The sequence below is a fragment of the Bradyrhizobium sp. CCBAU 25338 genome (assembly GCF_028128965.1).
Classification (GTDB): Bacteria; Pseudomonadota; Alphaproteobacteria; order Rhizobiales; family Xanthobacteraceae; genus Bradyrhizobium; species Bradyrhizobium liaoningense.
This window is the reverse complement of sequence record NZ_LFKY01000036.1, coordinates 226950-284090: the sequence shown is the minus strand read 5'-3', so window position 1 is coordinate 284090 and position 57141 is coordinate 226950. Positions and strand designations below refer to the sequence as shown.

Below are 57141 nucleotides of genomic sequence, written 5' to 3'. Positions count from 1 at the left end.
CACCGCATCGGGATTGTTGAGGGCACGCGAGACCGATGCGGTCGAAACGCCGGCCCGGGCCGCGACGGCCCGTATTCCCTGTTTCACAGATTTGGCGTTGGTCCATCGCATGGATGTAACGTTACATAGGGTGGGCAGCCGTTCGACGGCAGCAATATCGCGAATCTGCCGCAAATTTCGCATGTTGTCCATCGCTTGACAGGGTGGATGTGACGTCTAGATTGTAACCGTTTTCAGATGGTGCTCAAAACGCGTTCAAGAATGGCCTGCCGACTTAAGGCGGCCAGCCGGGAGGAGAGTTCGATGAAGGCCAGGATGCTCGCGACGCATGTCGCGCTGCCCGTTCTCGTCATTGCCGTTAGCGCGCAGGCGCAGGCTGCCGATTTCGACTGGATGAAGTTCAAGGGCAAGACCGTCACCTTTCTCGCCAACAATAATCCGGTCTCGCAGGCGCTGCTGACCTACAAGGCCGATTTCGAGAAGCTGACCGGCATGATCCTGAAGGTCGACGCCTATCAGGAACAGCAGATGCGCCAGCGTCTGGTCACGGTCATGAATGCGAACAGCGACGAGGTCGACGTCTTCATGACGCTGCCCTCGCGCGAGGGCGAGCAGTTCGCCGCCGCCGGCTGGTATGGCGATCTCACCGCGATGGCCAAGAACGAGGTCGCCAAGGACTATGATCCGGGCGGACTGAGCCGGGCCTTGCTCAACGCCGCGACCTTTGGCGGCAAGCTGACCAGCATGCCCATGAACATCGAGGGCCCGATCTTCTATTACCGCACCGATATCTTCAAGAAGTGCGGCCTCGAAGCGCCCAAGACCATCAAGGACGTCGAAGCCGCGGCCGAGAAGATCAAGTCCTGCGACAGCGCCGTGACGCCGTTCGTCTCGCGCGGCCTCAAGCCAGCGGTGGCCTATACGTTTAGCAACATGCTGCACAATATCGGCGGCACGTACATTGCCAATGGCAGGTCGAATCTCTGCTCGGCCAAGGGCAAGGAAGCGCTCGACACCTATAGCCGGCTGCTGCGCGACTTCGGACCGCCCGGCGTCGTCAATTACAGCTTCCAGCAGATTTCGGCGCTGTATCGCAGCGGCCGTGCCGCCATGGCATTCGAATCCTCCAACGAGCTGCGCACGGTGATGGACGGCGGTGCGCGGCTGAAGGACACCGGCCTACTGCCGTTCCCGGCGGGCGAGGCCGGCCAGGTGCCGACCACGATCGGCTGGGGCATGGCGGTGTCCTCGCACAGCAAGCAGCCGGACGCGGCCTGGTACTTCGTGCAGTGGGCGACCAGCCCCGAGGTGCAGAAAAAGATGGCGCTCCAGGGCATCGCCCCGCCGCGCCCGTCGGTCGCCAAGGATCCTGAATATCGCAAGTGGATCGACGAGGAGCCGGTCCGCAAGGAATGGCAGGCCGCGCTCGACGTGCTCGCCACCAAGGGGTCCTCCGAGGTCGGCTATCCCATCGTCGCCAATCCGGAATCGCGCGAGTTCATCGGCCAGGCCGTGCAGGATCTGATCCTGAAGCAGAAGCCGATCGACCAGGCCTGCGCCGATGCCGACAAGGCGCTCGATGCGCTGATCGCACAGAAGTAACGTCCCGGCGCCGGCAGGCGTGCTGCCTCCCGGCGCCTCACTTCCAGGGGAAGCGCTACGCATGTCTGACACGGCTGCGACACTCACGCAGGACCGGCAGAAGCTGGAGATGGCGGCGCTTTCGGCGCCGGCCGTGATCTTCACGGTCGCGATGATCGCGTTTCCGGTCGTCTATACGATCTGGCTCGGCTTCCAAACGTTTTCCTCCACCGGCAAGCAGTCCTTTGCGGGCCTCGCCAATTATTCCAGGCTGATCTCCGACTACGAGTTCTGGCACGGGCTGTGGATCACCATTGCACTGTTCGCGCTGTCGCTCGTGCTGCAGCTCGTGTTCGGCGTCTGGCTCGCGCTAGTGCTGTTCCATGCCAAGCGTCTGCCGGGCATCGTGCGCTCGCTGTTCATCTCGCCCTTCATGATGCCGCCTGTCGTGGCCGGCATGATGTGGCTGGTGATCCTGGATCCCTCGCTGGGCGCGGCCAACTACATCCTGCAATCTTTCGGCCTGCCGCCATCGGACTGGCTGGCCTCGCCGACATGGGTCATTCCCACTGTGGCGCTGATCGATAGCTGGCAGTGGACGCCTTACGTCGCCCTTATCGTGTTGGGCGGATTGCAGTCGCTGCCGCCGAGCGTCTACGAGGCCGCGCAGATCGACGGCGCATCCCCGTTCAAGACGTTCCAGCGCATCACGCTGCCTCTGCTGCTGCCGACCATCGTCACCGCGGCGATCCTGCGCAGCGTCGATCTCTTGCGCTTCTTCGACATCATCTACATCACTACCCAGGGCGGCCCGGGCAACGCCTCGAACACGCTCAACATCTACGGCTTCCGAGTCGGCTTCGAGTTCTTCAACATCGGCTATGCCAGCGCCCTGATGCTCACGCTGACGGCTATCGTGTTCGGCGCCGTGCTCGCCTTCAACCGCCTGCGTAGTGCAGTGGCGTGGTGATGTCATGAACGATGCCGCCAACACCGACCGCTGGATCTGCTGGCTCAACACGGTGCAACTCGTGCTCGCCGGCATGCTCATCATGGCGCCGACGGTCTGGATGGTGCTGTCCTCGTTCAAGCCGTCCTTCGAGGTCACGGCCTATCCGCCGACGCTGATCTTCACGCCGACGCTCGAAAACTACGTCGAGCTGACCAGAACCACGCCGTTCCTGAGCTACGCGCTCAACAGCCTCGTCGTCACCATCGGCTCGACTGCGCTGGGCCTACTGTTTGGAATTCCGGCCGCTTTTGCCGTGTCATGGACGCGGATCACGTGGCCGGCGATCCTCACGTTGGCCGCGCGCATGGCGCCCGGCACGCTGTTCCTGCTGCCGTGGTACGTGATGTTCCGGCAAATCGGCATGATCGGCTCCTACACCGCGCTGATCCTCAGCCATGCCGTGATCACGCTGCCGATCGTGATATGGGTGCTGCTGCCATCCTTCGATGCCATTCCGCGCAGCGTCTTCGAGGCCGCGCAGGTCGACGGATGCAGCGTCAGGCGCATCCTCTGGCGTATCGCGATGCCGCTGGTGGCTTCAGGCATAGCGGTTTCGGCGATCCTGGCCTTTGTGTTTTCGTGGAACTACTTCCTGTTTGCGCTGGTGCTCTCCAATGGCGACACCAAGACGCTGATCGCGGCGGCCTTCAACTTTATCGGCGAAGGCTCGACGCAATGGGGCGCTCTCATGGCCGCGGCGACGCTGATCGCATTGCCGCCGCTGGTGCTGGCCGCCCTGGTTCAGCGCTGGCTGGTGTCCGGACTGACGCTCGGCGCGGTGAAAGGCTAGGTATCCGATGGACGTATCACCCCGCCCGAATTCGATCATGCAGGCCGCGGTCTTCCACGGCAACGACCGCATCACCATCGAGCGTGTGGCGATGCCCGACGTCGGCACAGGCGAGGTGCTGGTCCGCGTCTCGCGCACCGCGCTGTGCGGCTCGGACTTCAAGCTCTGGCACAAGGGCGCCGAGTTCACCGCCGGCCACGAGATCTTCGGCGTCGTCGAGCAACCCGGCCACCGTCTGCATGGCCGCCGCTGCGCCCTCTACATCCCCTTGCATTGCGACCACTGCGCGGCGTGCAAGCGCGGCGACACCCAGATGTGCCTGGAAGTCTCGAGCCTGATCGGCTGGAACAGGCCGGGCGGCTATGCCGAATACGTGCCGGCGCCGGAGAATTGCCTGCTGCCGGTGCCGGATGATATCGAGGACAGCCTCGCGCCGCTGCTGCTCGACACCATCGGCACGTCAGGCCACGCCGTGCGCTTCGTCAACCGCGTCGTGCCGCCACGCGAAGCCGGACCCGTCCTCGTGATGGGAGCAGGGCCCGTTGGCCTCGGCGTCGTGCTGGCGCTCCGCGCGCTCGGCTATGACGACGTCTATGTCGCCGATCCCAATGCGGCGCGTCTCAAGATCGCGCAATCCTTTAGTGCGACGGCGCATCCCGTCGGCGATACCTCCAGGCGCTTCGCGCTCATCATGGAATGCTCAGGCGCGCATGCAGCGCGCAACCTCGGCATCGAGCTGGTCCTGCCGCGCGGCGCCTTGGTGCTGGTCGGCGAGAACGCCGCGCCCTGGACCATCGAGGAAGGCAAGGTGTTCCGCCGCAAGGATTTCTACATGATCCGGACCTTCTACTTCCCGGTCTCGGATTTCGAGCCGAATGTCGAGCTGCTGCGCAAATACAAGGACGAATACCGCGTCCTCGTCGATGGCGAGTTTGGCCTCTCGGCTCTCCCTGAAAATTTCGCCCGCTTCGCCAAGGGCGAGCTAATCAAGCCCGTGCTGGCGCTGGACTGATCATGGCCTCGATCTCGATCCGCAACCTCACCAAGCGCTACGGCAATTTCACCGTGATCCCCGATCTCAATCTGGAGATCGCGGACCACGAATTCGTCGTCTTCGTTGGCCCGTCCGGCTGCGGCAAGTCGACCTTGCTGCGTATCATCGCTGGCCTCGAGCCGATTTCGTCGGGCGACCTTTATATCGGCGACAAGCGTGTTAACGGCGTGCAGGCCGCGCAGCGCGATATCGCGATGGTGTTCCAGGATTACGCGCTCTATCCGCATATGCGCGTCTACGACAATATGTCGTTTGCTCTGGAGCTGCGGGGCACGCCGAAGGCGGAGATCGACGCCCGCGTGAAGCGCGCCGCGGCACTGCTGCACATCGAACCCTATCTCGACCGCAAGCCGAAGGAGCTCTCGGGCGGCCAGCGCCAGCGCGTCGCCATGGGCCGCGCCATCGTGCGCAATCCCAAGGCGTTCCTGTTCGACGAGCCGCTGTCCAACCTCGACGCAAAGCTGCGCGGGCAGGTGCGTGCCGAGATCAAGGCGCTGTCGCAGCAGCTGAAGACCACCATGGTCTTCGTCACCCACGACCAGATCGAGGCCATGACCATGGCCGACCGGATCGTCGTGCTGCAGAGCGGCACGATCCAGCAATACGACACGCCGGAGACGGTCTATGAGCAGCCGGCCAACCAGTTCGTCGCCGGCTTCATCGGCTCACCGGCGATGAACTTCTTCCCGGTCGAATGGTGCGGTGAGCGTGCTATCCTCTCCCAAGGTGGAGCGGTGGTACCGCTCGACGGCGAGACCGCAGGCCGTCTGCGGCAGGCCGGCAATGCCGTGCTCGGCATTCGTCCCGAACATTTCGCCATGGCTAGGGATGCCGCCGACGGCATTGCCATCAGCGTCAGGCTGGTCGAACCGCTCGGCTCGGATACACTGATCCATTTCGATCTCGCCGGCGTCTCCGCCATCGCGCGGGTCGATCCGTCGTTGCGGCCGAAGGTCGGCGATCGCCTCACGCTGCGCCCGCAGCCGGGCAAGACGCATTTGTTCGATGCTAGCAACGGGCAGGTTCTGCCGTGAGCACGTCGGCCAACATGGGCGATCTCTTGGCCCTCGAGGATCTCGCGTCCAGGGCGAGGCCCGTGCACGTGATCTGCCTCGGGCTGTCCGCGCTCGACCAAGTCTGGCGCGTCGATCGTCTGTTCACAGGGCAAAGCGAGAAGATCAAGGCTGTCGGCTACGGCACGCTTGGCGGCGGCATGGCCGCCAATGCCGCGGTCGCGGTGGCAAAGCTCGGCGCATCCGTCGCGTTCTGGGGACGGGCAGGGAATGATGCCGCCGGCCACGAGATGCGGTCAGCCTTTGTTGCCGAAGGCGTCGATGTCGAGAATTTCCGGCTGGTTCCCGAGGGCCGCTCGTCGGTCTCCGGTGTTATCGTCGACAGCTCGGGCGAGCGGCAGATCGTGAATTTCCGTGGCCTTTACCCGGAAGCCGCAGATTGGCTTCCGCTCGAAGCCGTCGCGCGCGCATCCTCCGTGCTGGCCGATCCGCGTTGGGTGGAGGGCGCTGCGACGCTGTTCCGGGAAGCGCGCGCCCGCGGCATCCCGACGGTGCTCGACGGCGACATGGCCGATGCCGAGGTGTTCGAGCGGCTGCTGCCTTTGACCGATCACGCGATCTTCTCCGAGCCCGCGCTCATGTCCTTTGCCGGATCGGCCAAGGATGAATCTCTCGCTGCGCTCGCGCGCTTCGGTTGCCGCGTCATCGCCGTGACGCGCGGCGAGGCCGGCGCGAGCTGGTTCGAGAACGGCCAGCTGCACCGGCAGGCCGCCTGTGCCGTCGACGTCGTCGACACGACAGGCGCTGGCGACGTCTTCCACGGCGCCTATGCGCTCGCGATCGGCGCCGGCCTCGACGTGCGTGCGACCATGGCGTTTTCGGCAGCCACCGCCGCCATAAAATGCCGCCATGCCGGCGGCCGCAACGGAATCCCGGATATCAACGAGTGTCTTGCATTCATGAGGACGAAGCCATGAGAACGATTGGAAAGAACCGCGGCCTGGCACGACTTGCTGACGCGGACGGCCACTTTCGCATGGTCGCGCTGGATCAGCGGCCGCCTTTGTTCGATGCCATTGCGAAAGCAAAAGGCATTACGCGGGAGCAGGTCGCATATTCCGACGTCACGGCGGCCAAACGTCTTCTCGTGGAGAACCTTTCGCCACACTGCAGCTCGATGCTGTTTGACCCGAATTTCGCGGTGCCCGCCGCGATCGATCTGCTGCCGCCGCGCTGCGGCCTGATCATGACGCTGGAAGAGCACCGCGTCGAGGAAACCGCGGGCGGCCGCAAATCGCGCGCGATCACCAATTGGAGCGTGGAGAAGATCCGCGCCATGGGCGGCGACGCCGTCAAGGTGCTGGCCTGGTACCGGCCGGACGCCGATGCCGCGGTGAACGAACATCAGAAGCGTTTCGTGCGCGAGATCGGCGAAGACTGCGCCCGGCACGACATTCCCTATGTTCTGGAGCTGCTGGTCTATCCCTTCCTCGGCAGCGCCAATCACACCGCCGACTACGTGGAATCGCCGGGCAAGCTTCCCGGTCTCGTCATCGACAGCGTGCGCGAGTTTGCCAGGCCCGAATATAGTGTCGATCTCCTCAAGCTGGAAAGCCCGCTTGCGGCCAACAGCCTGCCGGCTCGTGACGGCAGCGCGGAGGCGAAAGCTGCGCAGAAGGAGTTCGATTCGATCGGCGACATCTGCCGCGCGCGGAGCATCCCCTGGGTGTTGCTGTCGGGCGGCGCCGCGCCCGAGCAATTCGAGCGCGTCCTCGACTACTCCTATGCGGCGGGCGCGAGCGGCTTCCTCGCCGGCCGTACCATCTGGCTCGACGCCGTCCTGAAGAATTTCCCGGACCGTGCGGCAGTTTCGGCAAGCCTGCGCAAGGACGGGCTCGGCGTGCTGGAACGGCTCAACCAGCTGACCACGGCCAAAGGAACGCCGTGGAAGGCGCGCTTTCCCGTGTTCACCGATATCAAGCAGGAAGGTGACTTCGCGCGCGCCTACTGAGATGGTGGCGGTTCCGCGTGGTTCCATCTCGATCGCAGGATCTGCAACATGACCGACAGCTTCACCATCCGTTCGATCGAGGCGTTCTGCTATCGCTATCCGCTGGCGACGCCGGTGGTGACGTCGTTCGGCAGGATGCTCGACCGTCCCGCCGTTTTCGTTCGCGCTGTCGACGAAGACGGTGTCGAGGGATGGGGCGAAGCCTGGTCCAACTTTCCAGCTCCGGGCGCCGAGCACCGCGCCCGGCTCGTCAACGAGGTGCTTGCGCCGGGCCTTGTCGGACGCAGGTTCGACAGCCCCGCTCAGGCCTTCGAAACTCTGACGAAGGGCACCGAAGTTCTCGCGCTTCAAAGCGGCGAGCCCGGTCCATTCGCGCAAGCGATTTCGGGCATCGATCTCGCGCTGTGGGATCTCTCGGCGCGTCGCCAGCGCCTGCCGCTGTGGCGGCTGCTCGGCGGGCAGTCGAGCAGGATCAAGGTCTACGCCAGCGGCATCAACCCCGGCGGCGCGGCGCAGACAGCGGAGGTCGCGCTCAAGCGCGGCCATCGCGCGCTGAAGCTGAAGATCGGCTTCGGTGCCGCGACCGATCTCGCCAACCTCCCTGCGCTGCGCGGCATCGTCGGCACCGGCATGCTCGCCGCCGATGCCAATCAGGGCTGGTCGGTGGATCAGGCATTGGAGATGTTGCCGCGGCTTGTCGCGTTCGATCTGCGCTGGCTCGAGGAGCCGATCCGCGCCGATCGGCCGCGTGAGGAATGGCGCAGGCTGCGGGTAGCCGCGACAATGCCGCTTGCCGCGGGCGAGAACATTTCCGGTGTCGAGGGATTCAGGGAGGTTCTCGCCGAAGACGTGCTCGACGTGGTTCAGCCCGACATCGCCAAATGGGGTGGGCTCAGCGTCGGCGTGGTTCTCGCGCGCGACATTCGGAAGTCGGGTAAGACATTCTGCCCTCACTATCTCGGCGGTGGCATCGGACTGCTTGCGTCGGCGCATCTCTTGGCCGGCATCGGAGGCGACGGTTGGCTCGAGGTCGATACCAACGACAATCTTTTGCGCGATCTTTTTTGTGGCCCGATCGGCAACGTGAGGAATGGCACCGTCGAACTGGGCGAAGAGCTCGGGCTCGGAATGGTGCCCGATCTTCTCTCTATCGAACACTATCGCAGCATCTAGACTAGGGAGGGAGGCCTGTTGGCCGCCGGGTAGACTGGCTCTCGGTTGAGTGGCAGCGATCTCTTTGGCCACGGCTTGCTCAAACTTGCTTATGAGGGACTAGAGCAACGTTTTCAGGCGGTTAGATGGCCACGTGTGCACGACGTGTGCGCCGGCAGATCAAGAAAGATCATTAAAGTCCAGAATCGGCGGTCGTTCTTGGGACCGGACGAAAGGCGCACGTATTTGGTGCAGCTCCCGTTGCTCTGATCTCGATGCAGCCAAAAAGATCACTAAGCGATTGGGCCCGCCAGGATTCGAACTTGCCGCCGGACCGTTGCGAGTGGTGGGCTGACCCAAAGCGTAGGCTTGGTTCTTTCGCGGCGCCGTTGCGCGCTCCGAGCCTGACGGCGGCCGGCTGATTGGGAATTCAGGACCACGATCGTGAATCGTGGGTCCGAATCCCACTCTCTCCGCCATTGCCTGAGTCTCTAAGCCCATCGTCTGCTGGAACTCCGTACGCGTGTAGCCCGGACTGAGGGTCTGCATCGTCACCTTCGAGCCTTGCGCGCGGGATGCCGGTTCTGGCGCAGCTCTTCCTCCCCTACTTCGGGCTCGCGCAAATCGGCATCAAGTTGGATCCCATTCCAGTTGCAATCCTCGGGTTCGGGATCAATGGCGGCGCATTTCTGACGGAAGTCTTCCGCGCTGGGCTTCTGTCGGTCCACACGGGCCAGAGCGAGGCGGCATTCATGCTGGGCATGACGCGGCTCAAGGCACTGCGTTACGTGCTTCTGCCGCAAGCGCTGCGTGTCGTTCTTCCGCCGCTCGCGAACTACGGCGTCGGACTCTTGAAAGAGACAGCGCTGGCATCTGCCGTTGCAGCCCCCGAGCTGAGCTTCTACGCCCGCAACCTGGTCACCAAGACATATCTCAGCGGACCAATCTACGTGATGGCCGCGGCGATCTACATCGCAATGAGTTTCCCGCTGTCGCGCTTGGCGCAACACCTTGAGCTGCGGTTCAACCGCGGGAGGCGCATATCATGAGTCAGCTGCTCCAGGATTGGATGCCGCAACTCTTGCAGGGCGTGCTCTGGACCTTGCGGCTGATGGCGCTCTCCTTTGTACTCGCCGTGGTTCTCGCGCTGCCTATCGCGCTGGCGAGGTTGTCCACAAACAGACTCCTGCGGTTCCTCGCTCATTTTTATGTTGAGATCGTTCGAGGGATGCCGTCGTTGACGCTGTTGTTTCTGATCTATTTCGGGCTGCCATCGGTCGGCATCACGCTGCAGGCTGTCGATGCGGCCGTGATCGGACTTGGCTTGAACGGCGCGGCATACGTCTCGGAAATTTACCGCGCCGGCATCCAGGCCATCGACAATGGGCAGCGTGAAGCGGCCCAGATGATCGGAATGCGCCATGCGCAGGTACTCCGATTTGTCATCCTTCCGCAGGCCGTTCGCGTTGTTCTGCCCCCCTTGGGGAATTTCGCCATCGCACTCCTCAAGGATACCTCGGTCGCTTCGCTGATTTCCGCCCCCGAAATGATGCTGCAAGCCCGAGATCTGACCAGCGAATACTTCATGCCGCTGCAAATCTACGTAGTTGTCGGCGTCATGTACCTCCTGATGGCGCTCCCATTGGCGTCCATCGTTCGACTATTGGAAAGCCGACTTGGTGCCGGCTTGCCGAAAGAAAAGGCAGTATGATCATGCAACGGTTCGACGTCATCGTTATCGGCTCGGGTGCTTTCGGGTCCAGCACGGCATTTCACCTGGCGAAGCAGGGCAAAAGCGTTGCTCTCCTCGACAAGGCCGACATCGCCTCACAGACCTCGCCGCGAGCTGCCGGACTTACCGGTCATCTTCGACAGACCGAGGCAATGACCAGGCTGTCTACGGAAGCCCTGCGCAAGATTGAGCGGTTTTCGGATGAAACCGGCGAGCCCATTGAATTTTATCAGCCTGGCAGCATGTCCTGTGCAAGGCGTCTGGAGGACGTCGCTGTCATTCGAGAGCGCGTTGCGCTGGGCCAGAGGCTTGGCCTCTCGGCGGAATTGATCTCTCCCGAAGAAGCGCGAGCCAAGAATCCCTTCCTGGAGACAAAAGGCATTCTCGCGGTCTCCTACATGAAGCGAGATGCGTATCTGGAACCCGCGCAGTTGCCCCTTGGATATGCGCGCGCGGCAGAGAAGCTTGGCGCCGTGTTGATGCCAAACACCCGGGTGCTCGAAATCGTCGTCGAGAACGGCTCTGCGACCCGAGTGGTAACCAAATCGCGGCGAATTCGCCGCCGATGCGATCGTGGATGCAGCTGGCGGATGGGTTCGTCTCGTTGCGGCTCTGGCCGGTGCGCAGGCCCCCGTCGTGCCAATGCGCCATCAACTGATGATCACGACGCCTCTTGCGGCGGTGAAGTCCAGCCAGCCGACGACACGAATTCTTGACGCAAACGTTTATGTGCGGCCGGACAGGGGAGGACTCATGTTTGGAGGCTATGAGTGCGATCCGAAGCCCTACGACCGCGACACGCTCGCTTCCGACTTCAGGATCGAAGATATCGAACTGGATATGTCGGTTCTCCGTCGTTTGGCCGACAGTGTGAAGGATCAGTTCCCGATCTTCCAGGAACATCTTGATCTACAGGTCCATAGGGGCGGGCTGCCGACCATGACAATTGATGGCGAACTGATCGTCGGCCAGGCGCCAAGCGTCCGCGGACTTTATGTTATCGGCGGCTGTAACGTGGGCGGGTTTTCGGTTTCGCCGGTGCTCGGCCAGTTATTATCGGAATTGATCTGCACCGGTGTGACTTCCCACGATATCTCGCGCATGTCGCCGTCCCGGTTCCCGAAGGACTTATCGGAACAGGATCTGCAGGAAGGGTGTCGCGAGCGCTATGCCAACTATTACACGTTCCGTGTCGGTCAGGTGCCGGAACGGTCAGCGGTTGCCGCGTCCTCTTGAAGAGGCCGCACTCCCGAAAGTGTTGTCGCGTATCCTCATTGCGGGACCGGTTGCCCCAGATCAAGAATGTCAATCGGCGTTGGACTGGGGCTCTGACTCGCTTTTGATGCAGTTTGGAGGATCTCTGGTGCTTTGATTAGGGAGAATCAGCGCCGTGCAGCGGGCACTCCAGCGCTCCAACCTGGTGCCGAGTGGGTTTGTTGTAGAGAGTGCGTACTTCGAAGGTGATAGGGCCGTTATTGCGGTCCGGGCGTCTGGAAGCGTTGGTCTGTCTCCATCGTGCGGAACGGTTTCCCGACGTGTCCATAGGGGGTATCGGCGATGCGTGACCGATCTGCCGCTCTCAGAACGGATCGTCCAGCTCCTGGTAATTGCCCACCGCTTCCGCTGCGATGCCGTCCTATGCGGGCGCCAAATCTGCACCGAGCGCTTCGCCGAAGGGGTACTGGCGCCATCGGCGCGAAGACCGCGTTCATCGAACCCGGCAGTCCATGGGAGAATGGGTGTTGCGAGAGCTTCAACTCCAGGCCCCGCGATGAGCTGCTCAACGGCGAGATCTTCTACAGCTTTGCCGAGGCCAGGGTCGTCATCTCGTGCGCGAACCGCAGGTGCTGCTCTTGAACGAGCCGACCAGCGCGCTGGACATGCACCGTCAGATGGAGGCGATGCGGCAGGTGCACAACCTTGTGCATGACGACGGTATACTCGTGCTGATCGCGCTGCACGATCTCGGCCTGGCACTAAAAGTCGCCGGCAAGGTCGCTCTCCTCTCTGATGGAACGGTGCGCGATCTCGGCACGCGGCCGGCGTGCTGACGCCGGAAAACCTTGCCGCAGCCTTTCGCATCAGGACACGTGTCGAAACTTGCTCGCAGGGTAAGCCACATTTGATCGTCGACGACGCGATCTGACGCCCCAGGTGTCAGGGGCTGGCTGGCGTCAGAAGTCCGTCGCTATCCGGTCGCTGGTCCCCGAGGGGGCGTTGCTGATATCCGCGATGGACTGCCCACTGTGGAAGATCGAAAGAGGCCCCGAAGATCTGACTTCGGCGCGGTGTCGGCAAACGGTTCAAATCATGCGTGGGAAAACGTCGTTGCGCCGATCCTTGTCGAAATAGCGGTGCTTCAACGCACCGGCGACGTGCAATGTGACTAGCGCCAGCAGGCTGTAGGCGAGCGTCTTGTGCAAAAACTGGAACAGTCTGAATCGATCGTCATCCTTCGGCAGAAGTTCAGGAAGGTCGATGCCGAAGAAGAGCACCCCGTCGCTCTCGGTGTAAGAGCTGGACATCGCATAGCCCATCAGTGGGACAACCAGCAGCAGCGCGTACATCGCGACGTGCACGGCCTGCGACAGGAGTCTCTCTTGGGCGGGGAGCGGCGCCGGTCCAGGCAGACGCGACATGGCGCGGATCGCGAGCTGTGCAAGAACGATCAGGAACACCAGCACTCCGAAGGATTTGTGCCAGGGATAAAGAAAGTTGAACTTCGCCGTGAGGGCGTCATCCAGCATGGTCATCGTCCAGCCGGCCGCGATGAGGCCAAGGATCAGCAGGGCGCGCACCCAATGCAGGATCCGCAGCGCCGCCGGATACTTGTCGATCGTTGGATGAACGTCGTGACTCACGCTTTGAACTCCTTGCCGGGAACGGCCGAGAATGTACATCAGGCAATGCGCATCCGCCGATGCGGTGCTGTGCTGTGTAGTGGTGTCGGTCGCGATTGCACATCCGCGAAGTCGGTTCTTCCCGCTGGTGCGGGAAACACGTCAGGTTTGAACCGGCGCGTCGGGCGCAACATTGGGTTCACCGTCTTCAAGAGGAAGTGTGATCTCAAAAACGGCGCCTCCGCGTGAGGATGTCCGATAAGCGACACGTCCGCCATGTGCCTCGGCGATGGCGCGAACGATGGACAGGCCCAGCCCAGATCCGCCATAGCGCGGGGAGCGCGATGCGTCGCCGCGCGCGAACGGATCGAATGCCCGCTTGGCAAATTCCGGCGGCAGTCCGGGTCCTTCATCCTCGACACGAATGATGGCGGAGTTGCCAGACTTCAGGGTCGAGATTTCGATACGGCCAGGCTTCGCGTAGCGTTGAGCATTATCGAGAAGGGCGAGCAATGCCTGGCGAATACGAATCCCGTCGCCGAGAACGACGAAATCCTTCAGCGTGAGCTCGAGCGAGAAGCCGGCGCTTGCGAGCGAGGGCTCCAGCAGGTCGGCAACGTTGTGAATTTCCGTGGCGAGCGCGACCGGCCCTCTCCTAAGATCCAGGCGTCCGCTATCGGCCAGTGTGACTGTACGCAAATCGTCGACAAGCCGCGAGAGCCCGTCGATCTGTAGCAGCAGATTCCGGATTGACGCTTCGTCGGGCGTGAAAACGCCGTCAGCAATGCCCTGGAGGCGGCCTTTCAGGATCGTGAGGGGCGTTCTGAGTTCGTGTGCGATCGCTGCACTCCAAGCGGTCATGTCATCTGCGCTATCTTGCAGCCTCTGCGCCATCGCGTTGAAATCGACCACCAGATGGGCCGTCTCGCCGAGCGACCGATCGCCGGGAGACGCGCGCGCTGACAGGTCTCCTGCGGCTATTTTGCGCGCGCTTTCCGCCAAGGAATTCAGCGGAGCCAAGATTCGTTTCGTCAGCCGGAGCGCGACAACGATCGCAAGGGCCAGTCCGATAAGAAGGAAGACTGCGATCATCACCAGGTCCGGCGCTTCTGGAAGAAGGGGAGGCGGCCCGGGAGGTGGCGGAAAATAGCTTAGATAAATTCCGTAGAAGATGAACGAACCGACGAAGACGATCAGCATCGCGATGGTCGCCACGACGCTCATTGAGGCTATGATCTGCCTACTTAGGCGATGCCGCTTCATATCGCGGCCAATCGATAGCCGACGCCGCGAACACCGGACAGCATGCCAGGCGCGCCGGCCTCGTCCAGCTTTTTACGAAGATTGCTGATATGGCTGTCTACCGTCCGCTCGAGGGCGTCGCTGCCGGGCAAGCAGGCATCGACGAGTTCACTTCGCGTGAAGGCCTTGGTCGGTGTTCGCGCCATGTGAGCCAGGAGCCGAAATTCGGTGAGTGTGAGCGGCAGTGGTTGTTCAGTTCCATCCACCTCAACCTTTACCATGTGGCCGTCGAGATCAATGGCAACGCAGTCGACGCGGAGCATGCCGCTGGCGCTTGACCTGCCAGCCCGCCGCAATACCGCTTTGGTGCGAGCAACCACCTCGACCGGATTGAACGGCTTGACAACATAGTCGTCAGCCCCGATGCGCAGTCCCTGCAGGCGATCGATATCCTGGTCGAGCGCGGTGATCATAATGACGGGTGTATCGCCCCGGCGTCGGATCTCGGCCAACACCTCCCAACCGTCGAGGCGCGGCATCGTCACGTCGAGAAGGATGAGGTCCGGCTTCAGCGCAAGGTGCAGGCCGAGTGCGGTTCGACCATCGCCGGCGCGGACCGTGCGGAAGCCCTCACGCGTCAGATAGGCGTCGAGAATTTCGCAGATTTGCGGTTCATCTTCGGCAATGAGGATAAGCGCGTTCATCGGAACACAAGGTCAGGCATCATTGGATAGGGTCTCATGGCATGGGGGCAAGCGTCCCGTCGAGCTATTACAGGCCTTCTCCACCAAGTCTCCATAAATTCTCCATGGTCGATCGATCGTTGCCAGCGATGACGCGGCATACCGGCCCTGTCCGGCAGGCTGGTGGAAGCCGAAGCCGCGCTCGGATCGCCGCGACGCTCTGTAAGGACCATTTCGCATGCGCATCGACCCTGTCCGCACCGCCATTTACGCACTTCCGGTGGTTTTGGCTATTACGCTCGTTCTCGCACGCGACGTCGCGGCAGGACGCATCAAGCCGAGAACCGATCCTTTTGGAGCCTGGCTGACTCAGGCGGGCGACGCCAAGGTGATGGTGAAACCGTGCGGCGCGGCAATATGTGGCAAGGTCGTGTGGCTGAAGCAGCCGATCGACAGCGCAACGGGCAAACCTCAGACAGACGACAAGAACCCGGATCCGTCTCTCAGAACGCATCGCATCGTGGGGCTTCAGCTCTTCCTCGACATGCTGCCCTCTACATCGAACTCATGGTCGGGGCGAGTCTATAACGCCGATGACGGCAAGAGCTATGACAGCACAGTTACCCTGCTTGATGCAGCACGGTTGGAAGTGCGGGGGTGCGCCGGTTCGTTGTGCGGGAGCGAAATATGGACTCGGGCCGCGCGATAGCCCCAGCATCGAGATGTGAGGGTCATCGCCTGAGACTTCTCCTCAACAGTAGTTTCAGTGTGAAGTCCTCCACGAAATCTCGACCTAGCCTCGACTCTGCGTCAGCAGACGCGAGGCAATGCGCAGGGAGCGAGACGGTGCGCTGGCCACGCCCCACTTGGCGTATCAACTCGACACCTTCCGTTGGAGACAATATGAAAAATCGCGCCATTGTGTATGCAACCACACTGCTCCTGATCGCCGTTGCCGGCGAGGGCCATGCTGGAACTAACGACGGATATTCCGGCGTGAATCTCAACATCCGTTCCGGACCGAGTGTTCGATTTCCGGCGGTCGGGAGGTTGACTGCCGGTTCATCGCTGACGATTCACGGATGCCTGGCACGCTATACTTGGTGCGACGTGAGCGCATCTGGAGTTCGCGGCTGGGTGTCGGGAGCGCATATTCAGCTCGTTCACGAAGCGCGCCGGGTCTACGTCCCTGCCTACGCGGCGCAGGCGGAAATCCCGGTCATAACGTTCAACGTCGGCAGTTACTGGCACGACTACTATCGTGACTCTGGCTTCTACGGCGAAATCGACCACTGGAACGAACATCATTGGGAGGACGATGGCAATCCGCCCGGCTGGCGCGACAATTGGGAGGATGACCATGTCGACCCCGAAAATGAGCCCGCGCCGGACAACGACTAGGCGACTCGATACGCCCACATGGCATCGGGCAGGAGTGTCGCAAAGCGCTAACCGACACAGAGCTTCGCCGGTGTCAGTGAGCAAGAAGGCTTCCTCGCAGAATCTTCGCACGGTCTCGACGCCGCGCTTCCAAGGTAAGGCCCATCTATGAGCGACCTCCTCGTCCGCCTCTATGATCTTCCCGACCTTCGGACGGAGGGGAAGATCGCTTCCCACGGGATCACGGTTCGTCGCGCGATGGCGGCGGAGGCGCATGTCGTGCTTCCCTGGATTGAAAAGCATTTCTACAGCCCCTGGGTGAGCGAGGCGACACGCGCCTTCACGCGCTCCCCGGTTATGGTCTGGATCGCTGTGCGGCAGAACGAGCTGCTCGGCTTCGCCTGCGCTGACTGCTCGATGCGCGGCTTCTTCGGTCCGACGGGCGTGGCGAAGACCGCTCGTGGGCAGGGCATTGGGGAGGCGCTCCTCTTCGCCACCCTGCGCGGTATGCGTGAAGTGGAATATGCCTATGCGATCATCGGTGGCGTAGGGCCCCTGGCATTTTACCGAAAACACCTCGATGCGATCGATATCCCGGGTTCCGAAGAAAGCATCTACGGTCCGATGCTGCACGACGATAACGGGCGAGCTTCCGACGATTTGTAGAGCGGCCAGCACCGCACCACCAGAACGACGTTGCCTTCATAGCGTTATCTCCGCAGTGTCGGACCTCGATGGGAAGTCGATAGACGTACATCGACGGAGAGACTCCGCGACCGGGATGACGACTCTCGGCTGCTGAAGGGCCGAGCGTCCGCCGTCGCGCGCGTCTTATTCCTGCTTCCGGCCGATTGCGGCGAGGAGCAGACCTCAAATACGCGAACGAAGCTCTATTGGTCGCCAAAGAAAACGTTCCACAAAATCTCCATACGATCTCGATGCTGCGCCAACAGTCGCGGGGCACCCCGTCGGCAACGAGGCAGAGCGCTGGCCGCGCTTCTGCCGCTTTGGAATCATGCATGGCACGTCAGTTCGGTACTTTCCAGATCCTGTTCTTACTTCTGACCGCACTGTGTCTGGTCGGTTGCGGCCAGGATAAACCTGACGGGGCGGCGGCGCCGGTTGGAGCACCGCCAGCCCTGGTCACGGTATTGTCGGTCAAACCCGAAACAGTGACCCTCGTCGACGAGTTGCCGGGTAGGGTTGCGGCTTTCCGAACCGCGGAGATCAGGCCGCAGGTTGGCGGGATCCTCGAAGAGCGCCTGTTCGATCAGGGCTCCGAGGTCAAGGCCGGCCAAGCCCTGTTCCAGATCAATTCCGATGTGTTCAAGGCAGACGTCGGCAGTGCGGCCGCCGCGCTCCAACGGGTCGAGGCGGGTCTTGTCCGCTCGCAAGGCAAGTTCGACCGCGCGAAGCAACTGGTGACGAGCAATGCGATCAGCCGCGAGGCCTATGACGACGCCGCGGCGGACGTCGCTCAGGCGAAGGCAAATGTTGCAGAAGCCCGGGCAACGCTCCAACGCAAGCAGCTTGATCTTGCGTTTGCAACGGTTCGCGCGCCGATCGCGGGACGGACCGGGCAGGCCCTGGTGAGCGAAGGTGCGCTCGCATCGGTTTCCTCTACAAGCGCTCTGGCGACTATCCAGCAGATCGATCAAGTCTATGTCGATGTACGTCGACCTGCCAGCCAGATCGACGTGATCCGGGAGGCCGCCCAATCGGGGCAACTCGATGATGCCTCCAAGGTGCCGGTTGCGATTTTCGCCGCTAACGGCGAGGCGTATCCGGTCAAAGGACGCGCCTTGTTCTCCGATATCAGCGTCGATCCCGGCACGGGTAACGTCACGGTCCGCGTAGAGGTCCAAAATCCGGATCGCATTCTGCTTCCCGGCATGTACGTCCGAGCCCGAATGCCGCGCGGCGTGAGGCACAACGCGTTGCTGGTGCCCCAGGAGGCCGTCGTCCGTGACGCTGACGGAAAGCCGCAACTCGTTATCGTCGACGATAGCAAGCGGGTCGCGCGGCGCGCGGTCGCGCTCGGCGAGATCGTGGACCGCCGTTACATCGTGACGTCAGGTCTGCAAGCAGGCGAGACTGTCGTCGTGCAGGGCCAGGAGCGCGCGAAGAACGGCGCAGTGGTCGAGACTGCCCCCTTCGGCGCGGCCGCCGCCGCAGTGACCGACTGAGAGTGCAGCGACAGCACGATGTCTCAGTTCTTCATCGATCGCCCCGTGTTCGCCTGGGTCATCGCGATCTTCATCGCGCTGGTCGGCGCAATCGCCATTACGCAGCTCCCGGTGTCGCGCTTTCCGGCCATCGCGCCTCCCAGTGTTAGCATCTATGCGACCTATACCGGGGCGACGCCGCAGACGATCAACGACAGCGTCGTCACACTGATCGAAAGGGAACTGTCGAGCGTCAAGAACCTGCTGTATTTCGAATCGACCGTCGATACATCCGGCAGCGCGAGCATCACCGCGACGTTCAAGCCGGGCACCGCGGCCGATCTAGCCCAGGTTGACGTCCAGAACCGTCTGAAGGCTATTGAACCGCGGCTTCCCGAGGCGGTCCGGCGCATGGGCGTCACCGTCGAATCGGCGGCCTCGGACTTTCTGATGATCGTCACGCTCAACTCGCCCGATGGCGCCTATGACGAACTGGCGCTCGGCGACTACATGACACGCAATATCGTGCAGGAGCTGAAGCGCGTGGAAGGCGTCGGCCGCGTCCAGACCTTCGGTTCGGAACGAGCGATGCGGATTTGGGTCGATCCCGCCAAGCTGGTGTCCTACTCGCTGTCGCTGTCCCAAATCACGGGTGCGATCCAGGCGCAGAACGCCCAGATCGCGCCGGGCCGGGTGGGCGCCGAGCCTACGGTCCCCGGACAGAAAGTCAGTATTCCGCTCACTGTGCAGGGCCAGTTGCAGACGCCCGAGGAGTTCAGGGCGATTGTTCTGCGCGCCGAAAGCGACGGCTCCAAGCTGGTACTGGGCGACGTGGCCCGCGTCGAACTCGGCGCGCAGAGCACAGGCTTTTCGACCCTTGAAAATGGCAAGCCGGCGACGGCTGCCGGGATCCAGCTGGCGCCAGGCGCCAATGCCGTGCGCGCCGCCGCGGCCGTCTATGCGCGCCTTGCCGAACTCGCGCCGGCCATGCCGGAGAGGATGGGCTATGCCATCGCCTTCGACACAGCCCCTTTTGTGAAGATATCGATCGAGAAGGTCGTCCACACCCTGATCGAGGCCATGGTGCTCGTCTTCCTGGTGATGCTCCTGTTTCTCCAGAGCATTCGATACACGCTGATCCCGGCCATCGTCGCGCCGGTCGCGCTGCTCGGCACCTTCTCGGTCATGTGGGCGACTGGATATTCGATCAACGTGCTGACGATGTTCGGCATCGTTCTCGCGATCGGTATCATCGTCGACGACGCGATCGTGGTGGTCGAGAATGTCGAACGGATCATGGCCGCCGAGGGCCTTCCGCCCAAGGAAGCCACCCAGAAGGCCATGAAGGAGATCACTGGGGCAATCATCGGGATCACTCTCGTTCTGACCGCCGTGTTCATTCCCATGGGACTCGCGAGCGGCTCGGTCGGCGCGATCTATCGGCAGTTCACGCTGTCGATGGCGGTGTCGATCCTGTTCTCGGCATTCTTGGCGCTCACGCTGACTCCCGCGCTATGCGCCACGTTGCTTAAGCCGATCGGCGCCGGCCATCACGAGAGGAACGGCTTCCTTGGTTGGTTCAACCGGACTTTCAACCGGATGACGGAAGGCTATGCCGGCTGGGTCGCGGCGTTGGTACGCAGGACGGGGCGCATGACGGCTCTCTATGCCGTCATCGTCGCCGCGCTCGCCTATAGTTACATGCGGTTGCCATCGTCGTTCGTTCCGGCCGAGGATCAGGGCAACTTCATGACGAGCTTCACGCTGCCGGCCGACGCGACGGCCGAACGAACCCTCGATATCGTCAAGCAATACGATGCCTACGTCGCGACGCGGGCGGCCGTTGCGGGCAACACGTCCATCATCGGCTTTGGCTTCTCCGGCTCCGGATCGAACGCGGCGATGTCGTTCACGAGCCTCAAGGATTGGAGCGAACGGGATGCGACCGTCGGCGACGAGGTCGCCGCCGCCACCGCGGCGATGGCCAAGGTGCCCGAGGGTACGGTCATGAGCATGAAACCGCCGGCGATCGAGTCTCTGGGCACCACCAACGGGTTCGCGCTGCGCCTTGAAGACCGCGCCAATCGCGACCACCCCGCATTGATGGCGGCTCAAGCCAAACTGCTGGAGCTTGCAGCGCAAAGCAGGCTCGTCAGCGGGGTCTATCCTGAAGGTCTGCCGAACGGACCGAGCGTGAATCTGAAGATCGACCGCCAGAAGGCCGAAGCCCTCGGCGTGCCTTTCAACATGATCAGCGACACGCTGACCGCGGCCATGGGGTCGACCTACGTGAGCGACTTTCCGAATGCCGGACGACTGCAGCAAGTGATCGTTCAGGCGGACGCGCCGAACCGCATGCAGATCGACGACGTTCTGAAGCTCTACCTCCGGAACAATGCTGGCGGCATGGTGTCCTTGTCGGAGGTGGTCACACCCGTGTGGGGCGAGGAACCGCTTCAACTCGTGCGGTACAACGGCTATCCGACAGCGCGTATTTCCGGCAACGCCGCGCCAGGCGTCTCCAGCGGCGACGCCATGGCGGAGATGGAGCGGCTGGCCGCAAAGCTTCCGGCCGGCTTCGTGGTCGAATGGACCGGGCAGTCGCTGCAGGAGAAAGACTCCACTTCGCAGGCCCCGATCCTGCTCGCGCTGTCGATGCTGGTTGTGTTCCTGGTCTTGGCGGCTCTTTATGAAAGCTGGTCGATCCCGCTTTCGGTCATGCTTGTCGTGCCTCTCGGCGTTCTCGGCGCCGTCCTCGCTGTCCAGATTCGCGGGCTTGAAAACGATGTGTTCTTCAAGGTCGGGCTGATCACCATCATCGGACTCTCGGCCAAGAACGCGATCCTCATCGTCGAGTTCGCCAGGAGCTTGCGCGCGCAGGGGCGCGGACTCGGGGACGCCGTCGTCGAGGCTGCCCGGCTCCGCTTGCGACCGATTCTGATGACTTCGCTTGCCTTCGCCCTCGGCGTCGTCCCGCTGATGCTGGCCCGGGGAGCCAGCGCCGAGACCCAGCATGCGATCGGAACCGGCGTGTTCGGCGGCATGATCTCCGCCACTGTCCTCGCGGTCCTGTTCGTGCCTGTCTTCTACGTCGCCGTGATGAAACAGTTCGGCTCGCGCGAACGGAAGGCCGTGGCTGCCTCGAACGAGGCGATCGGATGAGACAGGTGAGAGATGCATTTGCGAACTTGCAGGGGCGGCTCCACGTCAAGAAGCTACCAACGGTAGGCGGCGCGTTCGCCGCGATTGCTCTCGCCCTTGCGGTCAGCGCCTGTGCCGTCGGGCCGGATTACATGCCCCCATTGGTGGCTATTCCTTCCAAATGGAGCTCAGCCGACCGATCGAAGTCGACGGAAGCGCCTGTTCTGGCGCGCTGGTGGATGCGTCTGAACGATCCGTTGCTGAATACGCTGATCGATCAGGCGGTGTTGGACAACCGCGATGTCGCGACCGCAAAAGCACGTGTTCGCGAGGCCCGTGCGAGTTATCGACAAAGCGCCGGAGCCCTGTTCCCGACGGTTAGAGGGACCGAATCGGTGACGCATCAGAAAAACGGCCCCAGTTTGGCGAGCGAAAGCGTCCCCGCAAGCATCCCGGCCTTTATCCAATATCAAGCCGGCTTCGATGCGAGCTGGGAGATCGATGTCTTCGGCAAGAACCAGCGCGGGGCAGAGGTGGCCGGCTATGGCGTGGAGGCCGCAGACGAGCAGCTTCGTGTTACGCTGTTGACGCTCATCGGCGACGTCGCTTCTAACTACGCGATGGCGCGGGGATACCAGGCCCGGCTTGCGTTGGCGCGCCGGACGGCAGCCGCGCAGCGCGAAACCGCGGAACTCACCGGCACGAGATTCGAGGCCGGGGGTGCGTCGGCCATCGATCTTGCCAACGCCAAGGCGCAGACGAGCACGACGGAGGCGGCCATTCCGACTCTTGAGGCCTCTTATGCGGGCACCGTGCATCGGTTGAGCGTGCTGATCGGTCATGCGCCGGGAAGCTTGACGGAGCTGATGAGACGCAACTTTCCCATTCCGAGGCCGCGCCTTCCGATGCCGGTCGGTATCCCGGCCGACATCCTGATGTCGCGGCCCGACATACGGCAGGCGGAACGCCTATTCGCGCAGGCCACAGCAAGGATCGGCCAAGCTGAAGCGGCGCGCTACCCAACGATAAGCCTCACCGGGAACATCTCCACTACGGGGTTGAAGGTCGGAGATCTCGGGAAGAATTCCTCGATCGGCTGGTCCGTCGGCCCGACTCTCAGTGTTCCCATCTTCAACGGCGGCCAATTGCAGGCGACGGTCGAAGTCGGGCAGGCGCAGCGGGACCAGAGCCTTACGCAATATCAGGCGGCGGTTCTCAAGGGGCTCGAAGAGGTCGAGAACACGATTGTTGCTTTGGCCCAGGAGCAAATCCGACTTGGAAAACTTTCGGTCTCCGTCGAATCCTATCGGCAGGCGGCGACGCTCTCGCGCGCGCTATACCGGAACGGATCGACCAGCTTTTTCACCGTGCTCGATGCCGAGCGTTCTCTCTATTCTGCCGAGGATGCACTGGTTCAGAGCCGGATCGCGCTGGCGACCGACTATATCGCATTGAACAAGGCGCTCGGGGGCGGGTGGGACGGTCTTGTCGACGTGTCGAAGCCCGAGGTTCTCGACACGAATATGGGGCCTCGTCCGAGCTCTGCCATCCTCGGTCGCTTCATGTAATCTACGGAGATTCCGTAAATGAAGCCCGTGGCTGCGTCGATCGCAACGAGATCCCGATAGCATGGCCCCGCGTGATCGGCTGGCACGCGGTGACGCCTCAACGCGGGGCCAGGCCGTTTCCAGAACGATCCACACTGAACGAGTCCCATGGAGAGCACGTTTCAAGAGTTTGTTGACGCAATCCAGACAGCTGACGATGCAAGCGCCTTCGAACGCATCGCGGCGCGGCTGACGCAGAAACTAGGCTTCGAGCGCTTTGCTTATTTGCGGCTGGACGGCGAAGCGCCGCTGTTGATCTCGTCCTACCCGAGATCATGGACAAACCGTTACTTTCAACTTGGCTACCAGCAGCTCGATCCCGTGGTCCTTCGTGCCCGGGCCGAGCGGGATTTGTTCTGTTGGGGCGGGGCGCGTCGCTGCCGCAAACCGTGAGCAACGCCGGTTTTTCGACGAGGCAACAACATTCGGGATCCGGTCTGGAATTACCGTCCCGATCAGAGGCGGATTCGGGCGCATGGCCGCGTTCACGTTGGCGACCAGCCGGCGCCAAACCGAGTTCGATCAACTCGATGACATCTGGAAAGACGTTGTTCACCAGGTAGGCCTGTACTTCCACGTCCACGTCGATACCAGGCTTGAACCCACGCTCACCTCGCGGCGGCGCGTCGAGGGCGAGCTCACCCAGCGCGAGCGTCAGTGCCTGGCATGGACGGCGCAAGGAAAGACGGTCGCCGACATTGCGGTTCTTGTCGGAATCCGCGAGCGGACGGTGGTCTTTCATCTCGAGAACGCCCGCCGCAAGCTCGGTGCGGTGTCGATCGCGCAACGTGTCGCGATAGCCTTGCGACGCGGTCTGTTGAGCTGACCATCTGCTCGAATTCTCAAGCCGCATAACGAACGTGCTTGTTATCTTGTGCGCGGCGAGCTTGTGCGCCTTTTCAGCAAAATGGTCCAGCGTGGTCCGGCCAAGCCGCGATCACTTGTAAAATTTTGCAGGCGCTCACGCCGGCGATTTCTGCTGTCAAGGCTTCCTGAACCATAGGGAGGTCGGCATGCACGCCATCGTGCTTCAAACGTCTCAACTGGGTCGCCATCTGGACTATCTGACATCGATGTATCGGCTCCGTCGCCGTGTCTTCAAGGACCGCTTGATTGGAGCGTATCGGTCTCGGGGGATATGGAGATCGACATCTATGACGCGCTCGGTCCGACCTATCTTCTTGCGATCTCAGATGACAAGGAGGTGATGGGCTGTGTCAGGCTTCTACCGACCACCGGTCCGAACATGCTGGCCGACACCTTTGCCAATTTGCTCGGTGGCAGGGCGGCGCCGCGGGATGACGGCATTCTTGAAAGTTCGAGGTTCTGCGTCGATACCGAGCGGGCCGCCGCGCCCGGACAACATGGTCTGAATCGCGCAACATTCGTATTGTTTGCCGCGATGATTGAAACGATGCGGGAAAGGGGAGCGCGAGCGATCGTGACTGTTACCGATGCCAGGATGGAACGCATCCTGAGACGAGCCGGCTGGCCCTTGGAGCGGCTGTGCGCACCGCAGCCGCTCGGGCAGACGATCGCGCTTGCAGGGTTTCTCCACGATTTTCCGTCCTTATTCCTCGGATCCTTTCTGTCTTGAATGACCACCAGTCGCTTTTTCATGTCGACCAGCGACCACTCGGGTTTGCAGATCTCTTCTTGGCGCAAAGTCGTCGCCACGGCGTATCTGACGATCCGTCCCATCGGAATGAATTGCCGACGGTTCGTCTCAAAGTATTCAATGAGTTCGTCGAGCTCGTCTTGTGTGGGCCGTCGGTCGCGCTCTTTGCTCTTTCCAACCAAATTGAGGTGACTTAACGCGACGCGTGCGAGGCGGGCTTCTTCGGCCGAAACTTCGACGCCGTGCACAGCGGCGGCGTGCGTTATGATTGTCCGGATGAAAGACAAATCGATCGCCAACGTCGCGGGACCAGCGCCTTGCTTGGCGCGCTTTCTTCCGAACTCGATCAGCCGCTCTCGATTGAGCGCGGGCAGCTTCACACTGCCAAGTTCGGTCTTGAGCGACGCCATCACGGCAGCTTTTGACCGGCGAGGGGGTCTTCCAACCTCCCGCATGTCTTCGTCATGCAGGTCAATCAGATCGCCAAACGTGCGAACGTTCCGGACCACGCGTGGCTTGGACGATCCGTTGCGGTCGATATTGCGCTCCATCTCGAGCGCCCATTCTTCTCCGTCCTTGCGTCGTCGGAATGTCTCGGCCACATAACGGGTCTTGCGGCGGACTTGGACGCGCCAGTTTCCAGATGCCAATTGAGTGAAGGTCGCCACGCGTGTGCACTCCAGCTTTCGTGTGCACTATGTGTGCACCGAGAGGTCAAAACGGGTACAAACGTGTGCAATTTCGTCTAGTTTGGAGTGCACACGTTCGTGCTTCATCCCATTGAGAGTGTAGGTTAAATAATTGAAATCACAAGACTATCGCTTTTCTGTGGCGCCCATGATGGATTGGACGGACCGGCATTGCCGGGTGTTCCATCGTCATCTGACGCGGCGGGCGCTGCTGTATACGGAGATGCTCACCACCGGCGCCGTCATTCATGGCGATCGGCAACGGCTGCTCGGGTTCGATCGTTGCGAGCATCCGGTGGCGCTTCAACTCGGCGGCTCAGATCCGCGCGAACTGGCCGAGGCTGCGCGGATCGGCGAGGCGTTCGGCTATGACGAGATCAACCTCAATGTCGGGTGTCCGTCCGATCGCGTAAAGGATGGCCGCTTCGGCGCCTGCCTCATGGCAGAGCCGGATCTGGTGGCGAGGTGCGTCGACGCGATGAAACGCACCGTCGCGATTCCCGTCACCGTGAAGTGTCGCATCGGCATCGACGAGCAGGATCCGGAGGTCGCGCTCGATGCGCTTGCACATGCGGTGGTCGCCTCCGGCTGCGACGCGCTGATCGTGCATGCACGCAAGGCTTGGCTCAACGGGTTGTCCCCGAAGGAGAATCGCGACGTTCCCCCGCTCGACTATGACCGCGTCTATCGGCTCAAGCGCGCAATGCCTGGTGTGACTGTCATCATCAACGGCGGCATTCGCGGTATCGAAGACGCGAAAGCACATCTCGAACATGTCGACGGCGTGATGCTCGGCCGCGCCGCCTATCAGGAACCGTGGCGGCTCCTGTCCGTGGATCGGGAGATCTTCGGCGAAGCGGCGCCGCATGCGACCATGCAGGATGCGCTCGAGGCGATGATGCCCTGCATCGAGCAGCAGCTCGCGCGCGGAACGCGACTGCACGCGATCACGCGGCATTTCGTCGGCGCATTCCATGCCGTGCCGGGCGCGCGGGCCTTCCGCCGTCATCTGGCCGAGCAAGGGGTGAAGCCGGGCGCTGGTCTCGAGGTGTTGCGCGATGCGATCGCGCGCGTCGCTGCGCGCGCGCCGGCGGAGGCGGCGTAAGTCAGCTAGTCGACGGCCGTGCGCGAGCGGCGATGACTGCGCTGGAGTTCCGGATAACCGGTGAGCATCAGCTTGTCAGCGCGCACGCCCCAGCTTTCAAGGCGGTCGAGGAAACTCATGCCGAGCAGATTGGTCTTCATCTGGCCGCGCTGCACGACGAGGGCCGGCACCGACTTCTCGACGAGATGGCCGACGGCGAGACGGTCGAGCGTGAGCCGCGCCGCCTTGGTGTGGCCGCCCGCGGTTTCCAGGTCGACGTCATATTCGAGCATCTCGAGCGGTAGTCCGATTGCTTTCGCGGTTTCCCAGGTCAGCACCACCGATGTCGCGCCGGTATCGATCACCATCGGCGCGGTGACACCATTGATCTTCGCACGTAGCGTGAATTCGCCGCCCTGGCCGCGCGGAACCTGTACGGCCGGTGCAGGGGAGGCGGTCTGTCCGCGGAAAATGTGCGAGACCTTGTGGCTGGCCCGCGCGATTTGGTCGGCGTCGCCATAGGCGACCACGGCACCTGCCGTGCCGGCGAGCATGACCAGAACGAGCAGGAAGCGGATCATCGCGCGCCCCCGACGGCCCGCAGGCGGATCATATGCGTTTCGGCGATCCCGCGATCGGCGCAAGTCCAGCTTCCGTCATGCGCGCCGGCAAGAGGGCCATGATCGCGAGCCGGTCCGCGCTTTCCATGGCATGCCAGCGCGCGATCTCGGGCAAGGTCCGGCCGCACCCGAAGCACAGCTTGGTCTTGGGATCGATCATGCAGACGGCGACGCACGGTGTTTCTTTGCTCATTCGGACATAGTGAGGGATCGTCGGACATCTCTGCAAGCATCTCGTTAAGAGCCTGTGCCCGCGCTCATGATCGGCTTGTGGCGCGGCCGGCGTTTCTCGTCGGGCAGGACGGAACTCTCCGGCTGGAGCGGCGGGGAATCATCCGACAGCGGGGCAAGCGCACTCATCACACGCTCCGGCGGGAAGGTGACGATCACCTCGGTACCGATGCGCAGCTTCGATTTCAGCGTGAACGTGCCGCCATGCAGGTCGATCAGGTTCTTGGCGATCGGCAGGCCGAGGCCGGCGCCCTGTTCGGCCGACTTGATCGAATTGGAGCCCTGGCCGAACGAGGCGAGCACGACCGGAATCTCGTCCTCGGGGATGCCGGAGCCGGTATCCTTCACCGAGAGATATTGTCCGCCCGAGGCGGTCCATCCCGCCTTGAGCCAGATCTCGCCGCCCTGCGGGGTGAACTTGATCGAGTTGGAGAGCAGATTGAGCACGACCTGCCGGATCGCACGCTCGTCGGCCCAGAGCCGCGGCATGGCCTGCTCGAACACTTCGTGGATGGTGATGCCGCGGCTCGAGGCACGCAGTTTCATCAAATGATGGCAGTCGGCGACGATCCCGACCAGCGACACCGCTTCCTCGTTGAGTTCGTAGCGGCCGGCTTCGATCCGCGACAGATCGAGGATCTCGTTGATGAGGTTGAGCAGGTGCACGCCGGAATTATGGATGTCGGCGGAATATTCCTTGTAGACCGGCACCGCGTGCGCGCCGAAAATCTCGCTCTTCATCACCTCGGAGAAGCCGAGGATGGCATTCAGCGGCGTGCGCAGCTCGTGGCTCATCTGCGCGAGAAAGCGCGACTTGGCGACGTTGGCGGCTTCGGCACGGTGGCGCGCCTCGTCCGAGATCGCCTTGGCCTGTTCCAGCTCGCCGATCAGCGCGTCCTTCTCTGCGCGCGCTTCCAGCGTGGCGAAGGTCGAGGAGTGGAGGCGGTGCGCCAGCAGGACGAAATAGCCTTCGGCGGCAAGCGCCAGCGCGGCCAGGATGTAGTTGTCCAGCGAACCGGTCACTGCGAAGCTCAGCGCCATCGCGACCGCGACCGGCGCCGTGGCGGCAAGGGCTGCGATCGGCAGGTTGGCAGCGAGCATGCTCGATACTGCGATCACCAGCAGCATCAAGAACATCATCAGCGTTTCCGTGACCATGTCGAGCACGGGATGGATCAGGATCGCCATCCAGCACAGGCCGTAGAGCAGGTCGAGCACGACGAAGCGCGTCCGCCACGCGCGCGTCGCCGCGGGCGAGGCGGGTTCGGTCAGGAAGCGCCGGCAACTGCGGATCATGGCGCTGTGGATGCAGAGCATGCCGACGGTCCAGGCCGCGGCCGGGACCGGCTGCATCCACAGCCCGAACAGCACGCCGGTGGCCACCACCAGCAGCATCACCACATAGGAGGCGGACAGACGCGTCTGGGCGTATTGCCGCAGCATCTCGGCGTCGAAAGCCGGCCGGGTTCCACTGGTCGACGTTAACCTGTCCCGCGCCTCGCGCACCCGCTGCGCCGCAGCCCTTCGGCTGCTCGCCGATGGCGCGCTCACCGGCTCGGCCGGCAGCTGCACAACCTCGGGCTTTTCAGCGGGGTTACTCATCAAACAACACAATTCCTGCCCACGCCGGGCGCGGGACTTCTGCGTTGTCTATCTCTGGCAAGAAATCCTTAAGAGCTGACTTAAGGAGCTAAAGAATTACGTTAACCCGGCGTTAATCCAATGCCCGGTTCCGACCTCGCTCGCGGAACCCGCAGCCCCTTCACCTGAAGAAAACGAGTGTGACCAACGCGAACACCGGCAGCAGGAGGATGGAGGTCCAGGCCATGTATCCGAAGAAGCCCGGCATTGCGACGCCGCTCGCTCGCGCGATCGCGTAAACCATGAAGTTGGGCGCGTTACCGATGTAAGAGTTTGCGCCCATGAACACCGCACCTGCGGAGATCGCGGCCAGGGTCATGGCGCCATTCGTCATCAGATGCTTGGCGTCGCCTCCAGCAAGCTCAAAGAAAACCAGATAGGTCGGCGCGTTGTCGAGAAAGGATGAAAGCAAGCCGGTCAACCAGAAATAGGCGGCATTGTTCGGCGTGCCGTCGACGTTGGTGACCATGTTCACGACGGAGGCAAACGCGCCGGATTTGCCGGCGTTGAGGATCGCAAGCACGGGAATGATGGTGATGAAGATGGCGGCGAACAGCTTGGCCACTTCGATCATGGGGCCCCAAGAGAAGCCGTTCGCGTCGTGGTCCTCCTTCGGCGTGACGGCAAGAGATGCAAACACGACGCCGATCATTACGGCATCGCGCAGAAGATTCTGCAGCTGGAGGTGCGTGCCGAGAACCTCAAATCCGCCGAGGTCGAGCTTGGCGCTCAAGAGGATCGCAGCAATGATGACTCCCATCAGAGCGAAGTTGAGGCCGCCGCTGATCCGCAAGGGATTGTCCGGAGTTGGGTCCGGTTTGACGCGGCCTTCCTTGCGATAAAGATAAGTGTCGATGCAAAAGAACAGGGCGAGCAGAATCCAGGCCACGAACGTGGTCTGGGGGAACAGGTGCGTCGTCGTCCAGAAGAAGTCCACGCCGCGCAAGAACCCCAAGAACAACGGCGGATCTCCCAGGGGCGAGAGCGAGCCGCCGATATTGGACACCAGAAAGATGAAGAAGATGACGACGTGCGCGTTGTGCCGCCGGTCGTCATTGGCGCGGATGACCGGCCGGATCATGACCATCGAGGCGCCGGTCGTGCCGATGATGCTCGCAATCAGGGTGCCCAGAGCGAGCAGCAGCGTATTCAGAACCGGGGAGCCGTGAAGATTGCCGCGCACCACGATTCCGCCGGCCACGGTGAACAGAGCGAGGAGCAGCAGAATGAAGGGGATGTATTCGAGCAGCGCGGTATGGACGAGTGCCTGGATGGTTGGAAGCGGGCCGTACCAGACGGCAAGCGGCAGCACGATCAGGGCGGCCCACATCGCGGCAATCTTGCCCTGGTGGTGCTCCCAGAAGTGAGGCGCTGCGAGCGGAAATATCGCGATCGACAGCAGCATGCCGGCGAAGGGGAGCGCCCATTGCGGGCGAATGCTCGCCCCGTCGAGCGATGCGGCGAGCGCCTGCGAAGGTAATGCAGCCAGGATCAGGAGCGCGACCGGGAGCAGGCGAGCAATGAGGCGCGATCCCCGCCGGCAGGCACCACCCGCGGCGATCCCGGCGATTCCGGGTCGACGCTCCGGCGCGACGCCGGCGCAGGCAACGACGAGGATGGCGGCGATCACGCTAAGCAAGGCTCCCCCAGAAGTTTATGCTTATTTCGGTTAGCACGTTTTGAACGTCGTCGCGGCCGGGGTCGCGACGACGTGCGATGCTGCACGGCCCTGGACGAGGCCGCCACAGTGCCTCAGCGTTGCAGGCGTGCGAGCAGGCTCGACGTATCCCAGCGCTTGCCGCCCATCTTCTCGACTTCGGCGTAGAACTGGTCGACCAGCGCGGTGACAGGCAGGCTAGCGCCGTTTCGGCGGGCCTCGGCCAGCGAGATCGACAGGTCCTTGCGCATCCATTCGACCGCGAAGCCGAAATCGTACTTGCCCTCGTTCATGGTCTTGTAGCGGTTCTCCATCTGCCAGGATTGCGCAGCCCCTTTCGAGATGGTCTCGATCACTGCGGCGACGTCGAGGCCACTCTTCTTGGCGAAGTGGATACCCTCGGAGAGACCCTGCACCAGACCGGCGATGCAGATCTGGTTGACCATCTTCGTCAGCTGGCCGGAGCCAGCGGGCCCGAGCAGTTTGCACATCCGCGCATAGGCGCCTGTGATGATCGGCTCGACGCCCGAATATGCGTCCTGCGTGCCGCCGCACATCACCGTCAGCACGCCGTTCTCGGCGCCGGCCTGGCCGCCGGAGACCGGGGCGTCGACGAATTTGAAGCCAGCCTTGGTGGCGGCTGCGTCCAACTCACGCGCGACCTCGGCGGACGCGGTGGTGTGGTCGACGAAGGTCGCCCCTTTCTTCATGCCGGCGAACGCGCCGTCGGGGCCGATCGTGACCGCGCGCAGATCGTTGTCGTTGCCGACGCAGCACATCACGAAATCCTGGCCTTCGGCGGCGGCCTTCGGGGTCGGTGCGGTCTTGCCGCCGAATTTGTCCGCCCATTCCTTCGCCTTGGCCGCGGTGCGGTTGTAGACGGTGACCTCATGGCCCCCTTTTTTCACGAGGTGTCCGGCCATGGGGAAGCCCATCACGCCGAGACCGAGGAAAGCGACTTTAGCCATCTGTGGTACCTTGTCCGTAGTTTGGGTTTTACGGTTCTTGCCAAGCGAGGGGCGCCTGGGTTCCGCGGTGAGGGCGGATTGGAGGCGCACCATAAACCCTTGAGGCCAGAGGGCAACGGCTTCGTTTGGCGGCCCCCTGTGCTAGGATGGCGGACCCAAGGACTTCAAAAAAGGGAGCGAGAGCATGGGCGGCGTGAGCGTTGGCGTCCTCGATCATTTCAACATCCGGACCCGGAATCTGGCCGAGACCGTCCGCTTCTACGCGGACGTGCTGGGCCTGGAAAAAGGCGCACGGCCGAATTTCGCCTTCCCGGGCGCCTGGATGTACAGCGAGGGCAAACCGGTGGTGCACCTCGTCGACATTTCTGCGACCGCCGAGCCACAAAAGCCGGATTCCGGCGTCGTCCACCACGTCGCCTTCGTCAGTCGCGGCTTCGACGGCATGAAGCAGCGGCTGGCGTCCAAGGGGATGAAGTTCGAGGCCCGCCAGGTGCCCGGCGGCGATCTCTGGCAGATCTTCGTCCACGACCCCAATGGGGTCATGATCGAGCTGAATTACGAGGCCGCCAGCGAGCAGGGGGCGGCGCCCGTGGAAAAGGCTGACGATATCGGCAGGCAGTAGCCTTTTGGGCGTTTCCGCTCTAATTGGGCATCCTAAAGCCTTGAGCATGATCCTATCGGAAGACCGCTCCACACTGTTCCGGATCATGCTCCATTCAGGAGATGCGCTTTGAGCGTGACGCAGCAACAGGTTCTCGACAGTCTCGCCAGGATCAAGTCGCCCCGCGGGGTCGCGCTCACCAATGCCAATGTGCTGAGCGCGATCAGCGCGTCCGACGGCAAGGTGTTCTTCTCGATCAATGTCGATGCCGCCGAGGCAAGGGCCTGGGAATCCGTCCGGGCCGAAGCGGAGGCCGCGGTGCGCGCTATTCCAGGCGCCACCACCGTCATGGTGGCGCTGACCGCCGAGCGCAAGCCGGGCTCTGCGCCGCCGCCACCGCCGCAGCCGAGCCGCGGTACGCCCGGCGTGCAGCCGGCCCATGCCCACAAGCCGCCGCAGGGGGGCCAGTCGCCGATGGCGCGGCAATCGGAAATCCCGGGCGTTGCCGCCGTGATTGCGGTCGCCTCAGGCAAGGGGGGCGTCGGCAAGTCGACCACGGCGCTCAATCTGGCACTGGGCCTGCGCGACCTCGGCCTCAAGGTCGGGCTGCTCGATGCCGACATCTACGGCCCCTCGGTGCCGCGCCTGACGGGCCTGCGCGACAAGCCGGAGCTGAACGACGAGCGCAAGATGATTCCGCTTCGGCGTTTCGGCCTCGCCATCATGTCGATCGGTTTCCTGGTCGAGGAAGAGACCGCGATGATCTGGCGCGGTCCCATGGTGATGTCGGCGGTGACGCAGATGCTGCGCGACGTCGAATGGGGCAAGCTCGACGTGCTGGTCGTCGACATGCCGCCGGGCACCGGCGATGCCCAGCTCACGCTGGCCCAGAACGTGCCGCTCAAGGGCGCCGTGATCGTCTCGACCCCGCAGGACCTGTCCCTGATCGACGCACGGCGGGGGCTTGCCATGTTCAAGAAGGTCAACGTGCCCGTGCTCGGCATCGTCGAGAATATGAGCTACTTCCAGTGCCCGCATTGCGGGACCAAGTCGGACATTTTCGGCCACGGCGGGGCACGGCACGAGGCCGAAAAGCTCAAGGTGCCATTCCTGGGCGAGATCCCCCTGCACATGGCGATTCGTGCCACTTCGGACGCCGGTAATCCCGTCGTCGACAGCGAGCCGGACGGCCCTCATGCGGCGATCTACCGCGCCATCGCAGGGCAGGTTCGGGACCAGCTGAAGGGCGTCATCGCCGCAGCCTGAACCGGCCGGCCGCGGACCCCCCGGGACATGCGACTTTTGTAGAGCCCCGTCATGCCATTGTCGCGTTCCGTAACCGCGCGGTCCGTGTTAAAGGCGCACGGCAGTCAAGCCCCTTCGGTTCGACGCGACATCGACGCGTCGCCGGAATGAGCGGCGGCATAAGAGAAGTCAAGGGGAAACGCCCCAGCAAGGAGAGACCTGAATATGAAGCGTCGTGATTTTCTGAAAGTGTCGGCAGCAGGCGCGGCGGCGACCGCAGTGGCCTCGCCGGCGATCGCGCAGTCCTCGCCCGAGGTGAAGTGGCGCCTGACTTCGAGCTTCCCGAAGTCGCTCGACACCATCTATGGCGGCGCCGAGCAGGTGGCGAAGTACGTCGCCGAGATGACTGACAACAAGTTCCAGATCCAGGTGTTCGCCGCCGGCGAAATCGTCCCCGGCCTCCAGGCGCTCGACGCGACCTCGAACGGCACGGTCGACATGTGCCACACCGTCTCCTACTACTACGTCGGCAAGGACCCGACCTTTGCGATCTTCGCCTCGGTGCCGTTCGGCCTCAATGCGCGCCAGCAGAATTCGTGGCTCTATCAGGGCGGCGGCAACGAGCTCGCCAACGAGTTCTTCAAGAAGTCGAACGTGATCGGCTTCCCCTGCGGCAACACCGGTACCCAGATGGGCGGCTGGTTCCGCAAGGAGATCAAGACCGTTGCCGACCTCTCCGGCCTCAAGATGCGCATCGGCGGCATCGCCGGCCAGGTGCTTCAGAAGGTCGGCGTGGTGCCGCAGCAGCTCGCCGGCGGCGACATTTATCCGGCGCTGGAGAAGGGCACCATCGACGCGGCCGAGTGGGTCGGCCCCTACGATGACGAGAAGCTCGGCTTCGCCAAGGTCGCCAAGTACTACTATTATCCGGGCTTCTGGGAGGGCGGTCCGACCGTCCATGCCTTCGCCAACCTGGAAAAGTTCAATGCGCTGCCGAAGAACTACCAGGCGATCCTCACCAACGCGACGGCCAACGCCAACACCTGGATGGCTGCGCGTTACGACATGCAGAACCCGGCCGCGCTGAAGCGCCTGGTCGCCGGCGGCACCCAGCTTCGCCCGTTCACCAACGAAGTGCTGGAAGCCTGCCTCAAGTCCACCAACGAGCTGTGGGCTGAGATCTCGGCCAAGAACGCCGACTTCAAGAAGTCGATCGATGCCATGCAGGCCTACCGCTCCGACGAATATCTGTGGTGGCAGGTCGCCGAATATACCTACGACAGCTTCATGATCCGCTCGCGCACACGCGGCTGATCTGCGGCTTAAGTCGCAGGACCAAATCGCCCGGCCTCGCTCGCGAGGCCGGGCTTTTTCTTTGCCGCAGTGCGATCGGGATGGAATTCGGCCGCGGCTTGCGCCATGCTGGCGGCAAGCCTCGACAAGAAGGCCCACAATCACGATCCATCAGGGCAGGAAATCATGAAGAGAAGAGACTTCATCAAGGTCACAGGACTTGGTGCGGCCGGCGCCGCCACGCTCGCGGCTCCCGCGATCGCGCAGTCGATGCCGGAAATCAAATGGCGCATGCCGACGAGCTGGCCGAAATCGCTCGACACGCTGTTTGGCGGCGCCGAGATGATGTGCAAGATGGTCGCGGAGGCGACCGACAACAAATTCCAGATCCAGATCTTCGCGGCCGGCGAGATCGTGCCGGGCCTCCAGGTGCTCGACGCCGTGCAGAACGGCACCTGCGAAATCGGCCACACGGCCTCCTACTATTATTTCGGCAAGGACCCGACCTTCACCTTCGGCTCGGCCGTGCCGTTCGGTCCCAACATGCGCATCAACCAGGCCTGGTACATGCTCGGCGGCGGCCGCGACGTGCTCAACGAGTTCTACAAGAGCTACAACGTCGTCTCGCTGCTCGCGGGCAACACCGGCTGCCAGATGGGTGGCTGGTTCAGGAAAGAGGTCAACACGCCCGAGGATCTCAAGGGCATGAAGTTCCGCATCGGCGGCTTCACCGGCCGCGTGCTCCAGAAGCTCGGCGTGGTGCCGCAGCAGCTCGCCGGCGGCGATATCTATCCAGCGCTGGAGAAAGGCACCATCGACGCCGCCGAATGGGTCGGCCCCTATGACGACGAGAAGCTCGGCTTCTACAAGATCGCGCCGCACTACTATTATCCCGGCTGGTGGGAAGGCGGACCGATGCTGATGGCCTTCGTCAACCTCGACAAGTGGAACGCGCTGCCGAAATATTACCAGAGCGTGCTGGAGCAGGCCGGCCACTACGCCAACAACTACATGATGGCACGCTATGACAACGCCAATCCGCTGGCGCTGAAGAAGCTGCTCGCGGGCGGCACCAAGCTGCATGCCTTCTCGCCCTCGATCATGGATGCCTGCTACAAGGCCGCCAAGGAGCTGCACGCCGAAGTCGCTGCGACCAACCCCAACTTCAAGAAGGTGCACGACTCGCTCTCCAAGTTCACGAGCGACGGCTACGCCTGGTTCCAGGTCGCCGAGGTCGGCTACGACATCTTCATGGCGCGGCGCTCGCAGAGCTGATCGCGCTATCCGTCGCAGGCAGCGCCCCGGAGCGAAGGCTCCGGGGCGTTGCTGTTTGGAGGGGCTAGAATCAAAAACATGGAAAACAACCCCATGCACAGTAGCCAACGGCCTGATAGGTCGCGAAAAAAATCGGCGGTCCAAGCGGCCTTTGCGAAGGCGGCGCCAATGCTGCGGTGTGCGGGAGAAGTCGACTCCGGAACCAGTCGATCGATGGATCGTTTCGGCCGGCAGCTCCTCGACCAGGAGCAGTTTGACCTGTCGGGCAAAACAGGAGTAGAAAGCAATCATCGAATAATCCGAAATCGAGTTCGTCGGTGCCGGCCTGGAGACGACGATGAGCTTCGATCCCGACGATGTTCAAAGAACGCTGCACAAGGCATGGTCGTTGGCGACGGCCGGTCAATGGACGGCGAACAATCCCGCGGCCGGGCAGTGCAACGTCACTGCGCTGCTCATTCACGAACTTTTCGGCGGCGACCTGCTGAAGACGCCTCTGTCGGCCGGCGACCACTTCTACAACCGGATCGAAGGCCGGAGATATGACTTCACGGCGAGCCAGTTCGATCAGCCGATCGCTTACATGGATTTACCTGCAAGTCGGACCGATGCAGAGCTGGGAGCAACAAGCGACCAACTGGCTGAACTGCGAGTCGCATTCCGGAAGCATCATACGAAGTCAGGCTAGCGCCGAAACGGGCATCGACCGCATCGCAGGCGCCGCTTCACAGTGATCACCAAAGCGAGAGGTGTGAAGCGGTTCACAGTCACGTCGAGAGAAATTCGCTAGAAATTCCGGGAGGCTAGCGAGCTTTCCTTGATTGCGCCGACCGATGCCGTGCGGTGCGCCGCTGCGACCAGGGCCGCGCAGGCCAAGAAGCAAGTCCGCCCGAACCCCGGGTGTGCGTCCTGGGCGGGCAGAACGCCAGCTGCCAAGATTACGGGTTGCGGCCTGCACCGCTTCTCAGGTGCGGAGCGCGGGAATGCCGCGGCACGACGCCCTCCATATTCCGCGTGGGCCTTGCTGGCCGCCAGGGACTTTCTTGCAAGGCGCCTTTTTGCGCTGACAGTGCGCGGCTGAGGATTGCGTCGTGGCGAAGGTCGTTTTCAATCTGACCATCGAAGATTGTGGCGAAGACCATTGCCGCATCGTTGCGGAATACAATTCGTCGAGCCGCGAGATCGAGGTCGAGAAGCTCAAGCCGAGTTTTCGACAGAACCTGAGACCGCTGCAGGAAGCGATTCTGCAGAGTCCTGCCGCGCGCAGCGCCGAGGCCGCGCTACGCCCGCGAAACCCGGATGCGGCCGCGGCAAATGGCGGCAATGAAACAAGACCCGCCATCCGTGATGCCGCCGGAGCTCTGACTTCGGGATCGGACGAGCGAATTGTCCAGGAAATCGGTTCGCAACTCTTCGACTTCATCTTTCAGCGAAAGATCCTCGAACTCTATCAGGAATGTTTCCAGGCGGCGCGAAGAGACGACGAGCCGTTCCTGATCCGCTTGCGAGTCAGCGATCCCGCGCTCGCCTACGTGCCCTGGGAAACGATGTATGACAAGAAGAACCGCATCTATGTGACGACCTCCCAGAGCACACCGTTCACGCGTGCTGTCGACAACTATGGCGAAGAACGCCGGATGAGCGCGGCAAGGCCGATACGGGTGCTTGGCATGGCGGCGAGGGTCAAGGTTTTGAACGGATTCCCGCTGGATGAGATCGAGGTCGACGCCGAGCAGGTCGCGATCAAGAGGGCACTGAACGAACTGAACGACGGCAAGAGACTGAAGCTGTCCTGGATTCCTTCGGCAAAGGCGCGCGATCTCAACCGTCGTTTCCTGAGGGGAGATGATGGCAAACGGTGGGATCTGTTTCACTTCATCGGTCACGGCGGACACGATCCGGATCGGCAGATGGGCTTCATCGTGGTGCAGGAAGAGGGCGGATCGAGTGGGATTCGGCTGTACGCCGACACGTTGAAAGTGTTCCTTACCCAGCCCGGCCAGACGCCGAGCCTCGTCGTTCTGAACTCCTGCAGCGGGGCGCAATCCGACGGTCCCCTGTTCTCGAGCACCGCTGCCGAGCTCATTCAGGGCGGTGTCCCTGCGGTGATCGCCATGCAGTTCGAGATCAGCGACAACATGGGGCTCGCGTTCGCCGATACGTTCTACACCTATCTCGCCGACAACGTATCGATTCAGGCCGCTCTGGCGCATACGAGGGCCGAATTGAAGGCGCGCCACTTCGCCGAATGGATTTCTCCGGTTCTCTACATGCGCGGCCTCGACGGTGAAATTTTCGTGGACCGGGCTGGACCTTAGCGGATGTTCATCAATGTACGGCCTTGACCCGTCCGTCGTTGCTCTCGGCCTCGGTGCGATCGCGATCTGCATCGTCAGCGCGATCGACTTTCACGCTCCTTTCGAAACCGTGGAGATCCGCTTTGCCGTGATGCGCGATCGCTACTATTTCGCGGTCCTCGCCTACGTCACGATCGCCGTGGTCTTCTATGTGTTCATGGTCAGCCAAATCCGCTGGCTGACCAATCATCTCTATCCCGGACTCGGCGCCGGCCTGCTCGTTGCCGTACCGGCGACGATCGCATTCATGGTGCTGGCGCCGCACCTGCCGATCCTATCTCGGGTGATCGGACTTCTGAGAACCATGATGCAGACGCTGGCGCGCTACCCGCAGGCCGTGGAGACCGTCATCGTGGCCATCGCGCGTTCGCCCATCCGGGTGACGGAGCGGGCAAAGCCGGAGTTGCAGCGCGAGCTCGAAGGATATGGCGTTCCCGCGAGGCTGATCGAGAAGGCGCTCAATCAGGATGACGAAGTGCTTGCCGTCGGCGCGACGGCCATGATCATGCAGGTTGCTTCGCTTCACACCAGTTTCCTCGAACTGCGCGGCAACCCGCGCTTCGAGAGGTTCTTCCGCGCGCGGAAAGCCGCGTTTGACGAGCTGGAGAGGCAGTATCGGCGAATGCTGCGACGGTCGGCGCGGGCCCTCCTGCTGACGGAAGACATCATGGTGTCGGATGTCGACGAGCGGGAGCTGGTGCTCGAGATCTCCGATTTCATCGCGGAAGAGTGTGAGGATTTGCGGGTCGCATACCAGCGTCGTCTGGCCGAGGCGACCTTGTCGGTCGTCGACAGACGCGATTCCCGGACGGAGCTGATATCCAGCTTCGGGTATCAGACCGTTCTGCCCCAGCCATTGCCGTTTGCACCCCTGGTGACGATCTTCGTCCTCGACTTCGCGGTCTCTGTGGCGCCGCTGTTCTTCCTCGATCTGCCGAAGAAGTTTGCGGTTGGTTCGCTGGCCGGAGGCCTCTCGTCCCTCGCACACGCGGTCGCGCTGACGATCTCGATCTTCTTTGCAATCTATCCGAAGGCCTCGACGAATTTCGCGCGCCCCTCGCTGTACGCGTTGCCCTGGAGCTCTTACGTGGTCTTCGGGGCGTGCTCGTATCTGGCGGGCAACTTCATACTATGGTTGACTTACAGCACGATTCCGATCGCTGAAGGCTGGCTGGCGAAGAATCATCCGTTTGCGGCGAGCTCGCTGTTCTCCCTGATCTTCCTGGTCAACACGCTGGTCCTGAGCATTCTTCTCGACGTGCGGCTGAGGGCGGACCGGCTGGATTATCACGAGGCGAGACTGAAGGACGGCGCGGCCCATGCGGTGGTCATGGCGTCGCTGATGTTCAGCCTTCTCGTCAGCTTCGTATTGGTGACCAGGGCCTTTGGTCTGGAAATGCCGACCATCCCGTTGTCGTGGTACGCCGGCATCGTCGCGTCCTTCGGAGTTCTCGGCTTCGTGGTCGGATACCTCGTGCCCTCGACGGCGGAAGCCTACATCGAATCCAACAAGCTGATCCGGAAGTCGTCGGCGCTCGATGGCAATCTGCTCGGTTGGGCCGCGCCTGCGTCGCAGTCGACTGTCAAGCCTTGACCTCGCGCTGTCGGAGGGGCGCGCGACGTGCGCCCCGCGGCATTTGAAGGACGTAACGAAGAACGCATCTGCACAGGGGGAAGGACATGGCTACAATTGAGATAGCAAACGGGATCGTGGTTCAAAGTCCCGACGATGTCGAGGTCAGGGTGGTTCAGGATGGCGCTGCCCGCCGGGGATTGCGCCGCGCCTCCACGAGCCAGATGAGGGGCACCGATCAACTCAAGAGGGCGCTGTCGGCGTCCGACTTCACGATCGCGGCCGAAGTTGAAATGGCGCCGACGCGCCCCGGTACGCGCGCCCTGCGACGGGACGCGCAGACGCCGACGCAGATCGAGGTCGAGGTCGGCCCGTCCGAACGGGCGATGGTGCTGATCGAAGGGGCAGGTGGCGTCTATGCCTGGAGCTACCCGCAGCAGGTTGCCCGTCCATCGCGGCAACGCGGCGGTAGACAGGTTCTGGTGTTCCCGCTGACGGCCGAAACGAGCGGCACCCGTGGAATCTCCACGGCACGCGGCAAGCGTGGCCCGGTTCTCGACTGGGTCTCGGACAAGCTGATCGATCCGGTCCGCGCCTATGTGTTGAAGTTCGTCGCCAGAACGGCCGTCGATGCGGCGACCGACTATATCGAAGGAGACCGGGAGGAGGGGATCGTGATGATGACCGGGCTCGATCCGGCAGCATGGACCCCGTCGCGATCAGAGCGGCCGCGCTTGCCGCAAGATCGTCCGCTCAAGATCCTGCTCATGGTGCACGGCACGTTCTCGTCGACCGCGGGTGGCTTCGCGCAGCTTGCCGGTTCCGAGAGCGGGCAGGCATTTCTTTCGAGAGCCAACCAGCACTACGACGCCGTGCTCGGCTTCGACCACAAGACACTGACCGCAACGCCCGGCCAGAATGCAGGCGCTCTTGTTGCGGCGCTGCAGGCGCTGGGAATCCCGGAAAAGTCGTCGATCGACGCGGTCGTCCACAGCCGCGGGGGACTTGTCTATCGCGTGGTGGAAAATCGGCTTGCGGACCAACGACCGGACATCCGGCTCGGCAAGGCCATCTTTGTCGGCTGCACGAACGCCGGGACGCATCTTGCGGAGCCCGAGAACTGGGCGGCGATGATCGATCTCTACACCAACGGGATCATGGCCGGCGTCCGTGCGGTTTCATACCTGGCGGGCGGGGCGGCGTTAAGCCCCATCGTATCGCAGGGGATCAAGACTGTCGGTCGCTTCGTCCAGGCGTTTTCGGAAGTCGCCATCGACGAGCAGAGGGTGCCCGGACTTGCGGCGATGCGGCCCACGAGCGACCTCGTCAGGGAGTTGAACGGGGCGGCCGGCCCTCTCGACAAGCTCGCGACCTATTATGCGATCACTTCGAACTTCGTCGCGCAGGTCGAACCCAGCAAGGGAGTGACGAGGGAGTTCGCCGAGTTCATTGCCGATCGCGTGACAAATCGCCTGTTCCGGCTCGACAACGATCTGGTGGTGGATACCTCGTCGATGACCTCGTTCGGGACCCGCGGCTCGCGTCTCGCCAGCGACGCGACCTTTGCCTTCGGCAATACGGACGACGTCTTTCACACCACTTACTTTGCGACGGATGTCGTTCCGTTGAAATTGAGTGAATGGCTGGGGGTTGGCGCAGCTCGCCTCGGCGAGCAATTTGACCTGGCGCGGGCAGGATCGCGCCGAGCGACGCGGAGAGCGGCGTCCCGCGGTGAACACTCGCTGGGAGCCGTTCTGCCTTCTCCCCATCTGGAGAGCCTCGAAGCCGACTCGATGTCGGACACAACGACGCTGCGACGAATGCCAACGCGTGCGGCTCCTGCGGCTGCATCGCCCGTGCCGAGCCAGGCGTCTGTCGCAGCCGAGATGGCGCCCTTGGCACCTTCACCTGATCCAAGAACCGCCGCCTGCTATTTTGCGGCAGAGATCGAGTCTCATCCGCCGCCCAGGAAGCCGGTCCCGCTGTTTGTCACGGTTTCGCGCGAGAGGATCCAGGCTGCGGAAACACAAACGTCCAGCGCCTCGGATACCCCGGTCAACATCGATGCGTCCCGCGCCATCGTCGTTGAAGTCATCGCGCGCAGAAACTGCCGGGTCCTCGGCGAATCCAGCGCAGAGATCGACACGCCGCGGGAACGACGGGCGGAGGCGCTGCGGTTCGTCGTGGAAGGTACCGCAGAGGGCGCAGCGGACATCCTCGTCGAAGCGCGGCAGGGTCCGCGCATTCTGGCGTCCTTCACCCTGGCTCCCGTATTCGTCGATGCAGACAGCAAGACCTTGCGCCGGAGCCAGGTCGGGCTGGCCATGGCGGCACGCCCGAACGAGCCGGCGGTGCTGAGGATCTACGAGATCGTGGAGAGCGGCAAGGTGACGCTGCGCTTCGACCTTGCCTGCGTCGATCCCAACATCGCAGTTTCGGAATCGCGCACCCTTCCTGGGGGGTTCTCTCGCGACGTCTACGTTGCGGAGATCTTCAAGGGCATCGAGACTTCCTGGCTCGCGACCAACCGGTTGTATGACCAGTTCCTGGCGCGCCTCCAGGCAAACGGAATTGTCATGGCGAACGAGTTGTTGCCAGACAAGGTCCGCGAGGCGTTGTGGACCCATCGCGAGGCGATCCGCGCGATCCAGGTCATCTCGGAGGAGCCGTTCATTCCCTGGGAGCTGCTTTACATCAATGATCGGAAGTCCGGACAGGCCGGCAAGGGATTCCTCGCCGAATGGGGGCTGGTCCGCTGGCTGCACAGCACGCCATGGCCCGGTCCGAACCTTGCGATGCGCAGCGATCGCGTCAACTACGTGATCCCGGCCTATCTCGATCCCGCCTTGCAGCTCGAAGGCGCCGGTGCCGAACGCGAGATGCTGGCCAAGCTGTTCGGCAATCCCCGCGAGGTCCCGGCCGACAGCATCTCGGTGACGGGCTTCCTCCAGCACAATGCAAGGGAGTGCGACGTTCTGCACTTTGCCTGCCACGGCGAAGCGGCGCAGCGGGCGGTCATGACGGCCGACCTGTTGATGACGGGGTCCACGGTGGACGGCAGCTTTGCGCAGGATTCGCTATCGGCGGATCAGGTCAAGGCTTTTGCCCGCTTCGCCGAAAGCGGACCGAGACCAACCATTTTCATCAATGCCTGCCAGACCGGGCGCCCGGGACGCGGTATCGGCGGAGGTGTCGCCGGTTTTGTCGATGCATTCCTGCGGCCGTATTCCGAACTCGGTGCGGGCGCGCTGGTCGGAGCGCTCTGGTCGGTGGACGACAAGCTCGCCTACAGTTTTGCCGAGGCGTTCTATCGCTCGCTCAAGGACGGAAACGTGCTGGTGGAAGCCGTCCGAACGGCTCGCGAGGCAGCCAAAAGCCGGAAGGAACTGACCTGGCTGGCCTATTCCGTGTACGGCAATCCGTTTGCGCGCGTCGAAGTCGGTGCTTAGATCGAACCGGCGCAGGATGCCGGCCCGCCGTTCCAGGCCTCGTGAGTGCGAGGCCGATCGGCTTACACGAGCCTGACATCGGGGCGATCGGCTCACCGCGCATTTTTTCGCTGGCCCAGCCGTCCGGAATGCTGGAAAAGAGCGGCGAAGATTTCGGCGCGAGCCGTGCGGTGACACCGGAACATCGATGCGCCTTCTGATCGTCGAGGACAATGCCGAGCTGTCGCGGCTCGTTGCTGGCGGGCTGGCCGCGGCCGGCTATGAGAGCGACATCGTGGGCAGCGCGGCCGAGGCGCGCGAGGCGGTGAGCAGCGTCAACTATGCCGCGATGATCCTCGACCTCGGCCTGCCCGACGACGACGGCCTGTCGGTGCTGCGCGAGCTTCGCCGGCAGATGGAGCCGCTGCCGGTCCTGGTGCTGACAGCCCGCGGCGGCCTGCAGGACCGCGTGACCGGCCTGCGCAGCGGCGCCGACGACTATCTCGCAAAGCCGTTTGCGATGGAGGAGCTGGTGGCGCGGCTGGAGGCCATCCTGCGCCGGCCCGGCCAGCTGCTCGGCCGCTCGCTCAGCCTCGCCAACCTCGTCTACGACACCGAGAGCCGCCAGATCTTCATCGACGACCAGCCGCGGATCATCTCCGCGCGCGAGAGCTCGGTGCTCGAGATCCTGCTGCGCCGGCAGGGGCGGGTGGTGCCGAAGAAGAACGTCGAGGACCACATCTTCGGGCTCGAAGGCGAAGTCGCCTCCAACGCGGTAGAAGTCTACGTCTCGCGGCTGCGCAAGCAGCTGGCCGAACACGGCGCCAGGGTGGTGATCCACACCATCCGGGGCGTCGGCTATCTCATGACCGCGGAGAAATAGCGTGCCCGCCGGGGGCCATGCCAGATCGCTCACGTTCAAATCGCTGATCTCGCGCATCGTGTTCCTGCACATCGTCGCGGTCGCGGTGGTCGCGATCTTCCTGCCGCTGGTGCTGTTCTGGCTGCTCAATTCCGAGATCGACCAGCTGCATCGAGATGCCATGCGCGCGCAGGCCGAGGTGCTGGCGGAGCGTATCGTCGCGCAGCCGGACGGCACGTTGAGCTTCAACCTGCCCGACAGCCTGAAGGGCCTCTATTCGGACGCTTACGGCCGCTACCAGTTCGACATTCGCGATGCTGACGGCCGGCTGCTGTTCTCCTCGCACCGGCGCTCGGCCGCTGCGACCGCATCGCGCTTCTCCCAGACGATCTCCGGCGCAGGCGTCACCCGCGACATTGCCGGCAAGACGGTCCGTGTCCAGGTTGCCGAGGACCTCGCGCATCGCGACGTCATCATCGACGACATCGTCTCGAACTTCTTCCGGCGGGTGGGGTGGATCACCATCCCGATCCTCCTGGTCCTGCTTGCCACCGACATCATCATCTTCCGCCGCGCGATTGCGCCGCTGTGGAGGGCCTCGGAGGAGGCCAGCAATATCGGTCCGGCGCGCACCGATATCCGCCTGCCGACGGCGCAGATCCCGCGCGAGATCATGCCGCTGGTCACGGCCGTGAACCAGGCGCTCGATCGCCTCGAGGGCGGCTTTCGCGTGCAGCGGCAGTTCACGGCGGACGCCGCGCATCAGCTGCGCACACCGCTCACGATCCTGCGCACCCGGATCGAGACGCTCGACGACCGCGTCGCACGGCAGGCGCTGCTTGCCGACATCGAGGCCATGAGCCGCCTCGTCGCCCAGCTGCTGGAGATCGCCGAGCTCGACACATTGGTGCTCGATCCCGGGGAGACCGCGGATTTGCGCGCGGTCTGCGCCGAGGTGGTCGGTTCGATCGCCCCGTTCGCGATCGCGCAGCACAAGGACATCGCCCTGAAGGGGACCGACGCGCCGGTCAGTGTCCACGGCAATTCGGAGATGCTTCAGCGCGCGGTCTTCAACCTCGCTGAAAACGCCATCAAGTTCACCGCAAAGGGCACCTGCGTCGAGGTCGACGTGCGCGACGACGGTTCGGTGCGCGTGCGCGATTGCGGCCCGGGCATCGCGGAGGCCGAGCGCGAACTGATCTTCCAGCGCTTCTGGCGCGCCGACCGCCGGCGCAGCGACGGCGCAGGCCTGGGGCTCTCGATCGTGCGCGCGGTGGCGGACGATCACGCGGCCACGGTTGCGGTGGCAAACCTCCCCGGTGGCGGCGCGGAGTTCACGCTGCGATTTCGGCCGGCGGAGAAGGTGGCGTGATCACCCTCCGGGGGAGGGGAAGAGGCGGCCCGCCTTCCTTTGCTACTTCTGCGGCGGTCCCAAATCCAGCGGCGGCAGGTCGATCTGCGGCACCTCGATCTTGATCGTGCTGGGGTCGATGTTCGACTGGACGCCCTTGTAGTGCATCACCATCGCGGGGAATGCGATCACCAGACCGACCATTATGATCTGGATGACGACGAAGGGGACCGCGCCCCAGTAGATCTGGCCCGTGGTGACGGGATCCATCCGCTTGCCGGTGAGGCGATCGGTGTATCGCTCCTTCGGCGCGACCGACCGGAGATAGAACAGCGCGAAACCGAACGGCGGATGCATGAACGAGGTCTGCATGTTGACGCCGAGGATGACGCCGAACCAGATCAGGTCGATGCCGAGGTGCTCGGCGGCAGGTCCGAGCAGCGGGATCACGATGAAGGCCAGCTCGAAGAAGTCGAGGAAGAAGGCCAGCACGAAAACAAGCGCGTTGACGAAGATCAGGAAGCCGACCTGGCCGCCGGGCAGGGAGGTGAGCAGGTGCTCCACCCAGACGTGCCCGTTGACGCCGTAGAAGGTGAGCGAGAACACGCGGGCGCCGACCAGGATGAACACGACGAAAGCCGACAGCTTGGCGGTCGATTCCGTGGCCTGCCGGATCAGGTCCCAGCTCAGCCGCCGCTTCGCGGCACCGAGGATGAGGGCGCCGGCGGCACCCATCGCGCCGCCCTCGGTCGGAGTCGCGATACCGATGAAGATCGTGCCCAGCACCAGGAAGATCAGGAACAGCGGCGGCACCATGACGAAGGTCGTCTGCTGCGCCATCTTGGACAGGAAACGGAAACCGGTCAGCTTGTCGATGACCCAGTTCACCACGGCGACGGCGAACGCGAAGACGATACCGTAGAACATGCTGAGCACGACGTAATCGGCGCCATGCGTCTCGGAATTGCGCATCATGAACCATCCGAACACGCAGCTCGCGAGGAACAGCATGCCGAGCGAGACCAGGCCGCGGCCGCCGTCTTCCTCGCGGAAGCCGATGGCCTCCTTCGGCAGGCCCGGCGCGGCCTTCGGGAAGATCATGCTGACCAGGAAGGCGTAGAGGGCGTAGAGGCCGGCAAGTACGAGGCCCGGAATGAAGGCGCCTTCGTACATGTCGCCGACCGACTTGCCGAGCTGGTCGGCCATCACGATCAGGACGAGCGAGGGCGGAATGATCTGCGCGAGCGTGCCGGATGCGGCGATGACGCCGCTCGCCACGCGGCGGTCGTAGCCGTAGCGCAGCATGATCGGCAGCGAGATCAGACCCATCGAGATCACGGACGCCGCGACCACGCCCGTCGTCGCCGCGAGCAGCGCGCCGACGAAGATCACCGCATAGGCAAGGCCGCCGCGGATGGTACCGAACAATTGGCCGATGGTGTCGAGCAGGTCCTCGGCCATCCCCGACCGCTCCAGCACCAGTCCCATGAAGGTGAAGAAGGGAATGGCCAGCAGCGTGTCGTTGTTCATCACGCCATAGACCCGCTCCGGAAGCGCCTGGAGGAAGTCGGGGTGGAATTGGCCGAGCTCGACGCCGATCACGGCAAAGAACAGCCCGACGGCGCCGAGCGAGAATGCCGCGGGATAGCCGAGCAGCAGCACGACGACCAGCGACGCGAACATGATGGGCGCCATATTGGCGATGATGAATGCGGTCATGATTCCCCCTACACCGTCGCCAACGGCTACTTCTTCTCGATCGCTTCGACGAGATGCTCGACTTCCGCCTCGAGCGCCGACACCTGGGATTCATGCGGATCGGGGATCAGCCCGCGCATGACCGCAATTCGCTTGATCAGCTCGGAGATGGCTTGGACGAGCAGGAAAGCGAACCCGATCATGATCAGGGCTTTGGCGGGCCATTGCGGCAGACCGCCGGCATTGCCGGATTGCTCGTTGATGTGGAAGGAGCGCTGGAAGAACGGCACTCCGGTGATGATCATCACGATGCACAGCGGAATGAGGAAGAACAGGTGACCGACCACGTCAATCCAGTTGCGGACGGTCTTGGGCAGCGCGTTGTTCACGATATCGATGCGGATGTGCTCGTTGTCGAGCAGCGTCCAGGGCGAGCAGAGCAGGAAGACGACGCTGAACAGCACCCACTGCAGCTCGAGCCATGAATTCGAGGACGTATCGAAAGTCTTGCGGATGATTGCATTGACCGCCGAGATGATGACGGCGAGCACGATCAACCACGCGAGGCGTTTGCCCGTCCAGCGTGTGAACGCGTCGATCCCTTGGCTCAGCTTAAGGAGCGCTTGCAACGATAGGTCCTCCCCCGATTTCACCCCAGCCGTCTTGATTACGCCGACGCGGCGCGCGGCTTGTCTCGCCGCAACGGCTTGAGGCAGCAGGCACCAAACCAGCGGGCGTGCCGGCAGTCAATTGGAAGTTTGTTGGTAGTTAAGGGGAAAAAGGCCGTAGTTCGACGGTGTCAGCCGCCAGTGACGCTCATGTGCCTGGACACGCTGGGGCGGTCGTGGCGGCGGTCGATGATGAAATCGTGCCCCTTGGGCTTCAGCCCGATGGCGCGATCAATCGCATCCGCAAGCAGCAGGTCATCGCTCGATGCACGCAGAGGTTTGCGCAGATCGGAGGCGTCCTCGTGGCCGAGGCAGGTGTGCAACGTTCCCGTGCAGGTGATGCGCACCCGGTTGCAGGATTCGCAGAAATTATGGGTCATCGGCGTGATGAAGCCGAGCTTGCCGCCGGTCTCGGCGACGCTGACATAGCGGGCCGGACCGCCGGTGCTCTCGGGCAGATCCGTCAGCGTGAATTGCTGGGCGAGGCGGGCGCGCACCAGCGACAGGGGCAGATACTGGTCGATCCGTCCCGATCCGATCTCGCCCATCGGCATGACCTCGATCAGCGTCAGCCCCATGCCCTTGCCGTGGGCCCAGCGCATCAGTTCGGGCAGCTCGTCCTCGTTGAGGTTCTTCAGGGCGACGGCGTTGATCTTCACCGCAAGGCCTGCGTCGCGCGCGGCCTCGATACCCTCGAGCACCTTGTCGATCTCGCCCCAGCGGGTGATCTCGCGAAACTTCCTGGGATCGAGCGTGTCGAGGGAGACGTTGATGCGGCGGACGCCGCAATCGGCGAGCTCGCGCGCGTGTTTTGCAAGCTGGGTGCCGTTGGTGGTCAGCGTCAGCTCGTTCAATGCGCCGGTCGAAAGATGCCGCGACAGCGAGCGCACCAGCGTCATCACGTTGCGGCGGACCAGGGGCTCGCCGCCGGTGAGCCGCAGCTTCTTCACGCCCTTGGCGATGAAGGCCGTGCAGAGCCGGTCAAGTTCCTCCAGCGTCAGGAGGTCGGCCTTGGGCAGGAACGTCATGTCTTCCGACATGCAGTAGAAGCAGCGCAGATCGCAGCGGTCGGTGACCGAGACACGCAGATAGCTGATGGTCCGCCCGAACGGATCGGTCATCGCGCCCGACAGCGCGGCACGGGGGCTCGCAGAAAGTCCGTTCATACCAAATGCCTTGTCACTTACGGCGACGGGCGCACCTTTGCTTCAGCGGTGCTCTGGAAGCAATCTAAGCATCGGACGCGGCTAGGACAATCGGGTGGTATGGGGCAGATCAGCGCTTGCCCGCATTCGGATCGGGGAACGGCGAGGCCGCTGCGGGTGCAGCATCGGCCGGCGCTGCGGCGGGCGCGGCTGGTTTGGGCTTCTTCGGCCGGTGCGGCTTGCGGACCGGTTTCGGCGGCACCGCCGGCTGGAGTTCCGCAAACACCGGATTCGGATCGGTGGTGACGGAGGCGGGGGTGGTGAAATCGCCGGGATTCCTGACCACATTCACCGGCACGCTCGCCGGCTGGTACTTGGGCAGGGCGAAAGCGACCGTGAAGGGCGCATCGGGCGCGGGAACCGAGACCGAGCAGGGGGTCTTGCAGCCCTGACCAAGTGAGGTCGTGGCGTCAGCACCGGGGGGATTGGATTCGAGCCTGACCTGGACGGTCGGCGGCGCCGATTTGAACATGTCCCAAGACATCGAGGAGCAGCCACCCAGGCTCGCTCCCGCTAACGCAATCGCGATGACACGATGCATGAACCATCCACTTCTATTGCGACGAACCGCCACATCCCCGGCGCGACCTTAGGAGTGTCGTTCAGGGCAGGCAATTGGCGCGCGGCGCATAGATAATAGATGGTTAACGCAGGGCGGCGCGAGAATAATCTAGTTATATCAGTCGGTTACGGCGGGTGAAGCCGTCATCAGGCTGATGGCGGCCGCCGGCAGGTCGCGCATGTGATGGATCAGCCGGTCCGGCTTCAACTCGGCGATCGGCACGTCGGTGTAGCCGAAGCTGACCCCGATCACGGGCACTCCAGCCCGCCGGGCGACCCCGACGTCGGTGCCGGCATCGCCGACCATGATGCTTGCCTTCACGTCTCCGCCGGCCCGGGCCACGGTCTCGCGGAGAATGGTCGGATCGGGCTTCTGGACACCAAAAGTGTCCGCCCCGCAGATCGCCGCGAAACGGCGGCTGAGGTCGAGCTGGTCGAGCAGCCGCTTCGACAGCCATTCCAGCTTGTTGGTGCAGACCGCGAGGCGATGGCCTCGCGCCGCGAACTGGTCGAGTGCGGCCTCGAGCCCCTCAAAGGGGCGGGATTCGACCGCGATATGGTCGGCGTAATAGGCAATGAAATCCGCGGTCATCCGGTCCATGTCTTTGGGGGTGACGGTGCGGCCCTCGGCCTCCAGCCCCCGCTCGATCAGCTTGCGGGCACCGGCGCCGATCATGTTGCGGGCGGAGGCCATCGGCACGGGCGGCAGGCCTTCGCGGTCGAGCACGTAGTTCAGCGCGGTGATCAGGTCGGGCGCCGTATCCACAAGCGTGCCGTCGAGATCGAAGACGATGGTGTGAGGGCAAGTCCCTTTGAAGGAGGTCATGGTCCCAGCGCTACCGGCCCGGTCGCATCCGCGCAAGGGGCGGGCCCATAAGATCACCTTATAGGCCTGTTCCCGCGAGGAAAACGAGGCTACATAGGCCGCCGAAAGCGGCCGCGATCGGCGGCTCATCCTCCGAATCCAGGGCGGGCGCACACGTGAACATGGACCAGTTGAAGCGGCAGGCTGCTGCCCGCGCCCTCGAGGAGGTGCGCGATGGCATGCAGCTCGGGCTCGGCACCGGCTCGACGGCCAAACATTTCGTCGAGCTGCTCGGCGAGCGCGTCGCCGCCGGTCTCAAGGTGGTCGGCGTGCCGACCTCCGAAGCCACGCGCGCTGATGCGGAACGTTGCGGCGTGCCGCTGACGACGTTGGATGAGATCGACCATCTCGACATCACCGTCGACGGCGCCGACGAGATCGATCCCGAGCTCAATCTGATGAAGGGCGGCGGCGGTGCGCTGCTGCGCGAGAAGATCGTGGCCGCCGCCTCGGATCGCATGATCGTGATTGCGGACGACACCAAATGGGTGCCGACGCTCGGCAAGTTTCCGCTGCCGGTCGAGGTTGTCCCGTTCGGGCTCGGAGCGACGCGCCGTGCGATCGAAAAGGCATTTGCCGAATGCGGCGTTTCCGGGCAAATGGCGGTCCGCAAGGACAAGGGCGGCCACGTTTTCGTCACCGATGGCGGCCACTGGATCGTCGATGCCCAGCTCGGACGTATTGTGAATCCCCCCGGTCTCGCCAAGGCGTTGAGCGCCATCCCCGGGGTGGTCGAGCATGGTTTGTTCATCGGCTTGGCCAGCTCGGCCGTTCTGGCGGGCGGCGAAGGAATTCGCGTGATTGAACGGCGCAAGCCGAAAGGAGACCAGGAATGAAGAACGTGTTGAAATTCTTGCCGGCCGTAACCCTCGCCGTGGGATTGGCGCTTTCGGCCGCCCCGGCGGTGGCGCAGCAGCCGGCCCAGCCCAAGGCTGCCGCCGCGCCGGCCCAGCCGAAGGCATCGCCGGCCGCGATCGCAGCGGCCAGGGAGATCCTGCAGATCAAGAACGCCACCGCGATGTATGCCGGTGCCGTGCCCGGCGTCGTCGAGAAGACCAAGATCGCGCTGATCCAGCAGAATCTCAACTACCAGAAGGAGCTCAACGAGGTCGCCCCGATCGTGGCTCAGCAGCTCAACGGCCGCCAGAACGAGATCGGCGAAGGCATGGCCCAGATCTATGCCAGCGAGTTCACCGAGCAGGAGCTGAAGGATCTCGTCACCTTCTACAAGTCGCCGCTCGGCAAGAAGCTGATCGAGGCCGAGCCGCGCGCCATCGGGCTGAGCATGGCCTTCATGAACTCCTGGGCCCAGAACTTCTCCGAGACCGTGATGGGCGCCTTCCGTGCCGAGATGCGCAAGCGTGGCAAGGAGATCTGATCGATCCTATTTGATCAGAGATTGTTGAAAGAGGTCGGAGTGGACCATGGCTGAATTCGACGTCGACCTCTTCGTCATCGGTGGTGGTTCGGGCGGCGTGCGTGCCGCCCGCATCGCGGCCGGGCACGGCGCCCGCGTGATGATCGCGGAAGAGTACCGCATGGGCGGCACCTGCGTGATCCGCGGCTGCGTGCCGAAGAAGCTGTTCGTGATCGGCTCGCATTTTCGTCAGGACATCGAGGACGCCGCGGGTTTCGGCTGGACCGTTCCGCCGGCCAGCTTCGACTGGCCGACGCTGATCGCCAACAAGGACAAGGAGATCGCGCGGCTGGAGGCGGCCTATACGACGAACGTCGAGAAGTCGGGCGCGCAGATCGTCAAGAGCCGCGCGGTGATCGAGGACAAGCACACCGTCCGCCTGCTCGAGAACGACAGGAAGATCACCGCGAAATACATCCTGATCGCTACCGGCGGCGCGCCCAACCATGGCGCCGCGATTCCCGGCATCGAGCACGTGATCTCCTCCAACGAGGCGTTTCACCTGAAGGAGCTGCCGAAGCGGATCGTGATCCAGGGCGGCGGCTACATCGCGCTGGAATTCGCCGGCATCTTCGCCGGCTTTGGCTCCGACGTCACCGTGATCTATCGCGGCGACAACATCCTTCGCGGCTTTGACGAGGATGTCCGGACCCATGTCCGCAGCGAGATGGAGAAGCAGGGCATCACCATTCTCACCGGCTGCACGGTGACCAAGGTCGACCGCCACGGCGAGAGCTTCACCACCCATCTGTCGAACGGATCGAGCATCGGCTCCGACCAGGTGATGTTCGCCATCGGCCGGCATCCCAACATCGCCAATCTCGGGCTGGAGAAGGCCGGCGTCGCCATCAACCCGAACAATGGCGGCATCGCCGTCGACCATTTCTCCCGGAGCTCGGTCGACAGTATCTATGCGATCGGCGATGTCACCCACCGCTTCAACCTGACGCCGGTCGCGATCCGCGAGGGCCATGCCTTTGCCGACACCGTGTTCGGCAAGCGCGAGGTCAGGGTCGATCACGCCAACATCCCGACCGCCGTGTTCTCGCAGCCGGAGGTCGGCACGGTTGGCCTGACGGAAACCGAGGCGCGCGCGCAATTCAGCCACGTCGACATCTACAAGACGACGTTCCGCCCCATCAAGGCGACGATGTCGGGCCGCGACACCCGCGTGCTGATGAAGCTCGTCGTCGATGGCGCGACTGATCGCGTGCTCGGCTGCCACATCGTCGGCGATGCCGCCGCCGAGATCACGCAAGCCGTCGCAATCGCGGTGAAGATGAAGGCGACCAAGGCGGATTTCGACGCGACCATCGCGCTGCATCCGACCGCGGCCGAAGAGCTCGTCACGATGCGCACGCCGACCGCGCGCCACGTGCGTCAGGCGGCGGAGTAAGCTCGGCGCTCAGCCGTAGAGATACCCGACCGGCTTGCCTTCGGTGCGCAGGGGACGGACGTCCTTGTGGGTGATGATCTGACCGGCGAGGCCGTCGATCTCGTCACGCTGCGTCGGCGTCCAGCTGCGCAGCTCGTTCATGCCCTTGAGCAGGCCGAGCCGCAGGACCTGGGTGTTTTCGCCGACACCCGTGAGCCTGATGGAATCCCCGTCCGCCGTCACCACGTCGCCTGCGGAAAGCTCAAAGCTCTCGCCGGCCTTTCTCTCGAACTCGGCCGTGCCGCGAATGACACGATAGATCACGACCTCGCCCTTGGCGAAACAGCTCGCGTCGGCGGCGATCGACGTGCTCTTCGGCAGCAGCGACTGACCGCGCGGGTCGGTTGCGATGATGTGGCCAGTGACGAGATGGCCGCTCGGAATCTCGATGCCGATATCGCGCACGTGGACCGGCATGGCCGATTTGACCGAACCATCGGTGAGCGGCTTGAACAGCGCATCCAGAGCCAGGGGATCCTGAAGCCAGAAGCCGGCATCGGCCGGCCGGTTGTGCAGAGGATGGCTCCACGCCACGCGCGGCGTCTCGGCCTCGTTGATCTGGTCCGGACCGACGATGGTCGGGTTCGGAAAAGTCGTCGGATCGGTGATGAAGGCTTCGAGGAATTTGCCCGAATACCCCATCGAGATCGGATCGGGCACCACGGTCTGCGGCGTCTTGAGGTTCTCTTCGGTCGACAGTCCCGACCAGGTGTAGAAGAGCTGGCGGTGGACGATCGCGCTTTGCAGCATCACCGCGCCGGGGCCGACATTGTAGAAGCGCCCGTCATAGTCGAAGGTGAACGCGCCCGAGGTGACCAGCACGAGCTGAAAGCCGCCCGGCGGAAGATGAAGATGGAAATCGGTGGGGCCGGTGTCGGGCCGGTAGATCGGCAGATTGGTCGCGACCTCATGCAGCAGGAAGGTCTCGTTGTTGGCGTGAAAGCCTTCGTTGGCGCGGTTGTAGAGGGCCTGCGGCCGGTACGTCGCCTCGAACTTCGCATCCCGGTCGCGATCGATCGCCACGAAGTCCTGGTCGTTGAGACGCAGCCGCGCGCCGTTCGGATGGGTGAGACCGGTGAATTTGAGATCTCCGGCAGCATGCACGTTCATGGCATTCTCCGATCTGGGGCCGTCCATCCCGGAGCTGGGGCGCACGCAACTTTCCGCTCTCTATCGTGGGCGGGCAGGGAATTGGGCCAGATGCTGTCTTGCGAATTTTGGGCCAGTCGGCGCGCAGTGCGCGCGCAGGCTCGCCGTCCGCAGGCGGCGCGTAAGAAATGCGAGCTTGCACCGAAGGTTAGACAACGGGTTCGCCAACCTGCCTGACCTTTCCGCGCAGGTCCGTAAGTTCGGTGGAGCGACCTATGTTGTCTAATTTGTCGGCAGGTCTCCTGCAGGGGCATGCAGCCGTGCAAGCTCGCGGCGACAGGCAAATGCCCGGCGGCTCAGTGTCTCAAGCCGTTCATTCGAACGACTGACGGACGCTTCGCTCGGGCTTGCCGAACGGGCTATCCGCCCACTTCGCCATGTCCAGCGCGCGGGCGTCGAGGCCTTCACACCAGAGGCAGCTCGGTTCCACGCGGCCTTTGGCCGTCAGCATCGGGACGAGCGCATGGCCGCAGCCGGTGCAGGATGTGGTGCGATTCATGCGGTTCTCCGCGCTCATCGGATTCAAGGGCGACATATTCGCTGCCGAAGCTTGCGCGAGCGCTATGGCGGCGCAGACGCTCGTTCCCGAGATGTAGATGTAGCGATCAATCGTGACACGGTTGCGATGTCGTCGCCGCTTGCGCGATAGGCGGAGCGTATCGCCTTCCGGATCCCGGCTCTGCGCCACAACGCGAAGGGCGTTGCAGCGCGCCCCGGACGCGGTTTCATCGCTATGGAACCGATGCGGCGGCTGGTCGCAGTCATGTTGCCTTGATTCCGACAGAGCCGCCTTTATGTCTGAGCAGAACAAGAATCCGGGCCCCTCTGGCGAGGACGCCGACCATGTCGGCAAACCTCGTGATGTCGGATGACCTGTCCCGCGCGAATGCGATGGATCGGCCGATCGTCGGGCCTTTGTTCGTTCTCTCCGACTATCCGTCCCCATCGCAGCTCCGTGCGGCCATTTCGCAAGTTAAGGGAGCTACGATGTCTGACGCCAGAACTTCAAATCCGATGGAAATCGAGATCACGGAGCCGTCGAGCCTGAACGAGCAGGCGGCGGTCGCGTTGGTGATCGTGGGCGCGCTGGTTGCGGTTGCCGACCGGCGCGTCTCGCCCGTCGAGCGCGACGAGGTGATCCGTTTCATCAGGGACCGCAAGCTGGCGCCGCACATTTCAGACGAACGGCTCTATGCGATGTTCGATGACCTCGCCGAACGGCTCGAGGAGCCGGATTTTGCCAACGTCGTGATCGACACGCTGCGGCCGGTTTCGAATCTGCCGCTCTCGTCCCATTTGATGGAGCTGTCGGAGCGCGTTGCTGCCGCAGATGAGGACGTCCATCCCCACGAAGTCCAGGCGATCAAGTTGTTGCGCTTGCTGACGCTGGTGCTGCCGCGCGCGAAACCGGTCGTGCCCAGTGCAGCGGACGCCACGCTCCAGGCCGCCCTGAAGGAGTAAGCATGAGCACAGTTTCGGACGAGCGCACCACCGAAGCCGTGGGCACCACCGGCGAGATCGCCGGTGGAGATCCGCGCCTGGCCAAGCTCGTCGACCGCCTGCCGGGGCGCATGGGCGACACCTTCACCTATCTGCTCAAGCCGTCCAGCCGCTGGGTCAGGATCCCCTCGGGCACGCTGCTGGTCGCCGGCGGCGTGCTCTCCTTCCTGCCGCTGCTCGGCGTCTGGATGCTGCCGCTCGGCCTTGCGCTGCTCGCCGAGGACGTACCGGCGCTGCGCTCCTCCCGTTCGAAGGTCTTCGACTGGATCGAGCGCCGCAAGCCGCATTGGCTCGATCCGTCGACATCGAAAAATGATCAAACATGACTGAATTCATCACCGCCGAGGCGCTGACCGCGCTGTTTCAAGTCGTCCTGATCGATCTCGTGCTCGCCGGCGACAACGCCGTCGTCATCGGCCTCGCCGCGGCGGGCCTGCCGGCCCAGCAGCGCCGCCGCGCCATCATCGTCGGCATCGCCGCCGCCACCGTGCTGCGCATCGCCTTCGCCGGCGTTGCGACCCAGCTCCTGCAGGTCATCGGACTGCTGCTCGCCGGCGGCGTGCTGCTGCTCTGGGTCTGCTGGAAGATGTGGCGCGAGTTGCGCGAGCAGGCCACGCATTCGGAGCAGCTCGCGTTCAGCAATGGCGGCGGCGCGGATGCCGCGCCGGCACAGCGAAAGACTTTCGGCCAGGCGGCGGTGCAGATCGTCGCCGCCGACGTCTCGATGTCGCTCGACAATGTGCTCGC

55 protein-coding genes and 3 pseudogenes (2 of these 58 running past the window's edge) are annotated in these 57141 nt (G+C 63.3%); 41 read left to right on the top strand and 17 right to left on the bottom strand.

Annotated features, from left to right (window positions below; all coding sequences use genetic code 11):
* A protein-coding gene (locus ACM42_RS18005; RefSeq protein ID WP_271529200.1) for a LacI family DNA-binding transcriptional regulator crosses the window boundary here: on the bottom strand, window positions 1-174 show its beginning. 930 nt of this gene lie to the left of the window's left edge; only the first 174 of its 1104 coding nucleotides appear in the window; the start codon lies at window positions 172-174; the stop codon falls past the left edge of the window.
* Between the two features lie 129 nt (window positions 175-303).
* Between ACM42_RS18005 and ACM42_RS18000 the strand changes: the two genes are divergently transcribed.
* The 14 genes and pseudogenes from ACM42_RS18000 to ACM42_RS17935 all read left to right on the top strand — a co-directional run bounded on the left by ACM42_RS18000 (window position 304) and on the right by ACM42_RS17935 (window position 12396).
* Window positions 304-1602, top strand: a complete 1299-nt coding sequence (locus tag ACM42_RS18000; RefSeq protein ID WP_271529199.1) for an ABC transporter substrate-binding protein — start codon at window positions 304-306, stop codon at window positions 1600-1602.
* Between the two features lie 61 nt (window positions 1603-1663).
* Window positions 1664-2551: a carbohydrate ABC transporter permease gene (locus tag ACM42_RS17995; RefSeq protein ID WP_271529198.1), complete on the top strand. Its 888-nt coding sequence runs from the start codon at window positions 1664-1666 to the stop codon at window positions 2549-2551.
* Between the two features lie 4 nt (window positions 2552-2555).
* Window positions 2556-3383, top strand: coding sequence for a carbohydrate ABC transporter permease (locus ACM42_RS17990; protein WP_271529197.1), 828 nt, complete (start codon window positions 2556-2558; stop codon window positions 3381-3383).
* Window positions 3384-3390: 7 nt separating this feature from the next.
* Window positions 3391-4395, top strand: coding sequence for a zinc-dependent alcohol dehydrogenase family protein (locus ACM42_RS17985; protein ID WP_271529196.1), 1005 nt, complete (start codon window positions 3391-3393; stop codon window positions 4393-4395).
* Window positions 4396-4397: 2 nt separating this feature from the next.
* Window positions 4398-5471, top strand: a complete 1074-nt coding sequence (locus tag ACM42_RS17980) for an ABC transporter ATP-binding protein (protein WP_271529195.1) — start codon at window positions 4398-4400, stop codon at window positions 5469-5471.
* Window positions 5468-6427 carry a sugar kinase gene (locus tag ACM42_RS17975; RefSeq protein WP_271529194.1) on the top strand — a complete coding sequence of 320 codons (960 nt, stop codon included), beginning with the start codon at window positions 5468-5470 and terminating at the stop codon, window positions 6425-6427. The genes ACM42_RS17980 and ACM42_RS17975 overlap by 4 nt, the downstream gene beginning before the upstream one ends.
* Window positions 6424-7461 carry a tagatose 1,6-diphosphate aldolase gene (locus ACM42_RS17970; RefSeq protein ID WP_271529193.1) on the top strand — a complete coding sequence of 346 codons (1038 nt, stop codon included), beginning with the start codon at window positions 6424-6426 and terminating at the stop codon, window positions 7459-7461. Before ACM42_RS17975 ends, ACM42_RS17970 begins: the two co-directional genes overlap by 4 nt.
* Before the next feature lie 48 nt (window positions 7462-7509).
* Window positions 7510-8634 (top strand): mandelate racemase/muconate lactonizing enzyme family protein, encoded by a 1125-nt coding sequence (locus tag ACM42_RS17965; protein WP_271529192.1) that lies wholly within the window; start codon window positions 7510-7512, stop codon window positions 8632-8634.
* 551 nt (window positions 8635-9185) lie between these two features.
* Window positions 9186-9662: pseudogene (locus ACM42_RS17960) on the top strand (amino acid ABC transporter permease); the annotation flags it as partial.
* Window positions 9659-10324 carry an amino acid ABC transporter permease gene (locus tag ACM42_RS17955; protein ID WP_271529191.1) on the top strand — a complete coding sequence of 222 codons (666 nt, stop codon included), beginning with the start codon at window positions 9659-9661 and terminating at the stop codon, window positions 10322-10324. The pseudogene ACM42_RS17960 and the gene ACM42_RS17955, both read left to right, overlap by 4 nt.
* 2 nt (window positions 10325-10326) lie before the next feature.
* Window positions 10327-11061, top strand: a complete 735-nt coding sequence (locus ACM42_RS17950) for an FAD-dependent oxidoreductase (protein ID WP_271529279.1) — start codon at window positions 10327-10329, stop codon at window positions 11059-11061.
* Window positions 10958-11581 (top strand): NAD(P)/FAD-dependent oxidoreductase, encoded by a 624-nt coding sequence (locus ACM42_RS17945; protein WP_271529278.1) that lies wholly within the window; start codon window positions 10958-10960, stop codon window positions 11579-11581. The genes ACM42_RS17950 and ACM42_RS17945 overlap by 104 nt, the downstream gene beginning before the upstream one ends.
* A 450-nt stretch (window positions 11582-12031) precedes the next feature.
* Window positions 12032-12187 (top strand): annotated as a pseudogene (locus ACM42_RS17940) (integrase core domain-containing protein); the annotation flags it as partial.
* Between the two features lie 11 nt (window positions 12188-12198).
* Window positions 12199-12396 carry a hypothetical protein gene (locus ACM42_RS17935; protein WP_271529190.1) on the top strand — a complete coding sequence of 66 codons (198 nt, stop codon included), beginning with the start codon at window positions 12199-12201 and terminating at the stop codon, window positions 12394-12396.
* A 252-nt stretch (window positions 12397-12648) separates the two neighbouring features.
* On the opposite strand, the gene ACM42_RS17930 is transcribed toward ACM42_RS17935, so the two are convergent.
* The 3 genes from ACM42_RS17930 to ACM42_RS17920 form a co-directional block, all read right to left on the bottom strand.
* On the bottom strand, window positions 12649-13206 hold the full coding sequence (locus tag ACM42_RS17930) for a cytochrome b (protein WP_271529189.1): 558 nt from the start codon (window positions 13204-13206) through the stop codon (window positions 12649-12651).
* Between the two features lie 141 nt (window positions 13207-13347).
* Entirely contained in the window at window positions 13348-14448 is a 1101-nt protein-coding gene (locus ACM42_RS17925; protein WP_271529188.1) for an ATP-binding protein, read from the bottom strand.
* Window positions 14445-15131 (bottom strand): response regulator, encoded by a 687-nt coding sequence (locus ACM42_RS17920; RefSeq protein WP_271529187.1) that lies wholly within the window; start codon window positions 15129-15131, stop codon window positions 14445-14447. The genes ACM42_RS17925 and ACM42_RS17920 overlap by 4 nt, the downstream gene beginning before the upstream one ends.
* A gap of 217 nt (window positions 15132-15348) precedes the next feature.
* Between ACM42_RS17920 and ACM42_RS17915 the strand changes: the two genes are divergently transcribed.
* The 9 genes and pseudogenes from ACM42_RS17915 (at window position 15349) to ACM42_RS17880 (ending at window position 24229) form a co-directional block, all read left to right on the top strand.
* The gene (locus tag ACM42_RS17915) at window positions 15349-15819 is read left to right on the top strand and encodes a DUF2147 domain-containing protein (RefSeq protein ID WP_271529186.1); all 471 of its coding nucleotides are present in this window, start codon (window positions 15349-15351) and stop codon (window positions 15817-15819) included.
* A 194-nt stretch (window positions 15820-16013) separates the two neighbouring features.
* Window positions 16014-16511: an SH3 domain-containing protein gene (locus ACM42_RS17910; RefSeq protein WP_271529185.1), complete on the top strand. Its 498-nt coding sequence runs from the start codon at window positions 16014-16016 to the stop codon at window positions 16509-16511.
* 147 nt (window positions 16512-16658) lie between these two features.
* Window positions 16659-17156, top strand: coding sequence for a GNAT family N-acetyltransferase (locus ACM42_RS17905; RefSeq protein WP_271529184.1), 498 nt, complete (start codon window positions 16659-16661; stop codon window positions 17154-17156).
* Between the two features lie 353 nt (window positions 17157-17509).
* Window positions 17510-18676 (top strand): efflux RND transporter periplasmic adaptor subunit, encoded by a 1167-nt coding sequence (locus tag ACM42_RS17900; RefSeq protein WP_271529183.1) that lies wholly within the window; start codon window positions 17510-17512, stop codon window positions 18674-18676.
* Between the two features lie 18 nt (window positions 18677-18694).
* The gene (locus tag ACM42_RS17895) at window positions 18695-21817 is read left to right on the top strand and encodes a multidrug efflux RND transporter permease subunit (protein ID WP_271529182.1); all 3123 of its coding nucleotides are present in this window, start codon (window positions 18695-18697) and stop codon (window positions 21815-21817) included.
* Window positions 21814-23364, top strand: a complete 1551-nt coding sequence (locus ACM42_RS17890) for an efflux transporter outer membrane subunit (protein ID WP_271529181.1) — start codon at window positions 21814-21816, stop codon at window positions 23362-23364. The genes ACM42_RS17895 and ACM42_RS17890 overlap by 4 nt, the downstream gene beginning before the upstream one ends.
* Window positions 23365-23511: 147 nt before the next feature.
* On the top strand, window positions 23512-23796 hold the full coding sequence (locus ACM42_RS17885) for an autoinducer binding domain-containing protein (RefSeq protein ID WP_271529180.1): 285 nt from the start codon (window positions 23512-23514) through the stop codon (window positions 23794-23796).
* Window positions 23735-23875 (top strand): annotated as a pseudogene (locus ACM42_RS38710) (autoinducer binding domain-containing protein); the annotation flags it as partial. The gene ACM42_RS17885 and the pseudogene ACM42_RS38710, both read left to right, overlap by 62 nt.
* Before the next feature lie 3 nt (window positions 23876-23878).
* Window positions 23879-24229 carry a LuxR C-terminal-related transcriptional regulator gene (locus tag ACM42_RS17880; RefSeq protein WP_271529179.1) on the top strand — a complete coding sequence of 117 codons (351 nt, stop codon included), beginning with the start codon at window positions 23879-23881 and terminating at the stop codon, window positions 24227-24229.
* A 73-nt stretch (window positions 24230-24302) separates the two neighbouring features.
* On the opposite strand, the gene ACM42_RS17875 is transcribed toward ACM42_RS17880, so the two are convergent.
* Window positions 24303-24458, bottom strand: coding sequence for a hypothetical protein (locus ACM42_RS17875; protein WP_271529178.1), 156 nt, complete (start codon window positions 24456-24458; stop codon window positions 24303-24305).
* A gap of 83 nt (window positions 24459-24541) precedes the next feature.
* On the opposite strand from ACM42_RS17875, the gene ACM42_RS17870 reads away from it, so the two are divergent.
* The gene (locus tag ACM42_RS17870; protein ID WP_271529177.1) at window positions 24542-25000 is read left to right on the top strand and encodes an acyl-homoserine-lactone synthase; all 459 of its coding nucleotides are present in this window, start codon (window positions 24542-24544) and stop codon (window positions 24998-25000) included.
* 822 nt (window positions 25001-25822) lie between these two features.
* Window positions 25823-26815: a tRNA dihydrouridine(20/20a) synthase DusA gene (gene dusA, locus ACM42_RS17865; protein ID WP_271529176.1), complete on the top strand. Its 993-nt coding sequence runs from the start codon at window positions 25823-25825 to the stop codon at window positions 26813-26815.
* A gap of 5 nt (window positions 26816-26820) precedes the next feature.
* On the opposite strand, the gene ACM42_RS17860 is transcribed toward dusA, so the two are convergent.
* The 5 genes from ACM42_RS17860 to ACM42_RS17840 all read right to left on the bottom strand — a co-directional run bounded on the left by ACM42_RS17860 (window position 26821) and on the right by ACM42_RS17840 (window position 31911).
* Window positions 26821-27375, bottom strand: a complete 555-nt coding sequence (locus ACM42_RS17860; RefSeq protein WP_271529175.1) for a TIGR02281 family clan AA aspartic protease — start codon at window positions 27373-27375, stop codon at window positions 26821-26823.
* 28 nt (window positions 27376-27403) lie between these two features.
* Window positions 27404-27607: a DUF1289 domain-containing protein gene (locus ACM42_RS17855; protein WP_027571622.1), complete on the bottom strand. Its 204-nt coding sequence runs from the start codon at window positions 27605-27607 to the stop codon at window positions 27404-27406.
* 44 nt (window positions 27608-27651) lie between these two features.
* Window positions 27652-29247, bottom strand: a complete 1596-nt coding sequence (locus ACM42_RS17850) for a sensor histidine kinase (RefSeq protein WP_271529174.1) — start codon at window positions 29245-29247, stop codon at window positions 27652-27654.
* A 160-nt stretch (window positions 29248-29407) separates the two neighbouring features.
* The gene (locus ACM42_RS17845) at window positions 29408-30799 is read right to left on the bottom strand and encodes a sodium:proton antiporter (RefSeq protein ID WP_271529277.1); all 1392 of its coding nucleotides are present in this window, start codon (window positions 30797-30799) and stop codon (window positions 29408-29410) included.
* A gap of 239 nt (window positions 30800-31038) precedes the next feature.
* A complete protein-coding gene (locus ACM42_RS17840) occupies window positions 31039-31911 on the bottom strand; it encodes an NAD(P)-dependent oxidoreductase (protein WP_271529173.1) in 873 nt (290 codons plus the stop codon).
* Between the two features lie 184 nt (window positions 31912-32095).
* Here ACM42_RS17840 and ACM42_RS17835 point away from each other — a divergent pair, with 184 nt between their 5' ends.
* The 10 genes from ACM42_RS17835 (at window position 32096) to ACM42_RS17790 (ending at window position 45917) form a co-directional block, all read left to right on the top strand.
* Window positions 32096-32533, top strand: coding sequence for a VOC family protein (locus ACM42_RS17835; protein WP_028179674.1), 438 nt, complete (start codon window positions 32096-32098; stop codon window positions 32531-32533).
* 108 nt (window positions 32534-32641) lie between these two features.
* Window positions 32642-33778, top strand: coding sequence for an Mrp/NBP35 family ATP-binding protein (locus tag ACM42_RS17830; protein WP_271529172.1), 1137 nt, complete (start codon window positions 32642-32644; stop codon window positions 33776-33778).
* A gap of 204 nt (window positions 33779-33982) precedes the next feature.
* Window positions 33983-35071 carry a TRAP transporter substrate-binding protein gene (locus ACM42_RS17825; protein WP_271529171.1) on the top strand — a complete coding sequence of 363 codons (1089 nt, stop codon included), beginning with the start codon at window positions 33983-33985 and terminating at the stop codon, window positions 35069-35071.
* Between the two features lie 165 nt (window positions 35072-35236).
* Complete coding sequence (locus ACM42_RS17820; protein ID WP_271529276.1) at window positions 35237-36325, top strand: TRAP transporter substrate-binding protein; 1089 nt, start codon at window positions 35237-35239, stop codon at window positions 36323-36325.
* 337 nt (window positions 36326-36662) lie between these two features.
* Complete coding sequence (locus tag ACM42_RS17815; protein ID WP_271529170.1) at window positions 36663-37013, top strand: YunG family protein; 351 nt, start codon at window positions 36663-36665, stop codon at window positions 37011-37013.
* Window positions 37014-37416: 403 nt separating this feature from the next.
* A complete protein-coding gene (locus ACM42_RS17810; protein WP_271529169.1) occupies window positions 37417-38643 on the top strand; it encodes a CHAT domain-containing protein in 1227 nt (408 codons plus the stop codon).
* Window positions 38644-38656: 13 nt separating this feature from the next.
* On the top strand, window positions 38657-40276 hold the full coding sequence (locus ACM42_RS17805; RefSeq protein WP_271529168.1) for a hypothetical protein: 1620 nt from the start codon (window positions 38657-38659) through the stop codon (window positions 40274-40276).
* A gap of 86 nt (window positions 40277-40362) precedes the next feature.
* Complete coding sequence (locus ACM42_RS17800) at window positions 40363-43704, top strand: DUF7379 domain-containing protein (RefSeq protein ID WP_271529167.1); 3342 nt, start codon at window positions 40363-40365, stop codon at window positions 43702-43704.
* A gap of 187 nt (window positions 43705-43891) precedes the next feature.
* On the top strand, window positions 43892-44566 hold the full coding sequence (locus tag ACM42_RS17795; protein WP_271529166.1) for a response regulator: 675 nt from the start codon (window positions 43892-43894) through the stop codon (window positions 44564-44566).
* A gap of 1 nt (window position 44567) precedes the next feature.
* Entirely contained in the window at window positions 44568-45917 is a 1350-nt protein-coding gene (locus ACM42_RS17790) for a sensor histidine kinase (protein ID WP_271529165.1), read from the top strand.
* 42 nt (window positions 45918-45959) lie between these two features.
* On the opposite strand, the gene ACM42_RS17785 is transcribed toward ACM42_RS17790, so the two are convergent.
* The 5 genes from ACM42_RS17785 to ACM42_RS17765 form a co-directional block, all read right to left on the bottom strand.
* Complete coding sequence (locus tag ACM42_RS17785; protein ID WP_271529164.1) at window positions 45960-47615, bottom strand: TRAP transporter large permease; 1656 nt, start codon at window positions 47613-47615, stop codon at window positions 45960-45962.
* A 26-nt stretch (window positions 47616-47641) separates the two neighbouring features.
* On the bottom strand, window positions 47642-48223 hold the full coding sequence (locus ACM42_RS17780) for a TRAP transporter small permease subunit (protein ID WP_271529163.1): 582 nt from the start codon (window positions 48221-48223) through the stop codon (window positions 47642-47644).
* A 170-nt stretch (window positions 48224-48393) separates the two neighbouring features.
* Entirely contained in the window at window positions 48394-49428 is a 1035-nt protein-coding gene (gene moaA, locus ACM42_RS17775) for a GTP 3',8-cyclase MoaA (RefSeq protein WP_271529162.1), read from the bottom strand.
* Between the two features lie 109 nt (window positions 49429-49537).
* Window positions 49538-50008 carry a hypothetical protein gene (locus ACM42_RS17770; RefSeq protein WP_271529161.1) on the bottom strand — a complete coding sequence of 157 codons (471 nt, stop codon included), beginning with the start codon at window positions 50006-50008 and terminating at the stop codon, window positions 49538-49540.
* Window positions 50009-50146: 138 nt separating this feature from the next.
* Entirely contained in the window at window positions 50147-50854 is a 708-nt protein-coding gene (locus ACM42_RS17765) for an HAD family hydrolase (RefSeq protein WP_271529160.1), read from the bottom strand.
* A gap of 155 nt (window positions 50855-51009) precedes the next feature.
* Here ACM42_RS17765 and rpiA point away from each other — a divergent pair, with 155 nt between their 5' ends.
* The 3 genes from rpiA to gor are packed head-to-tail and all read left to right on the top strand — an operon-like array spanning window position 51010 to window position 53706.
* Window positions 51010-51729, top strand: a complete 720-nt coding sequence (rpiA, locus tag ACM42_RS17760; RefSeq protein WP_271529159.1) for a ribose-5-phosphate isomerase RpiA — start codon at window positions 51010-51012, stop codon at window positions 51727-51729.
* Entirely contained in the window at window positions 51726-52271 is a 546-nt protein-coding gene (locus tag ACM42_RS17755) for a DUF2059 domain-containing protein (RefSeq protein ID WP_271529158.1), read from the top strand. The genes rpiA and ACM42_RS17755 overlap by 4 nt, the downstream gene beginning before the upstream one ends.
* 46 nt (window positions 52272-52317) lie before the next feature.
* Complete coding sequence (gene gor / locus ACM42_RS17750) at window positions 52318-53706, top strand: glutathione-disulfide reductase (protein WP_028181512.1); 1389 nt, start codon at window positions 52318-52320, stop codon at window positions 53704-53706.
* 9 nt (window positions 53707-53715) lie between these two features.
* Here the strand turns inward: gor and ACM42_RS17745 are convergent, their stop codons facing one another.
* Both ACM42_RS17745 and ACM42_RS17740 read right to left on the bottom strand, forming a co-directional pair.
* Entirely contained in the window at window positions 53716-54855 is a 1140-nt protein-coding gene (locus ACM42_RS17745; RefSeq protein ID WP_271529157.1) for a hypothetical protein, read from the bottom strand.
* Window positions 54856-55207: 352 nt separating this feature from the next.
* Window positions 55208-55705: a hypothetical protein gene (locus ACM42_RS17740; RefSeq protein WP_271529156.1), complete on the bottom strand. Its 498-nt coding sequence runs from the start codon at window positions 55703-55705 to the stop codon at window positions 55208-55210.
* Window positions 55706-55881: 176 nt separating this feature from the next.
* On the opposite strand from ACM42_RS17740, the gene ACM42_RS17735 reads away from it, so the two are divergent.
* The 3 genes in view from ACM42_RS17735 to ACM42_RS17725 are tightly spaced (at most 2 nt apart) and all read left to right on the top strand, a layout consistent with a single transcriptional unit that may run on beyond the window.
* A complete protein-coding gene (locus ACM42_RS17735) occupies window positions 55882-56355 on the top strand; it encodes a TerB family tellurite resistance protein (protein ID WP_271529155.1) in 474 nt (157 codons plus the stop codon).
* Window positions 56356-56357: 2 nt separating this feature from the next.
* Window positions 56358-56720, top strand: coding sequence for a hypothetical protein (locus tag ACM42_RS17730; protein WP_028181516.1), 363 nt, complete (start codon window positions 56358-56360; stop codon window positions 56718-56720).
* Window positions 56717-57141 carry the 5' portion of a TerC family protein gene (locus tag ACM42_RS17725; RefSeq protein WP_028181517.1) on the top strand. The gene runs 214 nt beyond the window's last position, so 425 of the gene's 639 nt are visible here — the first part of the coding sequence; the start codon lies at window positions 56717-56719; the stop codon falls past the right edge of the window. The genes ACM42_RS17730 and ACM42_RS17725 overlap by 4 nt, the downstream gene beginning before the upstream one ends.

Coding starts and splice junctions, on each gene's coding strand:
- gor (WP_028181512.1), top strand. CDS start 52,318: ATGGCTGAATTCGACGTCGACCTCTTCGTCATCGGTGGTGGTTCGGGC.
- ACM42_RS17870 (WP_271529177.1), top strand. CDS start 24,542: ATGGAGATCGACATCTATGACGCGCTCGGTCCGACCTATCTTCTTGCG.
- ACM42_RS17885 (WP_271529180.1), top strand. CDS start 23,512: ATGGAGAGCACGTTTCAAGAGTTTGTTGACGCAATCCAGACAGCTGAC.
- ACM42_RS17990 (WP_271529197.1), top strand. CDS start 2,556: ATGAACGATGCCGCCAACACCGACCGCTGGATCTGCTGGCTCAACACG.
- ACM42_RS17735 (WP_271529155.1), top strand. CDS start 55,882: ATGTCTGACGCCAGAACTTCAAATCCGATGGAAATCGAGATCACGGAG.
- ACM42_RS17800 (WP_271529167.1), top strand. CDS start 40,363: ATGGCTACAATTGAGATAGCAAACGGGATCGTGGTTCAAAGTCCCGAC.
- moaA (WP_271529162.1), bottom strand. CDS start 49,428: ATGAACGGACTTTCTGCGAGCCCCCGTGCCGCGCTGTCGGGCGCGATG.
- ACM42_RS17970 (WP_271529193.1), top strand. CDS start 6,424: ATGAGAACGATTGGAAAGAACCGCGGCCTGGCACGACTTGCTGACGCG.
- ACM42_RS17985 (WP_271529196.1), top strand. CDS start 3,391: ATGGACGTATCACCCCGCCCGAATTCGATCATGCAGGCCGCGGTCTTC.
- ACM42_RS17950 (WP_271529279.1), top strand. CDS start 10,327: ATGCAACGGTTCGACGTCATCGTTATCGGCTCGGGTGCTTTCGGGTCC.
- ACM42_RS17815 (WP_271529170.1), top strand. CDS start 36,663: ATGAGCTTCGATCCCGACGATGTTCAAAGAACGCTGCACAAGGCATGG.
- ACM42_RS17965 (WP_271529192.1), top strand. CDS start 7,510: ATGACCGACAGCTTCACCATCCGTTCGATCGAGGCGTTCTGCTATCGC.
- ACM42_RS17875 (WP_271529178.1), bottom strand. CDS start 24,458: ATGGCGACCCAGTTGAGACGTTTGAAGCACGATGGCGTGCATGCCGAC.
- ACM42_RS18000 (WP_271529199.1), top strand. CDS start 304: ATGAAGGCCAGGATGCTCGCGACGCATGTCGCGCTGCCCGTTCTCGTC.
- ACM42_RS17880 (WP_271529179.1), top strand. CDS start 23,879: ATGGCCGCGTTCACGTTGGCGACCAGCCGGCGCCAAACCGAGTTCGAT.
- ACM42_RS17840 (WP_271529173.1), bottom strand. CDS start 31,911: ATGGCTAAAGTCGCTTTCCTCGGTCTCGGCGTGATGGGCTTCCCCATG.
- ACM42_RS17755 (WP_271529158.1), top strand. CDS start 51,726: ATGAAGAACGTGTTGAAATTCTTGCCGGCCGTAACCCTCGCCGTGGGA.
- ACM42_RS17745 (WP_271529157.1), bottom strand. CDS start 54,855: ATGAACGTGCATGCTGCCGGAGATCTCAAATTCACCGGTCTCACCCAT.
- ACM42_RS17825 (WP_271529171.1), top strand. CDS start 33,983: ATGAAGCGTCGTGATTTTCTGAAAGTGTCGGCAGCAGGCGCGGCGGCG.
- ACM42_RS17835 (WP_028179674.1), top strand. CDS start 32,096: ATGGGCGGCGTGAGCGTTGGCGTCCTCGATCATTTCAACATCCGGACC.
- ACM42_RS17895 (WP_271529182.1), top strand. CDS start 18,695: ATGTCTCAGTTCTTCATCGATCGCCCCGTGTTCGCCTGGGTCATCGCG.
- ACM42_RS17925 (WP_271529188.1), bottom strand. CDS start 14,448: ATGAAGCGGCATCGCCTAAGTAGGCAGATCATAGCCTCAATGAGCGTC.
- ACM42_RS17905 (WP_271529184.1), top strand. CDS start 16,659: ATGAGCGACCTCCTCGTCCGCCTCTATGATCTTCCCGACCTTCGGACG.
- ACM42_RS17765 (WP_271529160.1), bottom strand. CDS start 50,854: ATGACCTCCTTCAAAGGGACTTGCCCTCACACCATCGTCTTCGATCTC.
- ACM42_RS17850 (WP_271529174.1), bottom strand. CDS start 29,247: ATGAGTAACCCCGCTGAAAAGCCCGAGGTTGTGCAGCTGCCGGCCGAG.
- ACM42_RS17995 (WP_271529198.1), top strand. CDS start 1,664: ATGTCTGACACGGCTGCGACACTCACGCAGGACCGGCAGAAGCTGGAG.
- ACM42_RS17980 (WP_271529195.1), top strand. CDS start 4,398: ATGGCCTCGATCTCGATCCGCAACCTCACCAAGCGCTACGGCAATTTC.
- ACM42_RS17820 (WP_271529276.1), top strand. CDS start 35,237: ATGAAGAGAAGAGACTTCATCAAGGTCACAGGACTTGGTGCGGCCGGC.
- ACM42_RS17900 (WP_271529183.1), top strand. CDS start 17,510: ATGGCACGTCAGTTCGGTACTTTCCAGATCCTGTTCTTACTTCTGACC.
- ACM42_RS17915 (WP_271529186.1), top strand. CDS start 15,349: ATGCGCATCGACCCTGTCCGCACCGCCATTTACGCACTTCCGGTGGTT.
- ACM42_RS17920 (WP_271529187.1), bottom strand. CDS start 15,131: ATGAACGCGCTTATCCTCATTGCCGAAGATGAACCGCAAATCTGCGAA.
- ACM42_RS17955 (WP_271529191.1), top strand. CDS start 9,659: ATGAGTCAGCTGCTCCAGGATTGGATGCCGCAACTCTTGCAGGGCGTG.
- ACM42_RS17770 (WP_271529161.1), bottom strand. CDS start 50,008: ATGCATCGTGTCATCGCGATTGCGTTAGCGGGAGCGAGCCTGGGTGGC.
- ACM42_RS17860 (WP_271529175.1), bottom strand. CDS start 27,375: ATGATCCGCTTCCTGCTCGTTCTGGTCATGCTCGCCGGCACGGCAGGT.
- ACM42_RS17805 (WP_271529168.1), top strand. CDS start 38,657: ATGTACGGCCTTGACCCGTCCGTCGTTGCTCTCGGCCTCGGTGCGATC.
- ACM42_RS17855 (WP_027571622.1), bottom strand. CDS start 27,607: ATGAGCAAAGAAACACCGTGCGTCGCCGTCTGCATGATCGATCCCAAG.
- ACM42_RS17910 (WP_271529185.1), top strand. CDS start 16,014: ATGAAAAATCGCGCCATTGTGTATGCAACCACACTGCTCCTGATCGCC.
- ACM42_RS17730 (WP_028181516.1), top strand. CDS start 56,358: ATGAGCACAGTTTCGGACGAGCGCACCACCGAAGCCGTGGGCACCACC.
- ACM42_RS17890 (WP_271529181.1), top strand. CDS start 21,814: ATGAGACAGGTGAGAGATGCATTTGCGAACTTGCAGGGGCGGCTCCAC.
- ACM42_RS17785 (WP_271529164.1), bottom strand. CDS start 47,615: ATGACCGCATTCATCATCGCCAATATGGCGCCCATCATGTTCGCGTCG.
- ACM42_RS17795 (WP_271529166.1), top strand. CDS start 43,892: ATGCGCCTTCTGATCGTCGAGGACAATGCCGAGCTGTCGCGGCTCGTT.